The following is a 57671-nucleotide window of genomic DNA, read 5'->3' on the forward strand; positions in this document are numbered from 1 at the left end:
TACTGAGATGTTAGAAAGTATTAATGGAAAAAAATTAGCAATTCAATCTTTACCAAATTCAGATTATGATAATATGATAATCCCTGTGGGTATTAATGCAGCTGCAAATTCAGAAATTACATTTTCTGCAAAAACTTTAAATGTACCTACTGGTTACAAAGTGTATTTAGAAGACAGATTAAACAATACGTTTACAAGGTTAGATGAGGTAGATGCAAAATATACTGCTACAATAACCAAAACTTCTACTGAAGGACGTTTTTACATACATACTTCAGCAAAATCTGTCCTAAGTTCTGATACTGAGTTATTAAACAGTGTGAATATTTTTAAATCGAATGCTACAACCTTAAGAATTATTGGTTTAAGTCAAGGAAAAGCTAGTGTTAAATTATATAATGTGTTAGGGAAACAAGTAATGACTTCAAACTTCAATGCAACAGGAGTTAAAGAGCTTGCTTTGCCAAATTTATCTAAAGGTGTTTACATTGTTCAATTAGAAACTGAAACTGGAAAATTGAATAAAAAGATAGTTTTAGAATAATCGACCATTAATTAACTTAAAAAACAAAACACCATGAATAAAAATATAAAAAACACTCAAAAAAATACAGAAGAGATCTCACGAAAAGAAGCCATTAAAAAGATTGGTAATTACGGTAAATATGCGGCATTAACTGCACTAGGAACTTATATGATTTTAAACCCCCAAAAAGCGCAAGCTGCTTCAGTACCTTCTAATCCAGGTACGGGTTTCTAAATAAAATTTTCTTTTATTTTGATAAAAAAGCCACCAATTTATTTTAATTAAGTTGGTGCTTTTTTGCTTTAATTAAAAAACAATCATGATAAAAATCAATACTAAAATTGCTTTAACCTTTGGTTCTGTATTGTTTTCATTTGTTTTAAGCGCACAAACTGTAGCGCCAGATGAAGATACAAATTCAGATCTTTCTTGTCCTTCTTCAGGTCAATTCGAAAACAATAATACAAGAAATGTAGATATTCAAAACTCGGTTAATGTTGGCACTGTTGATGACAGAAGTTGTTATGCTGATTATTCAGAAAGTAATGTTAATGGTAAAACTTGGGGTGTATATAATATTACAGATGGATCTAACCATTGGGATGACCCAAATACATTGCAACCTAGAATAGAAAGATCCTTACCAAGATCTGAAGCTACAGGTGTAGGGAGTTATGCTAAATTTACAGGAACTGTAAGAATTCTTGAAGTAGGTGATGCATCTGGTACTAGCAACGATGGTACTTATATTATGCAAACAAAAGGAAAGCATACAGGTGGTGGAGGTACTGCAGACCCAGCCATTTGTTTGTATCTAGCAAAACCTGTTTTAGATGGCAGTGGCAATCAAGTTTCTTTCGATATTTATAGAGAACAAATAAACTTTAGAGGAGGTTCAGGTGCAAGTGGAAGAACGTTAGTTTTTCTTACAAATGTGCTAAAAAATGCGGAAACCAATATTACACTCGAAGTCGGTTTTAGACAAGATCCTAATGATGTATCAAAAAAAATACACTATTCTGATGCAATTATAGGAGGAAATACGTTCAATTGGAATATCCCAGAACCAGAAAGAGGAACAGAATCTGGTATTAGATACGGAGCTTACCGAGTTAAAGGAGGTAGAGCACAAATTAGATGGGCGAACACTACCTATCAAAAAAATGAAAATGCAGCTACAGATCCTCCAACATCAGCACAAACTTATGACTTTAAAACAGATCAAGACGCACTTGGTTGGGTAAAAGGAAACAATACATTAAGTACAACCATCGTTACAGAAGGTATTGAAATAGCTTGGGCAGCAGATAACTCGCCAAAAATAAAAAATGCCTCAGTAAGTATTTCAAAAACCAATAAATTTTTGGCACTTTCATTAACTAACACAACTTCAGAGCCTATAAATATCAGACTTGTGTACCCTAAATCTAGTGAAGCAGGTAATAAGTTTTATAGTAGTGGTAGTTGGTCTGAAATACCTGCAAATGTCACCACTTCTTCTACATATTATTTTGAAATTGATGAAGCTGAATGGAATGGGCATGCTTCAAATATTGATTATTTTGAAATTCAGATGAGAGATACTGGTGGTGCAAACAGAAACGATGCAAGTATTGCAACAACAAGCAGTATCATCATTCAAAAAATAGAATTATTAAATGCAATTCCAACACCCTCAGTAACACATACATCCACAAAATCAGGAGACTGGACAGATACAACAGTTTGGGATGGAGGTGCAGTACCAACGTCAGCAGACGATGTAATTGTTAATCATGCAGTAAGAATTAAAAACGGAGTAACTGCAGAAATGAAGTCTCTATCAATTGGAGCTAATCCAGCACAACTAAGAGTTGATGACGGTTCTGTAGTAACAGTAAGTGGAACTGTAAGTATTGATAGATCTCAAGATGGGATGGCATTTTACGCGCAATCTGGTTCTTTAGGGGTCTTTACTTATGGAAGTCTAGATGCAGGGTCAACAGGTAAAAGAGTATTTGTGAGACATAGATTGCCAAAAAATGATGCTTGGTCTTTAATATCATCTCCTGTAAAAGATTCAAGAATTAATGAAATAACAGGCAAGAACTCTACTCATATTGTAACAAAAGGAGGTAAGTTCTCCATAGCTTCTTATAATGATGGTAATGCCTCTGGTTCTAAGTATGTGTATTATTCATCTGCTTCAGAGCCTGATAATACTATCCAGATAGAAGAAGGAGAAGGACATCTTTTAAAGAAAAATAATGCAGGAGACAACTCAAAACCAGATTACTATCAAAGAGGTGTGTTAAGATCAGCTTTTCCTGTAGATATCACTATTTCTGATGCAGGAAATGGATTCAACTTGTTAGGAAATCCGCTTATAGGTTATTTAAATGTAAATGATGCAGCAGATGCGACTAATAATATTTTAAGAGTAAATGGTACTAATGGTTCTGATATTTTAGCAGAAGATACAATTTGGATATGGGATAGTGTTAACGAATCTTGGGTTACACACAATTTAAATAGTGCTTCCTATAAAATGCCAGGTATTCAAGGCTTTTTTGTAAAGGCTAAACCAGGAGGAGGAACTTTTTCATTTACCAAAGCAATGAAATCTACATCAGGGAATACTTATTCAAAATCTACATCTTCTTTAAAAAGATTCGAGATAAAGTTAGGTGTTACTGTAGGTAAATTAAAGAGAAGTGCTTCAATAATCTATGCAGATAATGCTACAATATCTTTTGATAATGGTTTTGATAGCTCTATTTTTGGAGGTTATGCATCAGAATTCGAGGTTTATACAAGTTTAGTAGATGATAATTCTGGTAAAAAGTTGGCAATCCAATCATTACCAAATGCTAATTTTGAAGATATGATTGTTCCTATTGGAGTTTCTGCTGAGGCAAATTCACAAATTACTTTTACTGCCGAAACTTTAAATGTACCTGCTAGTCACAATGTATATTTAGAAGATAGATTAAAAAATACGTTTACAAAATTAGACGAAGCTAATGCTAAATATGTAGCAACAGTGTCAGAAAAATCTGCAGAAGGGCGTTTTTATATACATACAAAAACATCAACATTATCAGTAGATACAGAATTGTTAAATAGTGTGAGTATTTATAAGTCAAATGCTACTACTTTAAGAATTGTTGGTTTATCACAGGGAGAAACAAGTTTGAAATTATTCAATCTAATAGGGAAACAAGTAATGACTTCAAGTTTTAACACAACAGGCGTTAAAGAGCTTACTTTACCAAATTTATCAACAGGAGTTTACATTGTTCAATTAGAAACTGAAACTGGTAAATTAAATAAAAAGATAGTTATAGAATAATTTATAAAAAGCCTATCAAACATAGAAAAACACAAATTAGTTTTACAGTTAATTTGTGTTTTTTATTTTAAATCCTAACACTACAGGATATTAAATTGGGTTTTCGTTTTTAAATTTGTTTTGGTTAACTCAATTATCATATTATTTAAATTTTTAATTAAGACGAATGAAAATTCACCAAACAAGTGTACTCATTTTAATAGCACTATTTACCATTTTAGGATGTAAAACACATCAATTTCCAAAAAGTAAAATTAACGATAAAGACTATGTTTTTATAGAGGCTGAAAAAACAATATCAAATTTACAGAAATGGCAACTTATTAAAAAAGGTGATGTCAATTATGTTAATAATGCTTCTGGTGAAACCTATTTAGAGTTTATGGGGAATAAACCCATCACAGGAAAACCCAATTCTCCTCTGATGTATGAATTTACTGCACCCAAAAGTGGAAACTTTCAATTAATGCTAATGTCTAGCAAAAGATTAGAAGGTGTAAAAAGCGATTGGTGTAATGATGCTTTTGTAAAACTTTCTGGAAATTTTGAATCCGGATCAAAATTATCAAAGAAATCATTGCAAAAAGATATCAAAATTTTACAAGATGGTAATGATGAAACTCCAGAATTACAATGGCATTGGGCATCTACTGCAGAAAAAGACAGACACGTTTATAACAAGTTTATTTACAAACTAATAAAAGGAGAAAAATATACAATAACGCTATCAGGAAGATCTAAACGTTTTAGTGTCGATTATATAATTCTTTATAACACAGCAAAATTTAACAATCAAGAAGCTAAAGAACTCTTTAAATTTTAATAAAAATGATTAAGAAAACCATACTTTCAATTGCTTTACTATGTTTTGTACTTCAAATATATGCACAACAAAGTAGAGAAAAGTACAACTTTAATGCAGCATGGAAATTTATAAAAGCAAATCCTACAAATGCACAAGCTATAGATTATGATGATACAAACTGGTCTACTGTTAGCACTCCTCATACCTTTAATGATACAGATACTTTTGATGATTTAAGTATTGGTAAACATATAGGAGAGAAAAATCAATTTAGAGGTACAGTTTGGTACAGAAAGCATTTCAAACTATCAAAATCTGATTCTGGTAAAAAAGTCTACATAGAATTTGAATCTGTTCGTCAAATTGCAGATGTGTATATTAATGGAACGTATTTAGGAACCAATAAAACAGGTTTTATTCCATTTGGATACGATATTTCTAAACATTTAAAGTTCGATGGTCAAGAAAATATTATTGCCGTAAAAGTAAATAATGATAGAGGAGAACATTTTAGAGAGAATTTTCCTTTAGTTTGGCATCACGAACATTGGCATCCAAATCATGGAGGAATTTACAGAAATGTGTTTCTACATGTAATGAATCCTGTTCACATTACCTTGCCTTTATACGATAATTTAAAGACTGTTGGAACGTATGTTCATGCAGAAAACATATCGAAAAAGAGAGCAGACGTTCATATATCCGCAGAAACTGTCAACCAATCCACAGTAGATAAAAAAATAACTTTTGAAGCTAAAATAATTGATGCTAATGGTAAAGAAGTAAGTTGCGAAAGAAAAACAGCAGTTTTAAAAGCTGGAGAAACAACTACTTTTTCCACAAAAAATAAAGTGTCTAAACCCAATTTATGGTACACACGTAAACCATACCTGTACAAAGTAGTTACTACTTTAAAAGAGGGTAAAAAAGAGTTAGATAGTTATACAACTCCTTTAGGAATTAGAACGTTTAAGTTTGATAAAGACACAGGTTTTCATAATAATGGTGAGTATGCAAAACTACATGGTTGGGGACAGAAACCTAATGCAGGTTGGGCAGGTTTAGGAGCAGCACAACCAGATTGGTTAAAAGAATTTACCTATCGTTTAATGGATGAAGCTGGTGGTAATTTTATACGTTGGGGACATTGTGCAGGTTCTCCAGCAGAAATTGCCATGGGAGACAAATACGGTTTTGTAACCTTAATGCCTGGGGTTAGTGGAGAATCTCAAGATGATGGGGAAACTTGGGATATTAGAATCGCCGCTTTTAGAGACATGATTGTGTATTACAGAAATCATCCATCTATTTTTATTTGGGAAGGTGGTAACTGGGCAGAAACTTCAGAACATTACGAAGAAATTTTAGACATCATAAAAACCTACGATCCTCAAGGAAAACGTTTAATGGGGAATAGAAGAGCAGACGTAAAAGAAGACTCAGAACCTTATATTTCTATCGAAATTGGTACAGAAGGATGGCAAAGAGAATACGCTCATTTGCCGTTAATAGAAAGTGAATATTTAAGAGACGAAGGTTCAAGACGTGTTTGGGATAAATTTACACCAGATGATAATTTTTGGACACATCCAAATATTTCTAGAAACGTTTATAAAATTGGTTCAGAAGTGTTTGCAGTACGTCAAGTAGAAGATTGGTGGGACAAGATGGGTAAAAAATCCTATCATAGTGGTGGTGCAAATTGGGTGTTTTCTGATGGGCCTCATGGAGGAAGAAATCCAACAGAAGTTACCAGAGCAAGTGGCGAGGTTGATGCTGTACGATTAAAAAAAGAAGCTTTTTACGCTACAAAAGCAATGTGGAGACCAGAACCTCGAATTCACGTAATTGGTCATTGGAATTACGAAAAAGGAACTAAAAAAACCATGTATGTAGTTTCTAACTGTACAAAAGTAAAACTATATATTAATAACAAATTAATTGGTACAGATGAAAAAGCTGACAATGGTTATTTGTACAAATTTCCTAATATTGAGTTTGAAGAGGGAGAAATTAAAGTTGAAGGGTATTTAAATGATAAACTATTGGTTTCTCAAACTAAAAAAACCGTTGGAGAGCCAGTTGCTATAAAATTAACGTCAATAGTTGGCCCAAAAGGTTGGTTGGCCAATGGTTCAGATATTGCTTTAGTTGATTTTGAAATTGTAGATAAAGATGGGAATAGACATCCTTTAGGAAGAAATAAAGTAGATTTTACCATTTCTGGTCCTGGAATTTGGAGAGGTGGTTACAATAGTGGAAAAGCAAACACCACAAACAATTTATTTTTAGATGCAGAAGCAGGGATAAATAGAGTGGCAATTCGTTCTATGTTACAAGCTGGTGCTGTAACCATTACTGCTAGTGCAAAAGGTTTAAAATCAGATACTATTACTATTACATCTAAATCTGTGGCAATTGATAACGGATTGTCAAAATTATTACCTCAAGAATTTAAGGTTGATGCTAATTTTGAAGAACCTTTACCAATTCATACACCAAAAACTGAACCTTACAACCCTGCAAGAGTTAACAAAAGCGATTTGTTTACTAAGTTTAGTTATACAGGAAATGGAAAAGCAGCACTCAGAAAAAATGTACATTGGGGTAAAAAAGCTTATACAGATATGGAACACAACTACACTGTAATTCCTAAGTATTTGGTAGGCTCAGAATATATTAGAGTTCCTAATTCTGATGGTAAATATTGGGCACGAGACCAGTTACAATTTATTGCAGGTAAAGACATGCTTATTTATGTGGGGCATGATGATCGTGTAGAAAGACCCGTATTTTTAACCAAAGATTATACAGATACTGGAGATGATGTTAATTTAGGAGGCGTTAAAATGTCGCTTTTTAAAAGAGTAGCCAAAAAAGGAGAAAGTATCATTATGGCAGGAAATAGCGATGGTGATGTACCTGAAGAAAGTAGAATGTATTTTGTTATTGGAAAAGCATTGAAAAAATAAAAACAAACGAGACTATTCGGTTTTACAAAATTATGAAAAAGAAAAATTAAGGTTTTCTGTATTATAATACCATTATAGTACAGGACACCTTTTTCTTTTAAGGATATTACTTTTATTATTTCATCTTATATAGTAAAAATAAGGTGATCTTACAGAAATTATGAGTAATATACATGTTTTTAAATCGCTGATTATAATGTCTTTGGTTTGCTTTTTTCAATCTTACGCACAAAATCCAATTGTAGCAAATAAAGGATTGAATGATCCTCATATTCATATCTTTAATGATACAGCTTACGTTTATGCTTCTCATGATACATCTATTAAGAACAAAAAGTTTATTATGGAAGACTGGTGGGTTTGGTCTTCACCAGATTTAGTCAACTGGACAAAAAGAAGCGTTTTAAGTCCAAAAGACACCTATATTGGTAAAGATTTTACCAGATGTTGGGCAACAGATGTAGCTTATAAAAACGGAAAATATTATTGGTATTTTTCCGAAGGAAATCAACAAACAGGTGTTGTAGTTGGAGATACACCTGTGGGGCCTTGGAAAGATCCTTTAGGAAAACCATTGTTAACTTCAGACTTAACTCCAACAGACGAATATGATATGGCTATTTTCGAAGAAGATGGAAACCATTATATCATTTTTGGAGTTTGGGAATATTACATTGCCAAACTAAATTATGACATGATTAGTTTAGCAGAAAAGCCAAGAAAAATCATCATTAACAACCCTAGAGGCCCTTATAATCAAGATGGTAAAAATTTAGAAAAACCAACAGATGATAAGCCTTTTGTGCACAAATACAAGGGTAAATATTATCTATCTTGGGGTTGTTTTTACGCAATGTCCGATAATTTGTATGGTCCTTATGATTACAAAGATTCGGTTATAAAACAAGAAAGTTTTGCTAAAGGCTATGATGCACCTACATGGCCAAATGGATTTTTACAAGGTAGACACGGGTCTTTCTTTGAGTGGAATAATCAATGGTATTATACCTATTGCGATATTAGTCAAACAGGAAATCGATATTTTAGAGACACTTTTATAAGTTACGTTCATTATAAAGAAAACGGAGAAATGGCTATGATAAGAGTTGATGGTATTGGAGTAGGAAATTACAATGCAAATCAAAAAATTGAAGCAGAAGATTATTTTAAAGCAGAAGGTGTCCGAAAACAAGAATTAAAAAATGGTTTTATAATTAAAACAGTTGCTAATAAAAGCTACTTAAATTTCCCATATATTAAAGAATTAGAAAAAAAATCTAAATTAATAGTAGCAGCAAAGGCTAAAAATGGCGGAAAGTTTTTAATAAAAATTCAAAGAAATTCATTAAAAGGAGATGCTTTAGCTAGCCAAAGTTTCGAGCTGAATCCAAATTCAGAAAAATATACAGAAATTACCATAAATTTAAAATCACTTAAGAATACAGAAAATTTTTACTTTTCAATAGAACAATTAACCAATAATCAATTACTAATTGATTCATTTTCATTTTCAAAATAAACAACCAATGAAAAAACTATCAATCTTAATTTTATCAATTATCCTTTTTTACGCTTGTGGAGAATCTACATCCAAAAAAGATTATAAAGATGCATCCTTATCAATAGATGAAAGGGTAGAGGCCCTACTCCCTCTAATGTCCTTAGAAGAAAAAGTGGCTCAAATGCGAATTTTCCACGCTAATATTGGAACAAAACCAGATAAAGATGGAAACTTGGTGTTGTCTAAAAGAGTAATAAAAAAGTTAAAATTAGGTATTGCAGGAATAAAAAACCCAGGAGAACACATAGATCCTGTTGCTGCTGCAAAAATGAATAACGAATTACAAAAATATATCATCGAAAATAACAGATGGGGTATTCCTGCTTTGTTTGTTACAGAATCTTACAATGGTGTAGATGCAGAAGGTTGTACATTATTTGGGCGTCCAATGACGTCTGCAGCATCGTTTAACCCAGATTTGGTTAGAAGACAATGGGATGTTGTTGGTAGAGAAGCACGTTTAAGAGGTATGCATATGTGTCACTCACCAGAGGCAGATTTAGTTAGAGATCCACGTTTTGGAAGAATGAGTGAAGCTTTTGGAGAAGATACTTACTTAACAACTCAAATGGTTAAAAATGCTATTATTGGTGTGCAAGGTAATTACGAAGGTTTAGGTGCAGGAACACATATTGGTGCTGTAGCAAAACATTTTGCAGGTTATGGACAAGTGTTAGGTGGTTCTAATTTTGCAGCGATAGAAATTTCTGAAAGAACCTTAATAGATGAAATTTATCCACCTTTTGAGGCTGCTGTTAAAGAAGCAAAAACATTAGGAATTATGGCTTCTCATGGAGATTTAAACGGAGTAGCTTCTCATGGAAATAAAGAATTATTAACTGGTGTTTTAAGAGACGATTGGGGCTTTGAAGGATATGTAGTTTCAGATTCTAACGATATTGCACGTCTGTATTATTTTATGGGAGTTGCAGAAACGCCAGAAGCAGCTGCACAAATGGGATTAGAAGCGGGTATAGATATCGATTTATATGCAGAAGATTCGTATTCATATTTACCTAAAATGGTAAAGGATAATCCTGAATTAGAAGAACTAATAGACAGATCTGTAAGACGTGTTTTAAAAACAAAATTTATCTTAGGGCTGTTCGATAATCCTTATATCGATTTAGAGAAAACAAAAAAAGGTGTACGTTCAGCATCTTCTTTAGAGTTGGCAAAAGAATCTGACTTAGAATCTATCATTTTATTAAAAAATGAAAGCAATACATTACCATTAAATAAAAATAAGTCAATCAAAGTAGCACTTTTAGGTCCTTTATTAAAAGAGAATACCAAAGAAATGTTTGAATCTGCTGTTGGCAATAGTAACGTTAAATTTGTTGCTGAAAAAGGTTTTGGATTGACAAATGAAAAAGGAGGAGCTCCCGAATTGTTAGAAAGAGATCCAAAAGCAATTGCAAAATTGCTGAATACCGCCAGAAGTGCCGATATCAATATATTATTTTTAGGTGGAGACGAATTTACTTCAAAAGAAGCATTTTTTACTCATGCATTGGGTGATAGAGCAACTATAGATCCTGTAGGTCCTCAAGATGAATTAATTGAAAAAGTAAAAGCACTTGGCAAACCTGTAATTGTAGTTTTAAAACACAGAAGAACCTTATCTATAAATGCAATTGCAGAAAAAGCGGATGCTATTTTAGATACTTGGGATTTAAGTGAATTTGGAGATCATTCAACCGCTAAAATTATTTTTGGTGATGTGTCTCCTTCTGGGAAGTCTCCTGTAACCATTCCAAGATCAATTGGACAGATTCCATTTCATTATAGCATGAAAGAAATCAACTATAAGAAAGAATATTTATTTTTAGAAAAAGGACCAATTTATCATTTTGGTCATGGATTAAGCTATGGTAAATTTGAATATTCAGATATTAAATTATCAAGCTCAGAAATTACACCAGATACAGAAATTACAGCGAGTGTAACTGTAACCAATACAGGAAAAGTAAAAGCTAAAGAGGTAATACAAATGTATTTGAAAGACGAAATTGGTTCTGTAACAAGACCTGACAAAGAATTAAAAGGTTTTCAAAAAATTGAATTTGCTCCAGGAGAAAGTAAAACAGTTACATTCACAATTACCCCAAAAATGTTAGAGTTTACAGGGATATCAATGAAAAAAGTTTTAGAAGCAGGAGACTATACTGTAAAAATAGGAACTTCATCAAACCAATATTTAGAAACAAAATTTAAACTAAAAAAATAGATTTAAAATGAATAAATCAATCTTTACAATTTTAGCTTTAGTGCTAACGCTTTTTAGTTGTTCTGTATCACAAAATACAGTAGCTCAAAAATCCATTGATTTAGATAACACAGCTATTAAAAAGGCTATGATTAAAGCCTTAGAATGGCAAGAAACACATCCAATTTTTGCAATTCACCCCACAGATTGGACAAATGGTGCTTATTATACAGGTGTAGCAAGAGCGCATAAAACCACCAAAAACATGATGTATATGGCTGCTTTAAAAAACCAAGCAGTACATAACAACTGGCAAACTTTTAAACGCTTACATCATGCAGATGATGTGGCAATTTCTTACAGCTACTTGTACATTGCAATGACAGATAAAAGAAGAAACTTTGTAGACTTAGAGCCTACAAAAAAGTTTTTAGACACTCATTTATATGAACCAAATAGATGGAAAGAAGGAAAATCGAAAGATATTAAAGGAGAAACTATTTTATGGTGGTGGTGTGATGCTTTGTTTATGGCACCTCCTGTAGTAAATTTATATGCCAAAAAAACAAATCAACCTAAATATTTAGAGGCGATGCACAAATATTATATGGAAACGTATAACAGATTGTATGACAAAGAAGAAAATTTATTTGCTAGAGATATGCGTTATGTTTGGCAAGGAACAGATAAGGATAACAAAGAACCAAATGGTAAAAAAATATTTTGGTCTAGAGGAAATGGTTGGGTAATTGGTGGTTTAGCATTAATGTTAGATGATATGCCAAAAGATTTTAAATACCGTAGTTTTTATGAAAATTTATATAAAGAAATGGCTGCTAAATTGTTGGCTATTCAGCCAGAAGATGGTTTATGGAGAACAAGTTTATTAAGTCCAGAGTCTTACAATCATGGAGAGGTAAGTGGAAGTGGTTTTCATACGTTTGCATTAGCTTGGGGTATTAACAACGGTCTGTTAGATAAAAAACACACACCTGCTGTAAAAAAAGCATGGAACGCTTTAGCAGCTTGCCAGCATGAAGATGGTAGAGTAGGTTGGGTACAGAATATTGGTGCTTTTCCAGAACCAGCATCTGCAGATAGTTATCAAAATTTTGGTACAGGAGCATTTTTATTAGCGGGTAGTGAGGTGTTAAAATTGAAATAGTTCCTTGTATAAATTAAATTACTTAAAGTCGAAGATTTATTCTTCGACTTTTTTTATTAAAAAAAAACACCTTGATTGCGTTTTTGGATGTTGAAAGTAACAGCAAGTTATATTAATTGCTCTTTCTTTTTGTTTTGATGAGTTGAGAAATCAGATAAACAGGATAAAGCAGGATACCTTTTAGGGCATAAGACAGTAATTTAATCAACAATACAAACATCCAAAAAAAAAATATGAAAAAGAAACTATTAAGTCTTGTATTACTTTTAGCAACTTTATCACTTCTTGCACAAAAAGTAATTTTAAATCCAGCTTATGAAGTAAAAAGATCTAGCATCTATGATGTTGATAAAATAGAACTTACAGAAACTGAAACTAGAGTTCATGTTAGAGGTACTATTGTTCCTGGATGGCATATGAGGTTCCGAAAAAATGATTTCTTAAAAGATTACAAAACTGGCAAAGAATACACTATTATTAAAATTGAAAACCATAAGTTTAATGAAAGAATTTTAATTCCAGAATCTGGCACAAAAACAGTAGTACTTGTCTTTCCTCCTTTAGATAAAGGTGTAAAAAAAATAGATTTCAAGCATGCTGTCTATGGAATATCTTTAGAAAAACAAAGAAATAACAAACCAAAAGAAGTTCCAAAATACGTAAATCAGTGGATAGAAAAAGAGTTAAACAAAGTTACAGTTAACCCTATAAAAGATTTTAATTCAAAAGATTTTTTTAACTCAAAAAAAGCAAAACTCATTGGCTATATAAAAGAATATGATAAAAGGTTAAAATTTAATACAGGTATTATATACCAAAAAAACAATGTTACTAGAGAAGATTACCCTATTGTTGTTCAAGTTTATGAAGATGGTCGTTTTGAAGCAGAAATACCTTTAATTCATCCAGAAACGAATTATATAAAAATTAACAAATCTGCTATAAATTATTATCTAGAACCAGGACAAACACTTGCCATCATTTTAGATTATGAAGATTTTAGAAATAATGTAATTTCTAGAATGGCGCGTTCTACAAGGTATACATTTAAAAAAACAATTTTCAAAGGCCCTTTAGCTAAAATTAACAACCATTTAAACAATTTTAAAGTTAAAGATTTCGATTACAGAACTTTTAATGAAAAATTTAAAACACTTAGTATTGATGATTTTAGAAAAGAGCAAGATGCCAATTTAAGAGCAAACCTCGAATTGTTGAATAGTTATGTAAAAAACAATAATGTTAACCACAAAACAAAAGAAGTATTAGAAAATATTTTAAGGATAGATTATGCCACACTTTTATTCGATTTTGTAAGAAAAAGTGATAACGAGGCTAGAAAAAATAAATTATATGCCAATTTAAGAACACCTATAACAGATAATTATTATGACTTCTTAAAAGATATTGACTTTAATAATAAGGCTTTACTGGTGCCTAATAGATTTTCAATATTTGTAAATAGATTTGAATTTAGTAAACCTATCAGTGTTTACCCCAATCGTAAATTTATGAGAATAGACCCAGAAATAACTCTGGATAAGTACTTAGAAACTCATAAAATAAAACTCACTGAAAACGATAAAAAGCTTAGAGAAGTTAAAAATCAGAGATTTACATCTTATGAAGAATATCAAAAATTTCAGAAAAAGTTTAGTAAACCTTATCAAGAAGCACTGGTTGCATACAATATAAAATACATACAACCTTTACTCGATAAACAAAAAGTTAATATTACAGAAAATACTATGAAAAAATGGCGTTTACGAGATTCTGTTGTAAAAAACACTTTCCATTTAGAGAGAAACCTTGTACAAGATTTGACCAAAATTAGAGCCTTAAACTTTGATATTAAAAGAACAGATAGCGAAAACGCAAGAAAATATTGGAATGTACTAAAAACAAACATTTCTAATCCTTTTTTAATTAGTCAAGGTGAAAGAATTGTAAATAAAAAGTTTCCAGTTGTTGAGCAAATTACTCAAAAAGCAGTAGAAAAAACAAGTAACGAAAATTTAGCATTAAAAGCCAAAACTACAAAACTACCAAAAGGAAAAGCAACAGCTATTTTTAATGATATTATAAAATCTCACAAAGGTAAAATATTGTTTATAGATTTTTGGGCTACAAGTTGTGCTCCTTGCGTGGGTTCAATAAAAAGGATGAAAGAAATAAGAAAAGAATATAAAAACAATGTAGATGTAGATTTTGTATTTATTACAGTTGAAAATCAATCACCTGAAAGAAGGTATTTGAGCTTTGTTAAAGATCAGAAACTAGAAAATACTTACAGAATCCCTGTTGATGATTTTAATTATTTACGTCAATTATTTAAATTTAATGGTATTCCTAAATATGTAGTTATTGCTAAAAATGGCGAGATAATCAATGATGATTATAACATGTATGAATTTACAAGAACTGTAGATGATATTATTAAAAATTATAAATAATTTTATTTAAAAACGTAATTTAAAAAGGTGTGTGCAGGATACCTTTATCAAATAGGATAAATACCTTTATCTCTGTTTTTAATTTATAGGATATAATTTTATGAAAAAAGTATTTTTTTTATCATTTTTAATGCTGATTTCCTCAGTAATTAGTTGTCAACAAAAAAAGGATAATAGGTCTAAAAAAGACAAAGAAATTACAAGCAAAGTTCAAGATTTATTAAGTCAAATGACTTTAGAAGAAAAGATTGCAGAAATGACGCAAGATGCACCTGCAAATGAGAGGTTAGGAATTCCATTTATGAAATATGGAGAAGCACTTCATGGGTTATGGCTTGTTTTAGATTATTATGGTAATACAACAGTTTATCCTCAAGCTATTGCTGCAGCTTCTACTTGGCAACCTGAATTAGTCAAAAAAATGGCTTCACAAACCGCTAAAGAAGCCAGAGCTTTAGGAGTTACCCATGTGTATTCACCTAATTTAGATGTAATTTCCGGTGATCCAAGATATGGTAGAGTAGAAGAATCTTATGGTGAAGATCCTTATTTGGTATCTAGAATGGGAGTTGCATTTATTCAGGGTATACAAGGAATGGGTGATGAACGTTTTGATGAAAACCATGTGATTGCTACTGCAAAGCATTTTATTGGTTATCCTGAAAACAGAAGAGGTATCAATGGTGGTTTTAGTGATATGTCAGAACGTCGTTTACGAGAAGTGTATTTACCACCTTTTGAGGCTGCTATAAAAGAAGCAAAAGTAGGTGCTGTTATGCCAGGGCATCAAGATTATAATGGCGTTCCAAACCACATGAATACTTGGTTATTAAAGGATATTTTAAGAGATGAATTGGGTTTTGATGGTTTTATTGTTTCTGATAATAATGATGTTGCCAGATTAGGAACCATGCATTTTATCGCTGAAACTAGAACTGAATCAGCTATTTTAGGTTTAAAGGCTGGGGTTGATATGGATTTAGTAATTGGAAAGAATGAGAAGCTTGCAGCATATAATACCAAAGTCTTAAAGGATACCATAACAAAGAATCCTCAATTGGAAAAGTATATTGACAAAGCGACATCTCGTATTTTAAAAGCAAAATACCAATTGGGTTTATTTGATACAAAACCAAAAAAGATTGATAAAAAAACTGTATACGCTGGTAAAAAAGAACATCAAGAGTTTTCTTACGAGATGGCTAAAAAAGCAATCATTTTGTTAAAAAATGATAATAATATACTGCCTTTAGATATGTCTAACATAAAATCGTTAGCGGTTATTGGTCCAAATGCGCATGAAAATAGACCTAAAAAAGGAACCTATTCTTTATTAGGAGGCTATTCTGGTTTACCACCATTTTATGTTTCTGCTTTAGATGGTATCAAAGCTAAAGTTGGTGATAAAGTAAAAATCAATTATGCAAAAGGATGCGATTTACAAGGTAATTCTAAAGCAGGTTTTCCAGCCGCAATTGCAGCTGCAAAAAAATCGGATGCAGTTATTTTGGTAATTGGTGGTTCTAGAAAAACAGGTGGAGAAGGAGTTGATAGAGCTGATTTAGATTTATATGGTGTGCAAAAAGAATTGGTAAAAGCAATTCATAAAACAGGTAAACCTGTTATCGCAGTTTTAATTAATGGTAGACCATTGTCCATCAATTATGTTGCAGAAAATATTCCATCAATTTTAGAAACGTGGTATTTGGGTATGCGTTCTGGAGATGCTATTGCAGATGCTATTTTTGGTGATGTAAATCCTGGAGGAAAATTAACAGTTTCTTTCCCAAGATCTGTTGGTCAACTTCCTGTAACGTATTTAGAAAGACCAGATTTCATTGGATCTGGAAAAGGGCAATTTAAAGATGCAGATAAATCACCTTTATTTCCTTTTGGATATGGATTAAGTTACACAACATTTAAATATAGTAAACCAACCTTTAAAGATACTGTAATAAATACTGATGGAAGCACAACTGTTTCTGTAGATGTTACCAATACAGGAAAAAGAACTGGTGATGAAGTGGTACAAATGTATGTTAGAGATGATTATGCTTCTGTTGGACGTTACAACAAAATGCTAAAAGGTTTTGAAAGAATTTCATTAAATCCAGGAGAAACAAAAACAGTAACTTTTACATTAGGTTTTAATGAATTAAACATTTTAAATCAACAAATGAAAAAAGTGGTTGAACCAGGAACATTTACAATTTCTGTAGGTGCTTCGTCACAAGAAAGTGATTTGCAAAAAGCTACACTTGTTGTAAAGTAGAGTTTTTAAAATTAGTGATAATTTAGAAAACTTCAGTTCAAAGACAAATTTTAAAATGAAGCTCTTCAAGGAATGTAGAATGGAATAAAAATATATCTGATTTAATCCAAATTATTATTGCTCTACAAATATCGTATCTATACATGTTGAGACTTACTATATAGATACAGTAGCTTTTGCGAAAAAAATCATTTACTAATATTATAATTACCAAACATTTTTAATGTGAAAGTGCAAAGTTAGAAAGTAAACCTAATTTAATAAATGAAATTGAGTGTTTTAATTGGTTTTCTTGTTTGCTATGATAAGATAAGTAGTTTCGTTTTCGAGAATTAAAAAAAATAGAAAGAAGCATTTCTTTCTGTTTTTTTTGCTTTAATAAAAAATGTCAAATCTGGGAGAGGTAGTTTACTCTGTATAAGTAGTAGGATGTTTCCTAAGGTTTGACATAGAATATATTATATGAATGATATTTTTTAAAACATAGATAGGCTTTTTTTTATTAAAATTGATATGAAGTACCTTTAAATTGATTTTATTGTTTGTTTTGATACACCTTTTTTAAGGTTTAGTGACCTTATTAGAAACAAATTTTATGTCAAAATTAAACAAGAAAATATTTTTAGAAAACTACAATTCATCTTTAAAAATTAGAAATCCTTTTAGTTTTTTGAAGACATTCTGTATTTTTTTCTGCTGTTAAATCTTCAAGAATAGATTTTATATACTTTGGTTTTTTCCTGTTTTGGTTTTTCATCTTTTTGTACTGTTTGTTTTTTCATAGAACATTTAAAACTTTCATAGTTTTGTTAATCTTTTCTTTCAATAGTTTTTAATTAAGCAACATTTAAACCCCTTATTTGAAACTACCTTTTCTGTTTATGACTTTTAGGTTTTATACATTACAAACTTTTAAAACATAGTCATGAAAAAAAATTACCAATTACTATTTTCAGTTTGTATATTATTAGCTGTAACTTATTTTATAACAAAAAACACTACTAACAATTCTAATTCTACAACTTTTGAAGAAAATTATGATAGAGAAGAGGAAAGTGAAGAAGAAGAGGCATACGAGCGTGCATTGAAAGAAGACGACTTTGTTAAAGTACCAGCTTTTGTCCCATCAAAATTAACGGCTAAAGAACTACGTGTTTATTTAGAAAAAAGAAAAAAATTAGAAGCTTCTGGATATCAGTTTACAAAATATCAAAAAACTGTAAATGAACTAAACAACATATCAAAATACACCACAATAAACAAAGTTGAAGAACATGTTTATGCTAACAATAAAATTTCTGGAAGTTGGCAACAAAAAAATATTTTAACAAAAGGTTGGAGAAATAATAATAACGGGTTTAGAGCTGATGGTTCTGTTTACGACCCTGTAAATAAAGAGCTTTACGTGGTATCTTATGCTGGCCATTTGTATAAAATTGATGAATCAAAAAAAACAAGTTGGATATTAAAAAACCATAAAAAGAACTTTAAGGGTAACGATTTTAATGGTATAAACTTACCAAGTGGTGCTTTTAGATTACTTAACCAACAAAATAATGGAGGCATGGAGTTTTCTGATGATGAAGGCAGAACATGGACCACAGCAAACGGTGCATATTTTCAAAATTCTTGGAACTTTAAAACACTTGTTACAAAAACAAAAACAGGTAGAAGAATTGTAGCTCATGGTGGCAAATATAATAATGGTATTGGATACGATCATATATACATATCTTCAGACTATGGATTAAACTATACAGTATCTAGCTTAAACTTTAAACAATCAGATTATGTTGTACAAATTTCTAAACCTCACAACAGTAATAGTGTATATTGCTTTGCCCGTAGAAAAAGTGATGCTAAACTTTCTATTTATAAAATGGATAAAGAAGATGACGACTTTTCATTATTATTTGATGCTGTTCAAAAAATGTGGGGTCTAGATACAGTGCATGGTACTTTAGTAAATGGTGTTACTCATTTCTACATCAGTCATGGAAAAAATAATATTTTTTATTCAAGTGATGAAGGACTTAATTGGACGAAAACTGCTGGAAATAGCGGAAGAAATCTCGAGGAAATTCACCCTACTCAACCCAATATTTGTTTTAAAGGATTTGTAAATATTTTTATGTCTAAAGATTATGGTGCTACTTGGAATGTAAATCCAAAAGGAGCTCATGAACTTCACGACAACTATGTTTGGGACTTACAACACATGAAAACATATGATGAAGAAGATGGCAGTAATTTTACATTTGTTGGTATGGACTTTGGTAGTTATTATACATCAAATTCATCAGATTGGGAATCATGGGTTTCTGTAAATAGCGGAAGTCCAGTTATGATGTGTTATGATATGGTAGCTACAGATACTCATAATAAAATTTATACTGCTAATCAAGATCGTGGAAGCCAAGGTATTATTGACAACAAAACCAATGATAATTTGTTTGAAGCTTATAAAGAAGCACCAACAGATATTTTAAGAGTTGCACTAGCCAATAATGAATCTTCTATTTGGTATTGGTACTACTATGGAACTATTGGACGAAACGATGTTGTTAACGGTGGTGGACAGAATAATATAACTAAAAAAGATTTTTATGGCAATTGGTGGGCATCTAGTATGATAGGTTCTCCTAACAAAAATGAAGACGCTGTCTACGTAGCTACAGGTAATAGTTTAGATAAGTTTACTTATAACGGAACTACTATTGTAAAAACAACGCATCCTTATAATTTTGGCGAACCTATTATTAGTTTTGCATATTCAAAACTAAATACAAACTTGTGGTATGTGGGTTTAAAATCAGGTCCATTTATGTATTCTAAAGATGGTGGAAACACGTTTAAAAAATCGACTTATACAGGAGTTTGGCCAGGACAAGAAAATTCACATAAAAAACGTAAAACCGTAATTTTAGATAGCCCTACAGAAGAAAACACAGTGTATTATGCAGGAAAAGGGAATTATTTTTTAATTTCTAAAGATGGTGGCATTTCATTTACAAACCATTCTACAGGATTATCTGTAACTAGAATTACAAGTTTAGATGCATCACCCAATGGAAAATTTATTTTTGCAGCATCAAATAATGGTCCATGGGTTTATGCAGTAGATCAAGATCGTTGGTTTAAAATGACAGGTCCAGAAGTACCAGAACTTGTAGAATGGACTAGTGTTAAATTTATTCCATCAAAAAATATAGTTCGCTTTGCTACGTATGGAAGTGGTATTCTAGATTTTAAAATTAATGAAAATTCCCTCAGTACAGAAACAAATAGTACTACAAAACCATTTAAATTAAAAGCGTATCCAAATCCTAGTAATGGAATTTTTAAACTTTATATACCAACTAATAAAGAAAAAATAGATTTAGCAATTTATAATCAAACTGGGGTATTGGTATTAAAATCTATACTTATTTTAAAGGATAAAAAGGCAACAATTGATTTAACAAACCTAGCATCAGGTTTCTATTTTGCTAAAATAAATTTGAATGGTAAAACAACGTCTATTAAACTTATAAAGAACTAACATAAAAAAAAATAAAAACATGAAACTTCAATTTTTTGTTTTTTTATTATCTACATTTTTATGTATACCCACTTTTGCCCAAACTTACACATGGTCAGGAAATGGAGATGGAGTTTCTCTATATCAAGAAGAAAACTGGGAATTTAATAAAAAAACTATTCCTCAAATAAATCCAAATACACCAATTTCGTCAAATTTATTGGTTAATTTAGGTACAGTTGGTGGTAATGGTTTTAATGGCGATTTACTTTTAGGCGGAAACGCACTAACCATTTATGGAGGTTTGATAAATGGTAAAGATAATATTGGAAGTTTTTCTTCTAACACTCAACGTAGTGCTTTGAATTTATATGGTGGAAATACCACTTGCAAGAACTTTAAAAACTTAAATGTATTTATTGATAATGATGCCGAATTAACCTTGACAGACAACAATAGCCTTCTCGAAAATACTAAAATTGATTTGGGAATTGATTTTCAAGGAATCGTAACTTTTTCAAATATTGATATCGAAAATTTTAGAACTAATCTACTTTCTAAATTTATGGTAAATGGTACTATTGCTATTGAAGGTACAAATGTAATCATTACAAATAATGGAAACAGAACTCAGTTGCGTGTTCTAAATCCAAATTCTAACAACGGAAATAAAGATTATTCAGATAGCCCAGTTGCTAATAATGGTCCAAATATTATTTACATTTTACTAGACGATTTAGCTTATGGAGATTTAGGAATTTTATGGCAAAACAATAAAGAAGGCGATAAAAGGATGCTATCACCACATTTAGATAATTTTGCTATCGAAGGTGCAACCTTAACCAATCATTATGCATCTGCTCCTGTATGTGCTCCTTCAAGAGCTTCTTTTTTAGATGGCTTACATCAAGGTCATTCTAGTATCAGAAATAATCAATTTGACAAACCGATAAAAAAAGGGTTAACAATAGCTGAATTATTATCTAAAGCTGGTTATAGAACCATGCACGTTGGAAAATATGGAACAGCTGGAGGTAGAACATCTGGCACTCCATCTCATCCTTTAAAAATAGGTTTTGACCAATTTTATGGTTTTCTTTTTCACAGTCAAGGTCATATTCATTATCCGCAAAACGGAACTACAAATAAACAATCTTATTTTACAGATGGATACAAAAAAATACTTGAAGGTACAGCACTAACTTACACAACAGATGTTTTTACTGCAAAATCTAAACAATGGATAATTAACCATAAAAACACAAGACCCGAGCAACCTTTCTTCTTGTATTTGGCGTATGATGTTCCTCATTCTGCACTAGATGTACCTACTACTGCATATCCTAATGGAGGTGGTTTAACTGGAGGTTTACAATGGACAAGCAGCACATCAAATACACCTTGGGTAAATACAGCTTTTGGTGAAAGAAATGCATTTATACATCCAGATTATGCTTCTAAAAATTGGACAAATAATGAAAAAAAATATGCTACAATGGTTAGAAGAGTTGATAATGCAATTCATGATATTATTCAACTTTTAAAAGATTTAAATATAAATAATGAAACATTAATTGTATTTACATCAGATAATGGCGCTCACAAAGAAGGAGGTTATAACCCGCAATCTTTTGAATCTTATGCAAACTTTAATGGTATAAAAAGAGATTTATGGGAAGGAGGAATTCGAATGCCAACTTTATGTCGTTTTCCAGAAACTATACCAAGCAACGCTATTGTAAATTATCCTTCTGGACAATGGGATTGGTATGCTACTTTTTCTGAATTAGCTGGTGTACCAACACCAATTAATATTGATGGCGTTTCATTATTACCTGCTTTAAAAAACGAAACCGAAAACCAAAAAGAGAGAGCATACTTGTATCACGAATATACAAACTCTGCAAAAACACCCAATTATCAAGATTTTGAACCTTCTAAAAGAGATCGAATAAGAAACCAAATGCAAGTTATTAGAATTGGAGATTATAAAGGAATTCGCTACAATATTAAAAATCATTCAGATGCTTTTGAAATATATAATATTGCAACAGACCCAAGAGAAAGCAAAAATTTAGCTGCTAATATGCCTTTGTTGGAGCAACAGATGCGTGATAAAACCCTCCAAGTAAGAAAGAAAAATACAACTGCTTTAAGACCTTATGATAATGAGCTTATACCAAGTATAAACCTATCTAACACTATAAATGGATTGTTTAAATATACCTACAATAGCAAAAGTGATTGGATACCAAACTTTACCTATTTAACTCCAAATAAATCTACAGTTATTCAAAATATAAATTCTGATGATAACCAAACAGCAAAAAATTTAGGATTGTTTTACACTGGTTATATCAATATTCCAACTGATGGGCGCTATACTTTTTATATAACTTCATCGTCTAAATGCCATTTAATGCTTCACGATATTCATCTTATAGACAATGATTTTAATTATACTAATGCAGAAATTTCAGAAGAATTATATTTAAAATCTGGGTTGCATCCCATAAAAATATTTTACCAACAGAATAATGAATTAATTCCTGATATTCAATTAAAAATGGATGGTCCTGGAATTTCAAAAATGGCAATTACAAATGAAATGTTTTACATAGAAAATACACTTTCTTCAAGCAGCTTTAATGTTAATAATAGCATAGAAATATTTCCTAATCCAACTAAAAACAAACTTTATATTTCTCTTTTAAATGATAAGAGAACGATAACGAAACTTAGTGTTTTTTCGTTAGTTGGTCAAAAAATAATAGATTTAGAAGTTCAAATAAATGAAAATACGAAGCGTTATGAAGCTCAAATTGCTAATTTAAAATCTGGTATGTATCTATTTAAGGTATATTTTAGTGATGGTGTAATTGCTACGAAAAAAATTATAAAACAGTAATTGATAAAAATGAATTAATAAATATGAAGAGATTTTTCTTACTGTTAGTAGTATTATTTTTTTTAAATTGTAAAGACAAAGAAGTTCCTCAAAAACCAAATATTGTTTGGATAATGCTAGAAGATTGGGGTTATCAACTTTCTTGTTATGGAGAACCTGGTATTCAAACAAAATATATTGATCAACTAGCCGCTAATGGAGTAAGGTATACAAATTCTTTTTGTACTGCTCCTGTATGTTCTCCAAGCAGATCTGCAATGATGACTGGTTTTCATCAAAATTATATTAATGCAAATCAGCACAGATCTGGGAAAAAGTTTGGCTATCCAAAACAAGAACTGCCTAAAGGAATAAAACCTTTAACACTTCATTTAAAAGAAGCTGGTTATTATACTGCTTTAATGAAGAGCAAAAAAAAAGACCTTAACTTTTTACCTAATAGGCATCTTTTTGATGGTAGAGATTGGAAAAACAGAAAACCAAACCAGCCATTTTTTGCACAAGTTACTTTTGAGTGGACACATAGAAAATGGAGAAGAGATTCTATAAGACCAATTTCTATTGATAGTGTAAAAGTACCTCCTTATTACCCGCAAACAGATCTTGTAAAACGCGATTGGGCAAATGGATTAGAAGCAATGCAAATCGTTGACAGACAAGTTGGTGAATTGTTAAAAAGAATTGATGATGAAGGTTTAAAAGAAAACACTATTGTATTTTTAATTGGTGATAATGGCAGATGTATGCCTAGAGGAAAACAATTTTTGTACGATGGTGGTATTCAAGTTCCTGTAATTATTCGTTGGCCAAATAAAATAAAAGCAGGACAGGTGAATGCTAACTTAATCTCTACAATAGATATTACTAAAACTATTTTAGATATCGCTGGTGTAAAGTCCGAAATTCCTTTACCTGGTATAAATTTACTGAACACTAACAAACAGAGAAAATATATTTATGCTGCTAGAGACAAAATGGATGATACTCACGATGCCTCAAGAGTTATACGTTCTAAAGAGTTTAAATTAATTCATAATTTAATGCCAGAACGCGCTTACTGTCAGCTAAATAATTATAAAGAAGATTTTTACCCTACTTTGGCAGAAATGAATGTATTGTATTTAAAAGGGTTGCTTAATGAAAATCAAAAAAAGTTTATGGCTGCAACAAAACCAGAATTTGAGTTGTATGATATGGTTAACGACCCTTACGAACTAAACAATTTAGCCTACAACAAAGATTTTGCTAAAATTAAGAAAGAATATCTAAATCAACTCAATAAATGGAGAGCAACTATAAACGATAAAGGTGTTACTGACGAGTTTAGAAAAGGTGGTGCTACTGCCAAATACCCAACAAGAACATTACAAGAATGGGAAGTACATTTAGAAGGTTTTAAGCCTTGGGTATTTAGAAATCCTAAAAGTAAAATGAAACATCCTTATGCTAAAAAATAATGCTTAAAAATAAAATTAATTATTTCCTAGGATTTTATTGATTTTATTTTTTTCAAAATCTTTATTATACTTTGGATTCTTCTGTTTAGGTATTGGAGCATTCATAACAGTACGCCACGTATTCAATTTTTTAAATAATTCTGCTGCTTTTTCTGGATTTGTTTTTTCTAAATTGTTTCGTTCTCCTAAATCATCTTCTAAATTATACAACTCAAGACAATTATCTTCAAAATAGTGGTGTAACTTCCATTTTCCTGAAATTACAACAGAACCTGGACGAGTTCTAAACAATGGGTCTCTTCCGTTATCTACCTTAGCATTAGATGATTGCAAATAAATAGGAAAGTGAAAAAATAAATCGCGATTTACAATTTTAGTAGTGTCTTTTAACAAAGGTAAAATATCTAAACCGTCAAGAATGGTAGCTTGTTGTTTTGGTTTAACAATGTTTTGTAAGGTAGGATAAATATCCAATTGACTTACCATATTTGTATTTTTGCTGCCAGCGTTTATATGCTTTGGCCACTTTACTATAAATGGAACACGAATACCGCCTTCGTAATACGATCCTTTTCCTGCTCTTAAAGGTGTTTGATGAGATATGGCTCTAACACCACCATTGTCTGAAGTAAAAATTACCAAAGTGTTATCGTCTAATTTTAAACTAGAAATTGTATTTAATAATTTACCAATATTTTCATCAACACTAGCAATCATTGCTGCATAATCTGCTCTATTTTGTCCGTTTTTACCTTTTTTATTTTTAAATTTTTCAATTAATTTTTCTTTACCCATTATTGGAGTGTGTACAGAATAATAAGGTAAATACAAGAAAAATGAGGAATCTTTATGTTTTTTCACGAATGAAATGGCTTCGTTAGTTAATCTATCTGTTAAATACTCTCCATCTGGACCATTTTCTATAAAATCTATTTTATAGGGTGAAAAATATCCACCTTTTCCTGGATTTCCTCTTGAACTACCTCCTACATTGTAATCTATTCCTTGTTTAGAAGGGTTTTTTCCTACGTGCCATTTCCCAAAGTTACTTGTAATATAGCCTGCAGATTTTAACATTTTTGGAAGTGTATAAACGGTATTTGTTAAATGCTTTGTGTTTTTTATAGGAATAATTTTTCGTGTACGTACATCTCCTCTTGTTGATGGACTTACTGTAAAAACATTATGTCTTGGCGTATTTAAACCAGACAGTAAACACGCTCTACTGGGTGCACAATTTGCTGCACCAGCATAAGCTTTTGTAAAATACATACCTTGGTTAGCTAATTTATCAATATTAGGAGTTTCGTAAAACTCACTTCCCATAAAACCAAGATCTTTCCAACCTAAATCATCAACATTTATTAAAATGATATTTGGCTTTTTGGGTGTCTTTTTTTCAACATGTTTTTTTTTGCAAGCGTTTAAGAAAACAAAACTTGTTACAAGAATAATATTTAGAATTATATAAACTGAACCTTTTATTTTATTGATCATACAGTTCTCTTATTAAGATTGATTTGAATTCTAACATTTGTTCATATTATTTAGATGGCTAATAAAAGTTTAACTTACTTAAAGTAGATACTTTATTATTTAGGATATTTTATGTTTTTAGTTTTATTATTCTTAATTGGTTGAATTAAGAATGAATAGTTATAATTCTTAGCTGGAATTCTAAATTCTTTGTGAGGTAGTGCTTTTTGCGACCAACTGTCATCACCACCAACACCCATTTGCTTATGGTCTATATTAATGGTGTAAAAAGCTGTCTTTTTTAAGTCATAAGTATGCAATGCCTCTTCAATATTCCAAGTAGAGTAAGGTATTGCACTCATACTTAAGTTTTCATTAATTGCTTTAATTAACACACCTGTTCCAGCATTATCTGTTAATTTCATCCATCTAACATCTGTTTTGTTGCTACTTTCTTGAGGACGAATGTATGAGTAGTAATCATCTGTTACAGTGGTTTTATATGTGCCCACATCTGCACTTAATTTTCTATCCCAATAATTTTCGTGAGGCCCACGTCCTAAATATTGCAAGTTATTGTAATTTGTTGGTATTTTTAATTGCAAGCCTAACTTTGGTAATATGGGTAGAGATTGGTCTGCGTTAAAAGTAACATCAACTTTTATAGTACCATCTCCATAAATTAACTGTTCAACTTTCATTGATGCTTTATTGTTTGCAAAAGTATAGCTAGAGGTTGCCAATGCTTTTTTATCGGATATTTTTTTCAGCTCAAAAGATGATAATTTAGCCATTTTAGAAGCTTCTCTCCAAACAGCAAGGTGTTTCTGTGTTTTTGCACCACCTCTATCATTGTCTGTTATAGGTCTCCAAAAACTTGGTTGAAGTCCTGAAACCACCAAACTTTTATTGTTAAAGATAAAGTTTGATATTTTACCATCAGCTTCATTAAAATCAATTTTAAAATTTGTACCTTTAATAGTATTATTGGTAACCGAAATGTTTTTAATTCTTTTTAAAGAAATTAATTTTGCTTCTTTGTAAAAAGGAAGTTTAAATTGTTCCCAAGCAATTTCGTGTCCCTTTTTTGCCCAGTTTGTATCGTTTTTTAACTTTAAACTAACGCGAATAAAATATTCTGATGCTTCTTTAATTTTAGGTTTTTTAAAAGGGATGGTTAACGTAGTTGTTTTATTTGGTGCTGCATCAATTGGGTTTAGCATTCCAGATTTTAATACCTTACCATTCTCTTGTAATTCCCAAAAAACATCAAACTGATTTAAATTGGTAAAATTGTGCCAGTTTTTTATGGTAAAAGTTCCTTGTTCAAGATTTTTAGGATGTATCTCTACTGGTTGAAATACTTTTTTTACTTCCCAAGTTGCTGGTTTTATTTCTCTATCTGGTCCTACAATTCCGTTTAAGCAAAAATTACTAGAGTTTATTTTTGTATCGCCCATATCACCACCAAAAGCATAGAAAAATTCTCCATCTTTTGTTTTTTGAGATAATCCTTGGTCTGACCAATCCCAAATATAGCCACCAATAATCTGTTTATTGTTTCTAAAAACATCTCTGTATTTAAATAGGTTTCCTGTAGAATTTCCCATAGAATGTGCATATTCGCACCATATAATAGGTCTTTCTTCACCTTCTAGTTCAGACATTTTTTCCATATATCCTATAGGGTTATACATTCTACTAATGACATCTACATACATAGGATCTTTATAAATTTTGTCTTCTTCTCTATGTTTGCCTTTTGTAATTTGAGCACCTTCATAATGCACAGGTCTTGTATTATCGTAACTACGAATCCAATTGGCCATTGTTACGTGATTAAAACCAGAACCAGACTCGTTACCCAAAGACCAAAAAACAATACTAGGATGATTTTTATCGCGCTCTACCATACGCACTGCACGTTCTAAAAAGGCACTAGACCAAGAGGCATCGTTACTTAATTGCCCACCAAGACCATGAGTTTCTAAATTGGCTTCATCCATTACATAAATACCATATTCATCACACAATTGGTACCATTGTTCGTCATTTGGATAGTGTGATGTTCTTACTGCGTTTATATTGTATTGTTTCATTAGTAAAATATCATTTATCATAGATGCTCTACTAACTACTTTACCTTTTACAGGATCATGTTCGTGTCTGTTAACCCCAAACATAAGCACAGATTTTCCATTTATTAAAAATTCTCCATCTTTAATTTCTGCTTCTCTAAAACCAACTTTAGTTGTTCTAGATTCTAAAATATTTCCTTTTGCATCTTTAACGTTAAATACTAGCGTGTATAAGTTTGGGCATTCTGCGCTCCATTTTTTTGGGTTTTTTACTTTACCTTGTAATAAAGCAAAATCGGGTTTTCCTCGTTGACCAAATTTTTCTCTGTATATTTTTTTGAGAGGAATACTTAAAGGTTTGTCAAAAACTTCCTTTTTGTTCTCATCAAAAAGCTTAGCTTCTAATGTATAGCCTTTTAAATTTGTATTATCAAACTTTTTTATTCTTGGTCTAATTTTTAAAGTTGCGTCTTTGTATTGTTCATCTAAATCTGTCTTTACAAAAAAATCGTAAAGTTGTACCTTAGGAGCAGAAGTTAAATATACATCTCTTTGAATACCACTTAATCGCCAATGATCTTGGTCTTCTAAATAAGAAGCATCACTAAAACGAAATACTTTTAGAGCTAATATATTTTTTCCTTCCTTTACGTGTGATGTTGCATCAAAATGAGTTGGCAGCATAGAATCTTCACTATACCCCAAAAATTTACCATTTAACCAAACATAATACGCAGAACTTACCCCTCCAAAAGACAACGTTATTTGAGTTCCATTCCAATTTTTAGGTATTTCAAATTCTGTTCTGTAACAACCTGTTGGGTTATCTTCTTTAGAAACTAAAGGTGGATTAACTGGCTGAAAAGGATACTTTGTATTGGTATAAATTGCAGTTCCAAATCCTTCTAATTCCCAATTTGCAGGAACTGGAATAGTGTTCCATTTACTATCATCATAGGTATTAGCCTCAAAGCCTTTTGGGGCTAACTCTGGTTTTGTTGACCAAGAAAATTTCCAATTTCCATTAAGTAATTTGTAACGAGAAGATGATTTTTTATCATTTTCTAAAGCCTCTAATTCATTTGCAAAAGAATGAGAAGTAGCTTTACTTGGCATTCTGTTAATGCCAGAAACTTGTGGGTCTTCCCAAGGTTTTACATCATTTAATTGTTGTGCAACTAAATACTGATAGTTACATGTTAGAAGGATGATAAATATGTAAAAATATTTGGTTTTAATCATTTTTAATAAATATTTAGTGTTGTTGGGTAATAATGTGCTTCAATATTATTGTTGAATAATTAGCTTTTTCTTAATGGTTTTATTTCTTGTTTTAATTGTTGCAATATATAAGCCACTCTTAATATTCTGGGGTAAGCTTAGGGTTACTTTATTCTTATAATGATACCTATTACTAAAAACCAATTTACCAGTTACATCTACTAAATTAAAAGTGAAATTTTGAGTAGATAGCTTATTATTAAATTGTAATGATAGCGTTTTATTGCCCTTTACAGGGTTTGGATAGATATTCAGTTCAAAATTGGAATTACCAAAACTTGTTGTTGATAAAGAATTTTTAGAGGCTAGAAATTTATTTATTTCTGTTGTCATTTCCGACTCTATACTATTGTACTCAGTTTGTGAAGTATTACAATCTGGTAATGTTAAGGATACAAAATAACTGTAGAGTGTTTGGTAAGCGCTTTCTGGATATTGTTCTTGTTCTGGACCAATATTAGAGTTATAAATTAAATTCACTAGAGATGCATAAGTGGTATCAAAATTCTGCGAATAGTTTGTAACTTCTTTGAGAATTAAATTGTCTAAATGTATCCCCAAAGAATTGTTGAAAATACTGTTTAATGTAAAGTTGAATTTACCAATATTTACTGGGTTGTTTGTTGACCAAAAAGGAACAGCAGTTGCTTTAACACTCTCAAAACCTTCAACGGAAACATCATACGTTTGGTTTGTAAAATTAAATGTTACATCAATGGTATAATCTATGTTTTTAATAAAAGTAGTTCCTAAAATATCTTTGCCAATTTGAGGGGTATTATTTCTTAAACTTTCTTTATTGGCTATAGTTGCAATAAATTTATTTTCGTTATTCCCTATTACAATACCTCCTAAAGTATCACCTGCTTGATTTTTAAATAATACAAAATTTCTTAACCAATTACGTTCGCTATTTATGGTAAACGTAAGCTTTGTATTATCGCTATTTTTCGGTGTAAATTCGCGTTCTACACCTTGATTTCCTGAGGTATAATTTATTTTTAAACGATTGTTGCTAATTTCAATATCGTTATTAAAAGTACCGTTAAGTAATGTCCAGTTGTTAGATAGTGTGCTTTCATTAAAAAAATCGCCTTGTTCATCTGCACATAATGCTTCTTGATTACAATTGTCTAAAACACTTGAAGAAGATAATATACTTAAGTCTAAGTTTGGATTAGAACTTGGGTCAATTAAATCATCATAACTCATAATACCAACATTTACTAATGCTGATCGATTTGGAAAACTCCCAGTATTCGATTGATAGACATCATAAATGAATTGAGCAAATGGTGATGGATCTTTTAGCGTTGCTAAAAAAACTACAGTCATTTTATCTGAAGCTAAACTGGTAAATACTTTATTTGCTTCACAAAGTTTACCAACAGACGCTGCTGCAAATGCACACATTAAACGAGATTCTATATTTTCATTTTCTAAATTCATAAATTTAAAAACCTCATCTGGTAAAGTGTTTATTTTTTCGTGATATGCCAAACTAGCAATACCAACTGCACCCCAATAACGTACTGTTGGATTAGCGTTGAGTAAATTTTCTACAATTTTATTGAGATCTGAAGCCTCTGCTTCACTTGCCAATTCTGCAGCAGCATAGATGGCTTCCATATTAATATTTCTATCTCTAACAACTTCATAATAACTACCATTAGTAATGGTATCTCTAAGAGTTATTGGGTTAAAACCAATATCTTTAATAGCTCTAATTTTCTGCTTTAGAGCCGTTTTCATTTCTTGTAATTTATTAGCATAATTGGCATTATTTGCTAAATTATTTACTTCTCCTGGATCTGCATTTAAATCAAAAAGTTCGAAGGTAGGATTGGGTTCCCAAAAATCTGCTTGAACACCAGACAAACTGCCATTTCTATATGCATTTTCCCAAGCTTGGAAACCAGGCATTTGAAATTGAAATTGTTTTCTAACTCCTTTAGCCCAAAAATTATTGTAGTGCCAAATGAATTTGTAATTGCCATCTGTTATGGCTCTTGATGGAATAAAATAGTTTCCTTGGTTTGCTAAAATTCCGTAGGCATAATTCTCTTCTTGTTCTTGATTTTCACCCAAAAAGATTCTACCCTGCATTTCTTCAGGTATTGCTACATCAGCAATACTTAATATAGATTTAGGAAAATCTACAAATTCTACAATAGCGTTGCTTCGTCCATTAGTACTTGGTGGGGCAAGATGTTTCCATTTTTCAGGAAAATAACCAATTATGGGTACTTTCATTCCATCTTGTCTTAAAAAGGCTTTACTACCAGACATAGAGCCTCCATTATCTGCCATAAAAAATATAATAGTATCATCTGCTCTTCCAGAATTATTTAATGCATTTAATCGGTTACCTAGCCAATTATCCATCACTTTAATTCTTTCATAATACCAAGCCATGTCATCTCTTATTAAATTTAGGTCTGGTAAATATTGAGGAATATTTACTTCATTTAATGCCACTGTTCTATTTTTTCTATCGTTAGCAATATCTCTAGTATCTGTAATTTTTGACATGTGAGTATCAAAATTATTTTCGATACAAAAGAAAGGTTTGTTTGCAGGTGCATTTTGAAATGTTCCGTTTGAGTTATTCCAAATCTGACTTAATAATGCGTCTTCATTTTTAATATTGTAATCTGTTTTACCAACATTTGATGTCCAATATCCAGCATTTTGCATCAATTTTGTCCAGAAAAATTCGTGAGGATATTCTATATCTCTACGATGTTGTTCTGCGCCCAAAGCAGATGAATAAATTCCTGTAATTAATGTAGTTCTTGCAGGAGAACAGGCAGCTCCGTTTGAATAACCATTATCGAAAATAACACTATTGGATGTGTTTGCCAATCGATCAACATTTGGTGTTTGTACAATGTTATTACCATAAGCAGGCAAGTAAAAATCAGACATATCTTCTATTATAAATAAAAGAATATTGGGCTTATCTTGGTTTTGTGCATCAGTAGAAAAAGGAAAAACTGTTGTAGCAAAAAAAAGAATTATGATAATTTTTAAGTTAATATGTTTCATTTATAATTGTAGTTATTGTGTTTTACTAAATTATAAACTAATGAGCATATCTAAGGCTTATTGTATCTCATCTTAAGGTAGAAAATGTTACAAAATATGTGTTTATTAGTTAATCTGTAGTGGTTTATGAATAACTATTTATTTTAACTATTAACATCTGAGTTTTTATTCTTTTCAACCAAGTTTTTTTTGTAATCGGTTGGGGTTACACCATATTCTTTTTTAAAACATTTACTAAAATACTTTAAGTTATTAAAACCTGTCATATGTGCAATTTCAGATACGTATAAACTATCGTTTTTTAAAAGTTGAGTAGCTCTTTTTAAACGAATTTGTTTGATAAATTCTACAGGAGATATGTTAGCTATTTTTTGTAATTTTCTGTATAAACTTGCTCTACTAACACCAACTTCTGAAGCCAAATACTCTACGCTTAACAAATTATCATCTAAAGAGTTTTCTATAATTTTAACCAATTTTCTTATAAACTTATCATTAGGTGTTTCTATGGTAACTTCTGATGGATTAATTGACACAATTCTGCTATAGCGTTCTTTTAAATCGTTTCCTTTTTGTAAGTTGTTTTTTATTTTCCAACGCACAAACTCTAAGCTAAAAGGCTTATCAATAAAATCATCTGCTCCTAATTTTATACATTCTAATTTAGTTTCATCAAAACCATTAGCAGAGAGAATGTAAATAGGAATGTGTGCCAAGTCTTTATTCTCTTTAATTCTTTTAAGCATAGAAACGCCATCTTCTTCTGGCATTAAAATATCACTTAAAATTAATTCAGGATTTTCATTTACGGCAGCATCATAACCTTCTTTACCGTTTGTAGCTTTTAAAATATAAAAATCGTTTTGAAGACCTTGTTCAAGAAAATTTAGTATTTCTTTGTTGTCTTCTACTAAAAGCACTTTTGGTTTTCCTTTGTTTGATGTAGTATTTTCACTTTCATTAGACAGATACACAGGATTTTTGTAGATTGAATCGAATTTATTTGAATTTTCATCTACATTATTTGCAAGTGTAGTAATTAAACTATCATCTGAATAATGATTTTTATCTACAGGGAGGTAAAATGTAAACTTTGTAAATTCGTGCTTTTTGCTATCTACCTCTATATAACCATTATGAAGTTTTGTTAATTTTGCAACAAGTTCCATACCTATACCTGTACCTGGAATTTGGTTGGTAATTACTTTTGTGGCTTGGTAAAACCTGTTAAAAATATAAGGTAAATCTTTTTCCGATATTCCTATACCTGTATCTGTTACTTGGCATTTTAAATAGTTTCCTTTCTTTAAGTTTTTTACAATATGTTTGGGTATTGCTTTTGATTTTAAAATTTTAGCTTTAATAACAATTTTACCTTTTTCTGGTGTATATTTAAAGGCGTTAGATAATAAATTAAATAGAATTTTTTCAAGTATTTGAACATCGTAAAACGCTTCTGAATGATTTATTTTAGATTTTAATTTGTAATCTATATGATTTACTCTAGCCAAATCATTAAAATCATTTTTGATTTTAGTTAGATTTTCTTCGATATTATTTTTTGATATTCTTAGTTTAAACTTACCACTATCGTGTCTTCTAATATCCATTATTTGATTGATAAGCTTGTTCATTCTAATAATATTATTTTGAATTCTATTTATAGAATTTGCATTCAATGTAAAATTGGTGTCGTTTATTGCTTTTTCTACAGTTCCTCTAATTAGGGTTAACGGAGTTCTTAACTCGTGAGATATATCTGTAAAAAACACCATTCGCATTCTATGATACTCGTTGTCTTTTTGTCTACTTACAGTTTCTGCAACTAAATTTTGTTTTAAACGGTACCATTTTCTAACTAATAAAAAAGCAGCGTAAATTGCTAAGAGAATTAAAATTGTGTAAATAAATAAGGCTGTGTTACTTTTCCAAAATGGTGGAGCAATAGAAAAGCTTAAAGAAATAGGTTTGTGGTTCCAAACGCCATCACTATTACTACTCTTTACTTTAAAGATATAATCTCCATTGGGTAAATTATTGTAATTGGCACTTCTGTTTGATCCGTCTGTGTTTACCCAAAAGTCATTAACACCATCTAGCTTATACGCATATTTATTCTTACCTGGTGCAGTAAAGTCTAATGAAGAGAATTTTACGACTAAATTATTTTCGTTATAATTTAATGTTATATGTTTATTTTTTCTGATTTGTTCTTTTAATAACTGGTTTTTTTCTTGTATTGCCTTATTATCGTGACTGTTACCAAATATAGAAAATTCTGTAATTACGGTATTAGGCACATTGTTATTAACATTAAATTTAGCCGTGTTTATTTCGTAAAAACCACCTATTGTACCAAAAAAAACTGAGTTTTCAAAAATACTTTGTGTGTTAAAACTGAATTGATTTTCTTCGATTCCGTTATCAATACCAAAACTTTTAAACCGTTTTGTTTTTGCATCAAGGAATGAGATACCACTATCTGTACTTATCCACAAATTACCATTAGCATCTTCTCTGATACCAGAAATTGTATTTGAGAGCAAGCCGTCTTTAGTATTATATGTTGTTATAACATCATTTGTAATGTTATAATGGTTTAAACCACCACCTCTAGTACCAATCCAAATATTACCATTACTACTTTCTGCTATGCTTAATATAGCATTAGAGCACAAACCATTTTTTTTAGGTTGTAGGTGTTGTATTTGTTTATTTTTTCTGTTAATTTTAAATAAGCCATTTCCTCTAGTACCAATCCAAATATTATCATTTTTATCTAAATGCATTACGTATACATTTGTTCTAGATAAAGAGGCAATTACTTTTTTTTCAAAATTAGAAAGCGGTTCTTTTGTTTTTATGATGTCTATTCCTTTTCCCCATAAGCCAGCCCAGATATCATTATCATTAAAATGAATTATATCTAATACAGATTTAGTAAATTTTTTAATAGTTTTTACCTTGGGTTGTAGTTTATTTATGCTGTAATTTTGGGTTTGTATTAACGTGTTTCCATAACCAATAAATAATTCTTCGTTATTATTTGTATGCTTAATAAAATAGATTTCTTTGTTACCTGTTAAGAATCTTTCTGTTGTTTTGGTTTTTATGTTATATCTAAAAACTCCATTATTTTTAAATGCTACAAGAAGTTGGTTTTTATTTTCGCTTAGCAAATGAGACGAAAAAGTATTTGTTAAGTCACCTCCAAGTTTGTAGTTTTTAAATAATGAAGATTTACCAGCAAGCTTACTAACGCCTCTTTGAGAGCCAATCCATAAATTATCAAAACTGTCAATAAGAGTTGTATTTATTTGATTGTTTAAGTTCTTTTTTTCGTTAACTTTAGTAAATACATATTTATTACCCTCTTTTACACCTTTTATTAATCCTAGATTTGTTCCAATCCAAAGCGTACTACCATTTGTATCAACAGTTAATGTATTAATAATTATTTCGTTTTTTTTACCGTTTTTGAAAACATCTATTGGATAATTACTAACTACCTTTATATTGTAGTTTTTTTTATTGTATTTTAAGCAGTAAATACTCTTTTTAGTTGCTACTAGAAAGTTGTTACTGTCGCTTTTGTGAATTGCTATTGTGTTTTTTTTAAAATTTGTAGTTCTGTTATTTAATTTATGATCTAAAACAATTAAGCCTTTAGAAGTTGCAAACCAATTTCTATTGTAGTTGTCTTGTAAATATTGATTTGCCTGAATTCTAGAATTAAATATATTATTTTTTTGCTGATAATTGAATTCGGTGTTTAGCTTTGATTTTTCTAGTTCTTTTTTTGGTGTTATTTTTATTAATCCGATTTTTTGTGTAAAAGACCATACAGTGCCATCTGAAGATTTCCCTAGAATTTTAGAGGTTCTATCTTTGTAAAACCCTTTAAAAATGTTGTTGGCTCTATCGTAATATATTAAATAACTCTCACTACCTAACCAGAGATTTCCATAATTATCTTCAACAATAGAATTTATATTATTATTTGGTAAAGAGTTTTCATTAAAAACATCATATTGATATTTTTCTATTCCATAACCATTATATCTGTATAAGCCATTTATAGTACCCAACCATAAGTAGCCTAAATTATCTTGGTACAAAGAATTGGTTTTTTTATAAAATGGAGCCTCATTTATAGTTAAGGCTATAGAAGGGTATTTAACAGTTTGAGCATATCCAAAAGAAACAACAAAAAGAATAAAATATATGATTTGTGTAAATTTCATGCTTAATTATTAGGAATAGTTTAAAATTAGATTTAATTATTGAATATAATATTAATATTTCTTTTTGTAAAAAAAAACTTACACAATTTTTTTGTGCAAGTTTCTTTTATATTTAGATATATAGTTTAGTTATTTTAATTAGAAAAAGGCAAGCCAGTAAATAATTTATCCCAAGTAAAGTTAGTACCTATTATATTACCAGTATGATTTGAAGTACTTGAATCTGATGCTACAGTACCAGAACCATCGTTTAGTTTCCAATATCCAACCAAACCAGCTTCGTTACCTGTTAAACGAGTGTCTTTATTAGATGCTATTTCACTTTCGCTTCTTGCAACGTTCCAAATTCTTACATCACTTATAGAACCGATAAAAAATCTATCTGTCTGACTAGCACTTCTACCAATATTAAAGTTATTCGTAGCAGAAGAATTTATAGGGTTAGCGCCAGATCCACCAGATATTGCGTCTAAAGAACCGTCTACATAAAGTAAGGTTTCATCTAGGTTAGCTCCGTTATTAGATACAACTATTGCAACATGATGCCAAACACCATCATTTATAATCTGTGTGCCATTTATTCCACCTCCTGAATACTCTATTCTTAATTTTCCTTGGTTAATTCTCATATCCCATTTTTCTTGTGCAGAATTTACACCCCAGGATAAAATTAACGTTTGGTTATTTGAGTTTGCTGTTGTATTAATCCAAGCTTCCATAGTTCTGTTTGTACCACCAGTAATCCCTTGAAAAGATGGTGTTTCTATGTATGTATCTCCGGCAAAATTTACAACTGATATTGCGTTTACCGAGTTTTCAAAGGTAGTAACTGCAGCTTGCAAGTTAGCTAATGCAGTATCAACTTCTGGTTGTCCTAAGCTAATATCATTAACCACTGTTTGCGCATTATTAATAGCTTGTTGCAGTATTGCTTTAGATCCTGAAGGATATTCTGCTAAATTACTTCCTTCAACAGCATTATCGTGTAATGCTTGTGCATCTGAAATGGCATTTTCTAAAGCAGTTGTATCTCTTGTAGGGCCTCCAACTTTACCTGCTTCAAACGCAACAGTTGCATTTTGTAAAGCAGTAAGTGCAGCATCTATTTCTCCTTGAGTTAGAGGAGTTGTAGCATTAACTACATCTCTAGCATCATTTATAGCTGTAAGGAAAACTGCTTTTGAACCTGAAGCATATTCTCCAATATTAGTACCCTCAACAGCATTATCATGTAATGATTGAGCTTGATCTATTTCGGTATTTAGACTATCAAAATCTAAAGGTGGTATTTCAGCATCATTAAATTCATTTATACTAGCAAGTAAATTACTAAGAGCTGTATCTATTTCTGCTTGGGTAGCGTTTGTGTTATTAGAAACCGTTTTAGCTTCATCTAATGCTGCTTGTAGAATAGCTTTTGAACCTGCTTGGTATTCTCCAGGAAATGCTCCTTCTTCTGCATTGTCATGCAATGATTGGGCATTTGCTATGGTACTTTCTAAAGTAGTACCATCAACAATTACAATGCTTAACTTATATGTTTCTACTGCACTTTTTAATCTTTCGGTTGCTATATTTATTGTTCCTTGGTTAATTGCAGTTTCTCTGTATGGAGTATATTTTTCTATAACAGTATTTAAAATTTCAGTAGATCCTATAATAATATCTCCGTTTTTATTACCTTCTTTAGAAACATCTGCTATACTATTAGCTTCAGAAAGGATTGCATCAAACTCTGAATAATCTATAGATATTAAATTATCGTCTGTACAAGAGGTTAATGTAATTAATGAAAAGAATAAAATTCGAAAAAAATTTTTCATTGTATTGTTTTTAATTTGTAAATTCTTCGTAAAATTAACAGTTTCTTAAAAATATTAAGTATCACAAAAGGGGTATAAATGTTGCAATTAAAAATCGATGAGATTTTACGAGATTTTATCATGTTTTAAAGTGTTTTTTTAAATTAAAAAAGGCAGTTTAAAACCACCTCTTTTAATTTTCAGTTTAAAAATCAACTTAATTTTTAATTGCTTTAACTGTTCCTAATACTGATTTCTGCTCATCATATACTTTAATAATGTAAACCCCATGAGATAAATTACTAGTATCAATACCATTTACGTTATATTCTTTTACACTTAGTTTTAGTTTACCTAAAATATCAAATATTTCTACAGTATGTGTGTTAGGGTTTGATATGAATAAATGGTTTTTTATAGGATTTGGATAGATTCCAACAGTCTTTTTTGTATAATTATTTGTACTTAAAGTTGAACTGTATATTGCAGTAATTTGAGCTTCTGTTAAAACCGTATCAAAAATTCTAACATCATCAATTGCTCCTGGCCAACCTCTTTCTCTTAATCCTGTAGTTCCATTAAGTGTATAATCATTTCCTATTAATAAAGCACTTTCACCAGTATTTATGGGGTTATTAATCGTTTTTTCTACGTCTAACACTCCATTTACGTATAATTTAAAAGTACTTGATCCTACAGAAGTATAGGTAATTGCAATATGCACCCAAGTATCTACTGCTAAATTTACGTTACCTGTTTTACCATTCCCTTTAACTTCTACTCTGTTTCTTGATTCTGTTTGACTATTTGCAGCTATTGTTCCAAAAGTAAATTTTTCGAGATTATTGTCGTTGTTTCCTAAACCCAAAACAGCAAGATTTTTTCCAGCCGCAGCTATTGGTAATTTAACCCAAGCAGTTACTGTTCGCTCTGCACTTCCATTAAAAGGAGCAAAATTATCTACTGTTGTTAAAAAATCTTCAGCTCCAAATCCAGCAATTGCACTGTTTGCTGTACCATCTTGGCCTGTTTCAAATATAGGAGTGAATCCTGAAGAGGGTGATAAATTCCAATTTCCAGTCTCATCATTTAAACTATTGTTAAAATTATAATGGGCTATCGGATTCTGAGCGAAGGAAAAGCTGCAAAGTAATAATAATAAAATAGTGAAGTAATGTTTTTTCATTTTTTTAGTTTTTAGTTTATCTATTTGATGTAAAGCTACGTAACAAAATGCACTGCATTTGCATTGAAAAGTTTCTTAATTAGGGTATAAATGTTGCAAATGAAATAGTGAAATTAATTTTTTGACTAATTAATAATCTCAAAAGAAAAACGAATGAAGAGAAAAAAATGGGCAATGCACTCAACTAAAGGAGGGAAGGAGGGAATCAAGACAAAAATCACTAAAAGATGATTTTTTTGACGGTTATTTTATCTTTTTGATTGATTTTGATAAAATAAATCCCTTTAGCAAAACCTTGAAAATTAATTTTTACATTTTCTGTTGTAGTTTTCTGTTGAAATATTTCTTTTCCTTTTATATCAAAAATGGTTGTCTTAGAATTTGGTTTTAAGGCTTTTACATTTAAAAAATTGTGAACAGGGTTTGGGTAGATTTGCAAAACATCACTTGTATTATTTTTTATACTTAATGCTTGAGATGGTTTAAACACCCTTACATAATCTACCAAAGCATCAGATAATAACCCTATTGGTTGACTTGTAAAATCTCCATCTCCAAAACTTGCACCAACAGAAAGCCATAACCATTCTTCTACTTGTGGTACTAAATCTTGTCCATTTGAAGGATTTGTAGAAAAAGGAAAAGGTTTATTCGCATTGGTAGAAGTTACTTGAATACCATCATAATAAACATACATTGCATTCTCTGTCCATAGTAAACCATAGGTATGGAATTTATCATCATGAATATTTGGGGTATTAAAAGGTATGGTATGATTTTTTTTGAAAGATCCATAGCCATCATAATGTACCACAGCTTTAGAGGTATTAGATGTCCAAGCAGATTCAAAAATATCAACTTCTGCACCATCTGCAGCTGAGTTATCTACATTACCTTGGTTTTTTCCTTGTAACCAAAACGCAGTATGATTGCCTTTTGCCGTTTTTGCAATTTTTATTTTTGCTTCTAAATAGCCATATTTAACTTCATATAATCCTCTAGATTCTACAGATCCACAACGCATTGTGGTATTGTTAGTTTTTGTAGCTCTTAAAACTAGTTTACCATCTGTATTTACAAAGGCATTTTCTGCAATCCATCTCCAATCGTGTATGCCTTTACTCCATCTAGGTTGTCTTGTTTTTGTACTTACACTTTTTCTCCATTTTGTAAGGTCTAAGCTTTCATCATTAAATTCATCACTAAAATCTAAAACCCAATCTCCAGCCACTCCATTTGGTTGAGCATTTAAAGGAGTTTTTAGGTCTATAAGGCTAGATTCAAAATCTTCATCTATAATGATAACATTATCAATGCGTAAAGGTCTATTTTCGTTAACTTTATAAAACACTATTCTTGCCTTTGATATATTTTCAGGAGCTGTAAATGTAAAACTAACTGTTTTCCAAACATCTGGAGTAGTGTCTAATTTTAAAGTTTGAATATCATCTCCTGTTGTTCCTTTTTTTACACGTACTGTCATGTTGTAATTTCCATTACCACTTACCCATCTGTAATCGAAAGCTACATTATAGGTTTTGCCTGCTGTTAAAGAGAAAACTTGAAGTAAAGAACCTGCTGAATTATTTACATTACCAACAAAAGAGTTTGTAAGGTCGTCTTTTAAAACTTGGTTATTAAAACCTTCCCAATGGTCTTTATTGGACTCAAAATTTCCGTTTTTAATTAGATTTTGCCCAATTAAAAATTGTGTAAAAATTAAAAAAATAACGTATGTTTTGTCTTTAAAAATCATGTTATTCTGTAGCTATTTCTACTGCTCCTAAATCTGGTAAACCTATAATAGTATTCCCTAATATATCTTTTTTTAAGGATAATCCATATATAGAACCAATGGTGTCATTGGCTAATTTTTGTATATTAATTCCTTTGTTTTTTATTAATTCTACATTGCTAGGAATATAATCTTGTAAAGATAGTCCTCCTAAATTTTTAAATTTTGCATCTCCAAACATTGGTTTTTTATCTTGAATTGGCATTTTTTCTGGCCAACTCGATTTGTGAAGAAATAAATTATTTTCAAAAAAGATGTTTTTTGAAACTGATTTATCTTTTTTTTCTGGATTGTATTGATCGCCATTTACCATTTTACTAACCCCTTCTATATGGAATATGTTATTTGCAATTAAAACACCCTTTGCTTTCCTGGTTATTGCCATTTTTGCTTGAATTGATGTTTTTACATAAATGGTATTGTTGTAAAAATAGCTATTAAAAGGACCGTTTCTTTTTTGCCTACGACCAACATAACCACTCAACCAAAATATTTTACCCTCTTGAAATGCGTTATTTTCTCCTTTTACCCTATAGCCATCATTTACACTAATATTATATCTGTATGCACAATTGTAATTATTGCCTAAAATTTCACAAAATCCGCCAGCATTATTTGCACTAAAGTTGTATTGTAACACAATATTATTGCAGTTAAAATCTATATGAGCTCCTGCAGAATCTCCTGGACCATTGGCATTTGTGAATCTATTTTTCTCAATTAAAACATTGGCTGAACCCCAGGTCCATAATCCACTTCCTCTTGCCCATTTTCTAGAATCGTCATTACTGCCAGATTTATCAACAGTATTGTTAAAAATATGTCCGTCTTTAACCCCAGACATTTGAATTCCTGGACCACCAGTTCTGCTTACTTTAGTGTTAGAAATCATAAAATCTTCGATTCCATAATTACGTTTATTTTTCCAAGAAGTTAATTTTATGCCTGTATGAGAAACATTTGTTACAGTACAAGATTCAATTTTTATATCATTTAAAACTGCATCTTTGGTTTTGTTGATAACACGAATTCCATAACCATAATTTTGAGTTCCATTCGCAGATTTTGTTTCTTTTAAAGATCTCGTAGTATTTTCATTTTCATAAAAAATATTTGCTACGTCAAGGTTTTTTAAATAAATATGTTTGTAGTTGTTTTTTACTGAAGTGTTTACCAAAACACCACATCGCATTTCCTTTTTAGTGCTTTTATTCTCTTTTTTTAATGGATTTGCTGAAATTTTCAGATTATTGATTTCAATAAAGCTAGCATTTTCAACTCGAATTCCATTTAAATAACCATTCGTTTTAATGATTGCTTTTTGTGAATTATTACTGTTTGAATAACTAGAAACTACAATTGGTTGCTGTTCTGAACCCTGAACATTTTCTAAAATTAAAGGAGTTGTAAAAGTGGTATTTGCTGCTAACAAAATAGAATCTCCAGGTAATAACGTTAACTCTTTTATTTTTGATAATGTTTTAAAAGGTGCAGTTTTAGAAGTTCCTGAATTTTGGTTATTCCCAGATATGGGGTTAAAATAGTAATTCTTGGAATTTTGCGATTCGCAAGATGTTATAACTATTATAAAAAGCAATAGTTGTGTTATACATAAAAAACGAGTCAATCTAATATTTTTCACCATTTTTAAATCGATTAGGATGTTTTAAATTATAGCTTTTGTTTTGGCCTAACCCATCAAAGGCAGGGTTTATGTTAAAGGAGTTCCAAGTTTTGTGGAGTTCTTGTAGTTTTTTTAAGGTGATGCTATCCTTCAAAATATTCTTTTCAGAAATATCATTAGAAAGGTTGTAGAGTGCTACTTCACCTTTCTTATTTTTTATGAGTTTGATATTATTTTTTCTGATGGCAATAGATTTCTTATCGTACATTCTCCAATATAATTCTTTGTGAGGAATACCTTTATTTTTGCCATTTAAATAGGGTATTAAATTTACACCATCTAAGCTTTTTTTTGTCGAAACTTGAGCATATTCTGCTACTGTTGCAAAAATATCTAGAGAAATAATTGGGTTATCATAAACTTTTCCTGCTGGAATTTTTCCCTTCCATTGTACTGCGAAAGGCACTCTAATTCCTCCTTCATATAAAGAACCCTTACCTTTTCTAAGTGCACCATTGTAGGAGCCTTTATTTTCATTACCACCATTATCAGATAAGAAAAAAACAATGGTGTTCTCTTCAATTTTTAATTCTCTTAGCTTGTTCAAAATCAAACCTACACCATCATCAACAGCGCTAACCATTGCAGCATAAGTTTTTCGCTTTTTATTTTTTATATGAGGATATCTAGATAAGTATTTCTCTGTAGCTTCTAAAGGCGCATGTGGGGCATTGTAAGCTAAATATAAAAAGAATGGCTTTTGATTTTGTTTTTCTATAAAGTTAACAGCTTCTCTTGAAAAGGCGTCTGTTAGATATTCTTTTTCATGTATTCGTTTATCATTTTTTAAAAGCTTTGTGTTATAAGCATCAAATTGAGAACGAACTTCTGATAGATTATTTCTAGTTAACTCTTCAGGAAAATATTTGTGACCTCCTGATAAAAATCCGAAAAACTCATCAAAACCTCTACTTAAAGGACGTTGAGATTTATGTGCCCCTAAATGCCATTTTCCAATTGCCATTGTATTATAATCAGCCTTTTTTAAATACTCAGAGATTGTTTCTTCTTCTAAGGGCAATCCAGAAGAGGCATCTTTTGGTGTAAAAAGTGGGTTTCTACTAAAACCAAATTTATCTTGATATCTTCCAGTAATAATTCCTGCTCTACTTGGGCCACAGACGGAATAACTTACATACCCATTTGTAAAAATTACTCCATTTTTGGCAAGTTCATCTAAATGAGGGGTTTTCATTTTTTTGTTACCATTAAAACCAACATCTCCATAACCTTGATCGTCAGTTAGTATTATGATGATATTGGGTTTTTTGGCCTCTTGAGCAAATTGAGTGTAAGAAACGATAAAAAGAAATAGAAAAAATTTAGTTTTCATAAAATAGTATTTGTACTTACAAAGAAAAATATTCTTGGATATTTAAAAGGGTATAAAAACACCAAATAAGGGGGTATATCGTTTATTTCAAAAATCAATAAAATCATTACGACCTCATGGTTAAAGTTAAAATTTCATATTATTGAGAGCATTATAAACAATGAAATTTAAACCAGTATGAGAGTGTTAATTTTAGTCATTATTGTAATTTGTTTTAGCTGTCAACCAAAAGAAAATTTAACAAAGCCTCAAACACCATTAATGGGATGGGCTAGTTGGAATAATTATAGAATTAACATTAACGAAGATATTGTTAAAGCACAAGCAGACGCTCTAGTAGCTACAGGAATGAAAGCTGTTGGATATACTTATGTAAATATCGACGATGGTTTTTTTGGTGGAAGAGATGGTAATGGAAACTTATTAGTACACAAAACACGATTTCCTAATGGTATGAAATCTTTAGCTGAATATATTCATAAAAAAGGATTAAAAGCAGGGATTTACTCGGATGCAGGTATTAATACATGCGCATCTTATTGGGACAAAGATACTATTGGTGTAGGCATGGGGCTTTATGGTTATGAGAAACAAGATTTAACTTTATTTTTAAAAGATTGGAAGTATGATTTTATAAAAGTGGATTGGTGTGGAGGAGCATGGCTTGATTTAGACGAAGAAACTCAATACACCAAAATTGGGAAAATCATAAGAGAGTTGCGCCCAGATGTAGTTTACAATATATGTAGATGGCAATTTCCTGGAAAATGGGCGGTTGGTGTAGCAGATTCATGGCGTATTTCTGCTGATATTGCTAATAATTTTGAGTCGGTTTTATCCATCATAGATAAAAATGCAGATTTATGGAAGTATAGTGGCCCAGGTCATGTAAACGATATGGATATGCTACAAGTTGGTAGAGGTATGACTTTAGAAGAAGATAAATCTCATTTTAGCATGTGGTGTATGCTAAGTGCTCCTTTAATTGCTGGAAACGATTTAACAACTATTTCAAAAGAAACACTTGATGTACTAACCAATAAAGAGTTAATCGCTATAAATCAAGATCCTTTAGTGTATCAAGCTAGAAGAATTATAAATAACAATAATTTTGAAATATGGGCAAAACCACTTACGCATACTATGAGTGGTAAAATTGCGATTGCGCTTTTAAATAAATCTGAAAAAACAGAAACAATAGCACTTAATTTATCTGATGTTGGGATAGATGTATCTAAAGGTTATGAATTGCGTGATATTTGGGATAATAAAAATTATCCATCTTCAAAAGAACGAATCAGAAGCTTTGAGCTGCCATCACATGGAACTATTATATTAAAGGCAAGTGGTACATCCTTGCCTTATAATATTTTTCAGTTTCATAAAAAGAAACCTTTTTAAACTTGGTTTATTAATTTAAAACAGTATTTTATTTAAAAAGTGTTAAACCAAAAGTATGTTCGTAAAATTGTGCTGATTTTTTTCTATTTCTGTGTCATTAAATTATAATCAAAAAGTAACATAACTACTGTTTTTATCTCATTGAATATTTTACTTAGTTTATCTAGTAAAATACACTTTAAATATCAGGGTTCCATAAGTCCTTGTAATTTAAATAGCCAGAATTGATAAGGGCAGACTTGATATAGAATTGATTGAGAAATTTATCTTTTCGAAGTTCTATAAGTTCTTTTTCTATAGGTTTTACAAAATCACCAAGGTTTTGTAATGTGGCATAAGAAATAAAATAATTGGCTTTTACTTGATCTAATACAAACTGTAAAGCAGCTTTATTTTGATTGGCTTTAATCATAGCTTCTGCACTCATAAGTCTAACTTCTATATTCTCTTCAGTATTATTAAAGTTTGCTATTAGTTCTTTTGGAAGTGTTTTTATTAATTTTCTCTCTAGCATTTGTAGCACTCCAACTGTTCCCCAATATCTAATAGCAGGTTCGTTGGAATTTAAATACTTTTTTATTTGATCAATATTTTTATTTGTTACAGTACTAGAGATGGCTGCAGCATCTATTATTGCAGCAACAGGTTGTTTTGTTTCTTTTGCATGGGTAAAAAATGGTACACTATCTTTTTTTCTTCTCATAGACCAAGGGTAAAGTCCTAAATCTTTTTTCTCTTTCATAAGATTTAACAACTTCTCCTTTAACTCTTTAATTTTAGATTGATGCTCTTCTTTGTCAACTAAATTATTAATTTCGTAAGGATCATTATGTGTGTCAAAAAACTCTAAAGCTGCAGTAGGTTGCCAAAATTTCTTTTGAATTTCTGTAACATTCCCTTTAATATTAGCATAATCCCAACCTTGATAAGATGGCATTTGCCATTGATAAGATTGTCTTGTTCCATTAGGGTAAGCAGCATTAAAATTCCAAATAAGCTTATATCTTCCATCAGTTAATGCTCTTGATGGAATAAAACTTTGTTCTTGATTTGCTCTAAACAGAAAAATTTCACTTTTAGGCGCTGGTATGTTTTTCCCTAAAAAGGGTTTTCCCATCATAAAATCAGGTTTTTCTATGCCAGCTAAATTTAATAGGGTAGGAGCAAAATCAACAAAACCTACCAGATTACTATTTTTATTTGATGCTGTTTTTTGAGCTAAATGCTGATACTTTTTTGGAAAACGAACCATTAAAGGAACTCTTGTTCCTGTATCATAAAGGTAGGCTTTACCTCTTGGTAAACAACCTCCATGATCTGAGTAAAAAAAGACAATGGTGTTATCGGCTTCTCCAGATTTTTCAAGTTCTTCTAATTTCTTTTTTACCCAGTTGTCCATTTCTGCTACGGCATCATAATACCAGGCAATATCATCTCTAATTTCTGGTACATCTGGAAGATAAGGAGGAATGGAAACACTATTAAGATCTACATTTCTATTGGTTCTATTTTTTGTGTTTCTTGTAGCTACGCGTTTTGTATGCGTGCCATTGTAATTATAAACAGCAAAGAAAGGTTGCTCTTTATTTTCTCTATTCTTGTAAGAAGCGTTTTTATTAGAACTATGCCAAATATCTCTTGGATATTTTTTTGCGTTGTAATCCGTTTTACGATTATTGGTACAATAATATCCATTCTCTTTTAAAATTTTTGGAAAATAAAAATTGTCAGGTACGCTTCTTTTTTCTCTATGAAAATCTGTTGCCAACATTGGTGCATAGATACTAGATATTAGGGTTGACCTTGCAGGAGAACATTGTGCACCATTAGAATAAGCATTTGTAAACACAATACTTTCTTTTGAAAACTGATCTAGAACAGGTGTATTTACAGTTTTATCTCCATAAACGCTTAAAAGAGGACTCATATCTTCTACAACAAGCCATAATACATTTGGTTTTTCTTTGTTAACTTTACTTTTATTATCACAGGATAAAAATAATACTACAACTATTGTAAATAGCACTCTAAGAATAGCAATATGTTTTGTCATTTTTAAAATTTTAAAAAAGATACAAAAATTCCAATGAGAAAGGAATCTTTGTATCTTATGAATTTCTAATAAATTGATATGATTTATTTACACACTTTTTAAAAGTGGCTTTTTGGTACAATTTAAATCATTTGTTATTTATATATTTTGGTTCTCCATAACCTTCCTGCTGCATTTAAAGATCCATCAGATAAAGAAATACCTCTCCAGCTATCATAAAGCACTAAACCATCTACACCTGCTTGTATAGCAGCATCCATTCTGGTTAATCTATCTGGAAAAGCAGTGGCATTATTATTTACCTCAGAATCCCAAACAGGTAAATCTCCAGAAGCGTTTATAAAACCATTCCATTTATCATGATCAAATCCTAGGTTGTGTGTAGTTGCAACTGTTATGTATTGTTTAATATCTGTTTGTTCAAGAATATCTGTACCAGCTCCAATACCCCAAGTACATGGGCCAATTAATTCAGCTCCGTTTAAATTATTATGAAGAGATGCATAGATTTTATTTATTTGAGCAGCACTCCAAAATCGACCAGGTTTCCCATCTTCATTAAAAGGGGTAATCCAATCTACTTCATAATTCTGAGCAAATTCTTTGATTCTTGCAATTACTACATCTGTTGCTGCATTATTATTTAAAGGTGATGGGCCTGTTGCTTGTGGGTTATTATTGTCTAAAGGTGTATTATTTAATTCTTTGTTTGCTATTCTAACAGCTCCTTCCCAAAGAGCTGGGTTAGCCATTATTTTGAATCCTTTAGATTTTGCTCTGGTATAGAAATAATCGAAAAGTTCTTGATTAGGATTTTCTCCTTTTGGAAAGATTGTAATTCTAATACCATTTACTCCTAATTTTTCAAAACCAGTTAAAATGCTTTCAACTTCTGCTGTTGTAGTAATAAGTTCTTTTATCTGAGCCTGTTTAAAATCTCCAAGAACTATTTTTAAATTTCCAGCAAAATCACCTTGTTGATTATTTGTTTCATCAACATTATCAGCAGGAAACACAGGTGTAAGATCTTCTACACCACCACAACTTATAAATATAATAAGGATGATATAAAACCCTTTAAAGATAATTTTTTGTATGTTTTTCATAATTATTGTGTTATAATTTATTTACTGTTTAAGTAAGCGTTTTGGTTAAAAGTAAAAATAGAAGATGGTACTCGTGCATCTTTGATTATATTTTCAAACTCAGCAACTAATTCTGGATGTTTATCAGCAAGGTTGTTTTTTTCACCTGGATCTGTAGCAAGATTAAAGAGCTTTAATTTATTATTTTGCTTTTTAAACACATTGTATTTAACGGCTTTCCAATTGCCTTTTCGTACAGCTTGACGACCACCTTTTTCATGGAATTCCCAATACAGATACTCATGTTTTTTTTGTTGATTAAACTTACCTATTAAGGTAGGTAAGAAAGAAATACCATCTAAGTTTTTTGGTGTATCTATACCCACTATATCTGTAAATGTAGGAAACACATCCCAAAAAGCAGAAATATGATCAGTTGTACTATTTGGAGCGATCATTCCAGGCCAAGAAACCATCATAGGAACTCTAATACCTCCTTCGTACAAATCTCTTTTAAAACCTCTGAACTTTCCATTACTATTAAAATATTTAGGATTAGCACCTCCCTCACGATGTGGTCCATTATCAGATGTAAAAACAATAATAGTATTATCTTGTAAACCTAAATCATTGATTTTTTTTACTATTTCTCCAACTTGATTATCTAAAATCTCTATCATTGCTACAAATGTTGCATTAGGTTCTTTTTGTGATTCATAGGGTCCATTTCTATAATTTGGGCCATCATCTGTGCCTACGTATGGTTTTTCTGGCTCGAATTTACCTCTGTATTTTTTTATTGTTTCTTCAGGAGCAATTAACTCTGCATGCGGTATTATAGATGCAACGTACGCAAAAAAAGGTTTTTCCTTATTTTGCTCAATAAAATCTAGTGTTTTATCATGAATAAGTTTAGGTGCGTAGGTTCCTTTATTTTTTCCTTTATTTTTAGTTAAAACTATAGAGTCGTTGTTAGACCAAAGATGTCTTGGGTAATAATTATGTCCTAATCTTTGACAATTATACCCAAAAAAGGTATCAAATCCTTGAGATGTTGGATCACCCTCTGAACCAGGATATCCTAAACCCCATTTACCAAATGCACCTGTTTGATAACCTGCTTTTTTTAAAGCTTCTGCTATTGTGTAAGTATTATCAGGAATTGGGTATTGACCCTCAGGTTGTATTTCTTTATTTCCACGAACCACAGTATGTCCTGTATGCATTCCCGTCATTAATGTTGATCTAGAAGGTGCGCAAACAGTACTTCCTGAATAGTGTTGTGTAAAAATTAAACCACTTTTGGCAAGCTTATCAATATTAGGTGTTTTAAACTTTTTTTGTCCATAGATACTCAAGTCACCATAACCTAAATCATCTGCTAAAATGTAAATAATATTAGGTTTATGATTAATGTTATTCTGGTTGTAATTAACGGCTACTTTTTTTTCATTTTTTTTACAGGATAGGAAAAGAATTCCAAATACAAGAAAAATGATTATTTTAATTATTTTCATATAAATTGTTTATTAAAAGAAATAAACTAACGTTTATCTGTATCCGTTATTAGTTGGATCTGTAATTAATAAATTAGGGTTTAATAAAAGTTCTTGCTGAGGTATTGGTAGCAAAAGATGTTTTTCTTGAATATTTGCAGCAGGGTTATTAAAAGATCTGTGCTGCACATTTTTTACAACATCTAATAAAATTCCCCAACGAATTAAATCCATTTTTCGGTGTCCTTCTGCTGCCAATTCAAATTTACGTTCATCACGAATAGCTAATCTAAATTGCTCTTGACTCATTCCGAACCATGGTTTGTCTGGATTAAAAGCACGTTTTCTCACTTCGTTAACATAAACATATGCATTGGCTGGTCCATTTAACTCATTTTCAGCTTCAGCAGCCATTAAATAAACATCTGCCAATCTAAAAACGATATAGTTTTCATGATGATCAAACCTTGGAGATGTTTTTGTTACATTCCAAAACTTTCTAAAATATGGGAATTTTAATTGATACCCTATGTACTCTGTAACTATAGTTGCATCATATCTTAAATCATCAGTATCCCAATTTGCTCTATCAGCAAATTCTGGTAAAGGAATTGCAAATGCAAAACCTGTCATTTCTTCATCTAGAGCATCTAAATCGGCTAAAAATTGAGATCTTAAAGCAGGGTTAGCAGGTTCATCTCTGCTGCCTCTAGGTGTATAGTCGTCTGTTCTTTGTGTACCTGCATCTCCAAAAACACCTTCAGTAGTAAAATCAACAACAAAAATATGTTCATCTTTAATTTGATTTTCTTTGTCTGTCTGATCAAAGATATCTGCAAAATTATCTAGTAATCTGTGTGGCGAATTATTAATAATTTCGTTGCAAGCATTTAATGCCAACTGCCATTCTTGATCGAATAAATAAAACTTTGCTTGCAGTGTTTTTGCAGCATATTTAGTAGCTCTACCTAATTCTGCAGCCCCATAAGAATCTGGTAGTAAATTAAAAGCTAATTCTAGATCTGTTTTCATATCTGTTGTAATGGTGCTTTTTGGTGTTCTTGTTAAAACAGATAATTCTTGAATTGGAAGTAGTTCTCTAAAATATGGAACGTCTCCCCAAAGATTGGTAAGATGAAAGTATGCTAATGCTCTCATAAAATAGGCTTCACCTAAAACTTGATTTCTAATTGCTTCTGATAAATTTTCATTACTCTCAACTCTGGCTATGATATCGTTAGCGTTTCTAACGATTTCATACAATGCTCCCCAAGTTCCATTACCATCCGAAACACCTTCATCTATAAGATAATTATGAATATTTCCATTTACATTTCTACTTGGGCCTACCAAATCTGCACCATTAACGTAGTAATTGTCTAAACCTCTTGTTCTGTATAGACTTCCTCTTTGTAAAACTCTATAAAGGCCATTAGAAGCCAAAACAGCTTCTCTATCATTATTGTAAAAATTATTTGTTTGAAGCAGACCTCTTGGTTCTTCCTCTAAAAAGGAATCGCAACTGGCAAGTAATACTAGCCCAAGAATAAGAATGGCTGTTATTTTATTAATTTTTTTCATGTTTTGCTTTATTAAAATTCTATTTTTACTCCAGTTAAAATACTTCTAGCATATGGGTATTGCCCTGAAGCGAACCCTTGAGATACTGAATTAAACCCTGAACCTGATGAAAAATTATTGACTTCTGGATCTCCTAAACTAAATTTAGAGAATAAGGCTAAGTTGTTTCCAATAACATAAAGGTTAATATTTCTGACGACATCTTTTAATGGAGTGTTTTTTATTGGTAAATCGTATGATAAACTTACGGTTCTTAACCTTAAAAAAGAACCATCTTCTACATTTACAGTACTATTTGGATTAAAAACAGAAGTAGATGTTCCTGCTCTAGGTATGTTGGAAACCTCATCTATACCTTCTCGCCATCTATTTAATACTCTTGGATCTAAATTTTGATCTCCTCTTCCATAATAAGAGGTTTGTGTTAATACGTTAAAAACTTCATTACCATAAGATCCTTGAAAGAAAACATCTAACGAAAAACCTTTGTACGTAAATGTATTTCTTAAACCACCAAAAAAATCTGCTTCTGGGCTACCTATTGTTAATGCATCTTGATTATTAATGGTTCCATCTCCATTTAAATCTCTAAATCGTGGGCTACCAAGAAAAGAGCGTCCAATACGATTATCATCTATAATTTGTTGTGGGTCTTGATAGGTTCCTAAGTATTCTGCACCTATAAATACAGGAAAAGGTTGCCCAACAATTAATGCAGCTGAAGCATTACCCTGATTACCTGTGTTTTGCAGAAGGATAATCTCTTCATCACCTAAATCTAGAACTTTACTTCTATTAGCAGATACACTTAAAGAGCTCGTCCATTTAAAGTTGTTATTTCTTACATTAACTGAGTTTAATAAAAGTTCTACTCCTTGATTTTGAACACTACCAATATTTCTTGTAAGTCTGCCAATACCAGCAGTATTCGGTATATCTGTATTTAAAAGTAGATCTTTAGTAACTTTTCTATAATAACCGGCTTCAAAATTTATTCTATTTTGTAAAAAACCTATTTCTAAACCTAAATCTAATTGTTCTGTAGTTTCCCAAACTAATCCTCTTGATGCTGGAGAACCAAGAAGCACAGCAGAATATAAGTTTTCATTAAAATAATTAAAAGTTGGGTTGTATCTATCAAAAGAATTGAAAGGAGAAATACCTTGCTCGCCAACAATACCAAAACTACCTCTAACCTTAAATCTATTAATAAGTTCGAGGTCTTTCATAAAAGATTCTTCATCGATATTCCATGCTACACCAACTGATGGAAAAAAAGCATATTTACTACCATCTTCAAATACAGAAGAACCATCATACCTACCAGCAAGTGTAAGTACATATTTTTGATCATAAGAGTATGTTAAACGAGCTAAATAAGATAGTAATGTTCTTTGGCTAAATCCAGAATCTACCTGATATGTTTCTGGATCTGAACCTATACCTAAGCCATTAAATTCTATAACATCAAAAGGGAAACCGCCTGCCAATGTAGCAACTGATTCATTATTAATTTTTTGCCAAGTAAAACCACCTAAGACATTTAAAGAATGTTTGTCAAATGTTTTTTTATAGGTAATTGTATTTTCTTGCAGTAAGTTTTTAGACTGATTTGTTTGAACTCTTGCTTCTCCACCAAGATTGGTATCTAAACGTTCTGGTAACAATCCAGGTAAGTATCTGTTGTTTTTAAAATAGTTGAGTGTAGCACCAAAACTAGATTTCCATTTTAAGTCTTTTATAATTTCATATTCAAAATAGCTATTAGCTATAATGTTAGTAACCAGATCATGATCTACTCTTAACTCAAGGTCAGCAATAGGGTTTCTTTGCAAAGAACCACTTATTGGGTTTTCTGCTGTAAAATTACCATTATCGTCATAAACACTTCTTATAGGTAAAACACTACTTACAATATTTCCGTAATTTATCTTATTATTTTCTCTTTTTTGCCTTGTAACATTTAATCGAAAACCAGCTTTTAATTTGCTTGTTATATTAATGTCCATATTATTTCTAAAGATAAATCTGTCTATACCAGAATTTCTTAAAAGGCCTTCTTGACTAAAATAATTGATTGAACTATAGTAGTTAATATTTTCTGAATTACCACGTATAGAAATGTCAAAATTGTTTTTAAGAGCTTGCTGAGTAACTAAATCTAACCAATCTGTTGTTTGAATTTGACTCGGATCGTATTGTTGAGGCAATGAAGTATCTGTTCGTCCAACAGCAATAGGCAAGCCACCAAAATTAATAGGTGTACCAGGTGTAAATTGGCCTGCTTCGTTAACATAATTTACATAATCATTTCCATCTAAAATATCAATTTCATTGGTAACTTGATCAATACTTGTATACATATTAATAGAAATAGAAGGTTTACCAGATTCAAGGCCTTTACCACTTTTTGTGGTCACTAAAATTACACCAGCTGCTCCACGTGTACCGTAAATTGATAAGGCAGTTGCATCTTTTAAAACCTCTATAGACTCTATGTCATTTACATTAATATTGTTTAAGTTAAATCCAGTACCAACAATAAAACCATCAATTACAAATAAGGGATTATTGTTACCGTTTATAGAGCTGTTTCCTCTAATTCTAATAGTTGCTCCAGCCCCTGGTGCACCACTGTTAGAAACAACTTCTACCCCAGCAGCTCTACCTTGTAATGCTTGATCTACTCTTGAAACAGGTTGGTTTTCTAATGCATCTCCTTTAATAGAAGAAACTGATGACACCAGCTCTTTTTTATTACTAGTACCATAACCTATTACTACAATTTCTTCTAATTGTTCTGTACTTTCTTCTAAAATAACTTTAATTAAAGTTTGATTACCAACCTTTACCTCCTTAGTTGCAAAACCCAAAAAAGCAAATTGTATAATATCGTTTGGAGAGGCTTTGATAGAAAATTTACCATCAAAATCTGTAGATTCTCCTTTTGCTGATCCTTTAATAATTACACTTACCCCAGGAAGAGGTATTTTGTCTTTATCTGTTACCACTCCTGTTATTGTACTTTGACTAAAAACAACTCCAGAGAGAAATACAAAAAGTATTAAAATATAATACCTGAATTTCATATTGTTTATTTTTTTTGACATTGTTTATTTTTTTTCTGCCGTAAAATTAAAGATTATCAAGGTTATAGGTATCTTAATTATTACGTACAAATGTTGCACATCATGAAATTTATGGGATTTTTACAGAGTTTAGAGCATTAAAGAACTAAATAAAAATGGTTTTTTTTTTGACTAAGAGTAAATATAAATTTCAAAGAAATAAAATAATTTGAATCTTAGTTTTTGGTGTATTATTTATCAATATAGCTAAGTTTAGGGTTAAAAATGAATCATTTGTACCCCGTATAAGAATCTATTGTCCCTGTTGATATACTCAATATAATATAGTTTTACCAAAACATTTTTTAACTATAATCAACTTTGACATGAAGAAAAATCTTTACTCATTATTTTTATTGGTTGCTATAAGTAGTTTTACTTATGGTCAAAAACCAATAGCATCTTATTCATTTAATAGCAATTTAAATGATTTAAGTAGCAATTACAATTTAACTTTAACCAGTTACCCACCAACTTTTGTGGCAGATGAAGCAGCTAATCCATCAAGTGCGCTAGACGTTGTTACTCAATACAATTTTTTATCAACTCCTAGTATTCCTGCTATAGAAGGTAAAAATTCTAGAACAATTGCTGCCCGTGTAAAATTTTCCAATGAAACTGGTTGGTATGCGGTTGTAGGTTATGGGCAAAGCACTGCTGGAAAAAGATTTAGTTTTGGTATTCAAAACCGAAAACTAAGAGCAGAATTTGGTGGAGCTAGTACCCAATATGCAACAAATTTAGATACAGATACATGGTATCATATTGCTGTAACTTACGATGGCACAAATATCGAACTTTTTCTTGACGGAGTAAGTGTACTATCTGAAGTTGAGAACTCAGTTGACACAGGTTCTAACTCAATAATTATTGGTAACGATCAAACCAATACTCCCAGAAATAGAGGTTTTATTGGAACAATAGATGATGTGCGTATTTACAGTGGTGAATTAACCGAAGCCCAAATTAATGATTTAGACGATAATAATGTTTGTACTGGATGTACAGCAACCTTAGAGGCACAATACGATTTTTCAAACAATGCCAATGACAGTTCTGGAAATGGAAGAAATTTAACCATAGCACCAGCATTTTCTTATGGGAATGATAAAAATGACAATGGTAACAATGCTCTTTCAAATGTACTATCAACAAATTTTCTTGCTACCTCAAGTAACTTTACAGCTATAGAGGGTAATGCAAGCAGAACTATTATGGCTAACATTAGGTTTAATAACACGAATTCTTGGAAAACCATCGCTTCTTTAGGAGTTGATGAAACTTTAGAACGATTTTCTTTTTTGGTAAATGGTAATAATAAAAGATTAAGAGCAGAGTTTAATGGTGGTAGTGTTCAAACAGATGTTGCTTTAACAGCTAATACATGGTATCATGTTGCTGTTACTTATGATGGTACAAACGTTAAACTTTTTATTGATGGAGTAGAAGAAAAGTCTGGTACTGTTACTTTAAATACAGGTAGCAATCCGTTAATGATAGGTAATGATTACAGTTCACCTACTAATCGCGGATTTGACGGCTCAATTGATAATTTAAGAATTTATGATACAGCACTTACAGCTGGCGAAGTTTCAGCAATGTCTAATAATGATCTTGTTTCTTGGGTAGGTACTACTAATGATTGGGCAACAGCTTCTAATTGGGATTCTAACATTGTGCCTTTAACAACAGACGATGTAGTAATTCCTTCTGATGCATCAAATTATCCAACAGCAGCAACTACTGTTACTGTTGATAATATTACAATTAAATCTGGGGCATCATTTATTGCAAATGCAGGTTATACAGGAAACGCTACGT

29 protein-coding genes (2 of these 29 cut by a window edge) are annotated in these 57671 nt (G+C 30.9%); 15 read left to right on the forward strand and 14 right to left on the reverse strand.

The features are described 5' to 3' along the window. The 13 genes from ACW9UN_RS00805 to ACW9UN_RS00865 all read left to right on the forward strand — a co-directional run. Positions 1 to 544: the 3' portion of a T9SS type A sorting domain-containing protein gene (locus ACW9UN_RS00805; RefSeq protein WP_459483092.1), read on the forward strand. 1670 nt of this gene lie to the left of the window's left edge; 544 of the gene's 2214 nt are visible here — the last part of the coding sequence; its start codon lies beyond the left edge, outside the window; its stop codon occupies positions 542 to 544. Between the two features lie 33 nt (positions 545 to 577). Further along, positions 578 to 760, forward strand: coding sequence for a hypothetical protein (locus tag ACW9UN_RS00810; protein WP_459483093.1), 183 nt, complete (start codon positions 578 to 580; stop codon positions 758 to 760). Positions 761 to 845: 85 nt separating this feature from the next. Further along, the gene (locus ACW9UN_RS00815; RefSeq protein ID WP_459483094.1) at positions 846 to 3857 is read left to right on the forward strand and encodes a T9SS type A sorting domain-containing protein; all 3012 of its coding nucleotides are present in this window, start codon (positions 846 to 848) and stop codon (positions 3855 to 3857) included. 166 nt (positions 3858 to 4023) lie between these two features. Then, a complete protein-coding gene (locus tag ACW9UN_RS00820; protein WP_459483095.1) occupies positions 4024 to 4680 on the forward strand; it encodes a hypothetical protein in 657 nt (218 codons plus the stop codon). A 5-nt stretch (positions 4681 to 4685) separates the two neighbouring features. Next, entirely contained in the window at positions 4686 to 7634 is a 2949-nt protein-coding gene (locus tag ACW9UN_RS00825) for a glycoside hydrolase family 2 protein (protein ID WP_459483096.1), read from the forward strand. A 160-nt stretch (positions 7635 to 7794) separates the two neighbouring features. Then, a complete protein-coding gene (locus ACW9UN_RS00830; RefSeq protein WP_459483097.1) occupies positions 7795 to 9153 on the forward strand; it encodes a family 43 glycosylhydrolase in 1359 nt (452 codons plus the stop codon). 7 nt (positions 9154 to 9160) lie between these two features. Continuing rightward, positions 9161 to 11425, forward strand: coding sequence for a glycoside hydrolase family 3 N-terminal domain-containing protein (locus tag ACW9UN_RS00835; RefSeq protein ID WP_459483098.1), 2265 nt, complete (start codon positions 9161 to 9163; stop codon positions 11423 to 11425). Between the two features lie 7 nt (positions 11426 to 11432). Beyond that, the gene (locus tag ACW9UN_RS00840; RefSeq protein WP_459483099.1) at positions 11433 to 12569 is read left to right on the forward strand and encodes a glycoside hydrolase family 88/105 protein; all 1137 of its coding nucleotides are present in this window, start codon (positions 11433 to 11435) and stop codon (positions 12567 to 12569) included. A 233-nt stretch (positions 12570 to 12802) separates the two neighbouring features. After that, positions 12803 to 15022 carry a TlpA family protein disulfide reductase gene (locus ACW9UN_RS00845; RefSeq protein ID WP_459483100.1) on the forward strand — a complete coding sequence of 740 codons (2220 nt, stop codon included), beginning with the start codon at positions 12803 to 12805 and terminating at the stop codon, positions 15020 to 15022. Positions 15023 to 15122: 100 nt separating this feature from the next. Beyond that, entirely contained in the window at positions 15123 to 17294 is a 2172-nt protein-coding gene (locus tag ACW9UN_RS00850) for a beta-xylosidase (protein WP_459483101.1), read from the forward strand. 925 nt (positions 17295 to 18219) lie between these two features. Next, the gene (locus tag ACW9UN_RS00855) at positions 18220 to 20835 is read left to right on the forward strand and encodes a T9SS type A sorting domain-containing protein (RefSeq protein ID WP_459483102.1); all 2616 of its coding nucleotides are present in this window, start codon (positions 18220 to 18222) and stop codon (positions 20833 to 20835) included. Positions 20836 to 20854: 19 nt separating this feature from the next. After that, the gene (locus tag ACW9UN_RS00860; RefSeq protein ID WP_459483103.1) at positions 20855 to 23722 is read left to right on the forward strand and encodes a sulfatase-like hydrolase/transferase; all 2868 of its coding nucleotides are present in this window, start codon (positions 20855 to 20857) and stop codon (positions 23720 to 23722) included. Positions 23723 to 23745: 23 nt separating this feature from the next. After that, a complete protein-coding gene (locus ACW9UN_RS00865) occupies positions 23746 to 25179 on the forward strand; it encodes a sulfatase family protein (protein ID WP_459483104.1) in 1434 nt (477 codons plus the stop codon). Positions 25180 to 25194: 15 nt separating this feature from the next. Here the strand turns inward: ACW9UN_RS00865 and ACW9UN_RS00870 are convergent, their stop codons facing one another. The 9 genes from ACW9UN_RS00870 to ACW9UN_RS00910 form a co-directional block, all read right to left on the reverse strand. Next, on the reverse strand, positions 25195 to 26676 hold the full coding sequence (locus ACW9UN_RS00870; RefSeq protein WP_459483105.1) for a sulfatase: 1482 nt from the start codon (positions 26674 to 26676) through the stop codon (positions 25195 to 25197). Positions 26677 to 26771: 95 nt separating this feature from the next. Then, positions 26772 to 29975, reverse strand: coding sequence for a beta-galactosidase, LacZ type (gene lacZ, locus ACW9UN_RS00875; RefSeq protein ID WP_459483106.1), 3204 nt, complete (start codon positions 29973 to 29975; stop codon positions 26772 to 26774). Between the two features lie 45 nt (positions 29976 to 30020). Continuing rightward, on the reverse strand, positions 30021 to 33062 hold the full coding sequence (locus ACW9UN_RS00880; RefSeq protein WP_459483107.1) for a sulfatase-like hydrolase/transferase: 3042 nt from the start codon (positions 33060 to 33062) through the stop codon (positions 30021 to 30023). 143 nt (positions 33063 to 33205) lie between these two features. Further along, positions 33206 to 37306, reverse strand: coding sequence for a hybrid sensor histidine kinase/response regulator transcription factor (locus ACW9UN_RS00885; RefSeq protein WP_459483108.1), 4101 nt, complete (start codon positions 37304 to 37306; stop codon positions 33206 to 33208). 134 nt (positions 37307 to 37440) lie between these two features. After that, complete coding sequence (locus tag ACW9UN_RS00890; protein ID WP_459483109.1) at positions 37441 to 39129, reverse strand: DUF4972 domain-containing protein; 1689 nt, start codon at positions 39127 to 39129, stop codon at positions 37441 to 37443. A 196-nt stretch (positions 39130 to 39325) separates the two neighbouring features. After that, the gene (locus ACW9UN_RS00895; protein ID WP_459483110.1) at positions 39326 to 40294 is read right to left on the reverse strand and encodes a LamG-like jellyroll fold domain-containing protein; all 969 of its coding nucleotides are present in this window, start codon (positions 40292 to 40294) and stop codon (positions 39326 to 39328) included. Positions 40295 to 40514: 220 nt separating this feature from the next. After that, entirely contained in the window at positions 40515 to 42050 is a 1536-nt protein-coding gene (locus ACW9UN_RS00900) for a T9SS type A sorting domain-containing protein (protein WP_459483111.1), read from the reverse strand. Position 42051: 1 nt separating this feature from the next. Next, the gene (locus ACW9UN_RS00905; protein WP_459483112.1) at positions 42052 to 43734 is read right to left on the reverse strand and encodes a right-handed parallel beta-helix repeat-containing protein; all 1683 of its coding nucleotides are present in this window, start codon (positions 43732 to 43734) and stop codon (positions 42052 to 42054) included. Continuing rightward, complete coding sequence (locus ACW9UN_RS00910) at positions 43718 to 45106, reverse strand: sulfatase family protein (protein ID WP_459483113.1); 1389 nt, start codon at positions 45104 to 45106, stop codon at positions 43718 to 43720. Before ACW9UN_RS00910 ends, ACW9UN_RS00905 begins: the two co-directional genes overlap by 17 nt. Positions 45107 to 45283: 177 nt before the next feature. On the opposite strand from ACW9UN_RS00910, the gene ACW9UN_RS00915 reads away from it, so the two are divergent. Further along, positions 45284 to 46507, forward strand: coding sequence for a glycoside hydrolase family 27 protein (locus ACW9UN_RS00915; RefSeq protein WP_459483114.1), 1224 nt, complete (start codon positions 45284 to 45286; stop codon positions 46505 to 46507). Positions 46508 to 46685: 178 nt separating this feature from the next. Here the strand turns inward: ACW9UN_RS00915 and ACW9UN_RS00920 are convergent, their stop codons facing one another. The 5 genes from ACW9UN_RS00920 to ACW9UN_RS00940 form a co-directional block, all read right to left on the reverse strand. Further along, positions 46686 to 48560: a sulfatase family protein gene (locus tag ACW9UN_RS00920; RefSeq protein WP_459483115.1), complete on the reverse strand. Its 1875-nt coding sequence runs from the start codon at positions 48558 to 48560 to the stop codon at positions 46686 to 46688. A gap of 134 nt (positions 48561 to 48694) precedes the next feature. Continuing rightward, a complete protein-coding gene (locus tag ACW9UN_RS00925) occupies positions 48695 to 49666 on the reverse strand; it encodes a hypothetical protein (protein ID WP_459483116.1) in 972 nt (323 codons plus the stop codon). A 17-nt stretch (positions 49667 to 49683) separates the two neighbouring features. Next, positions 49684 to 51162: an arylsulfatase gene (locus ACW9UN_RS00930; protein WP_459483117.1), complete on the reverse strand. Its 1479-nt coding sequence runs from the start codon at positions 51160 to 51162 to the stop codon at positions 49684 to 49686. Positions 51163 to 51195: 33 nt separating this feature from the next. Continuing rightward, complete coding sequence (locus ACW9UN_RS00935) at positions 51196 to 52722, reverse strand: RagB/SusD family nutrient uptake outer membrane protein (protein WP_459483118.1); 1527 nt, start codon at positions 52720 to 52722, stop codon at positions 51196 to 51198. A gap of 11 nt (positions 52723 to 52733) precedes the next feature. Beyond that, a complete protein-coding gene (locus ACW9UN_RS00940) occupies positions 52734 to 55832 on the reverse strand; it encodes a SusC/RagA family TonB-linked outer membrane protein (protein ID WP_459483119.1) in 3099 nt (1032 codons plus the stop codon). Positions 55833 to 56176: 344 nt separating this feature from the next. Between ACW9UN_RS00940 and ACW9UN_RS00945 the strand changes: the two genes are divergently transcribed. Then, positions 56177 to 57671: the 5' portion of a LamG-like jellyroll fold domain-containing protein gene (locus ACW9UN_RS00945; protein WP_459483120.1), read on the forward strand. Its footprint extends 1274 nt past the window's final position; 1495 of the gene's 2769 nt are visible here — the first part of the coding sequence; its start codon is at positions 56177 to 56179; its stop codon lies beyond the right edge, outside the window.

The organism is Polaribacter litoreus (genome assembly GCF_054584775.1).

Bases quoted from the DNA above. Each gene is read 5' to 3' on its own strand.
- ACW9UN_RS00930 (WP_459483117.1), bottom strand. From the start codon at position 51,162: ATGAAAATAATTAAAATAATCATTTTTCTTGTATTTGGAATTCTTTTC.
- ACW9UN_RS00835 (WP_459483098.1), top strand. From the start codon at position 9,161: ATGAAAAAACTATCAATCTTAATTTTATCAATTATCCTTTTTTACGCT.
- ACW9UN_RS00910 (WP_459483113.1), bottom strand. From the start codon at position 45,106: ATGAAAACTAAATTTTTTCTATTTCTTTTTATCGTTTCTTACACTCAA.
- ACW9UN_RS00815 (WP_459483094.1), top strand. From the start codon at position 846: ATGATAAAAATCAATACTAAAATTGCTTTAACCTTTGGTTCTGTATTG.
- ACW9UN_RS00840 (WP_459483099.1), top strand. From the start codon at position 11,433: ATGAATAAATCAATCTTTACAATTTTAGCTTTAGTGCTAACGCTTTTT.
- ACW9UN_RS00850 (WP_459483101.1), top strand. From the start codon at position 15,123: ATGAAAAAAGTATTTTTTTTATCATTTTTAATGCTGATTTCCTCAGTA.
- ACW9UN_RS00885 (WP_459483108.1), bottom strand. From the start codon at position 37,306: ATGAAATTTACACAAATCATATATTTTATTCTTTTTGTTGTTTCTTTT.
- ACW9UN_RS00940 (WP_459483119.1), bottom strand. From the start codon at position 55,832: ATGTCAAAAAAAATAAACAATATGAAATTCAGGTATTATATTTTAATA.
- ACW9UN_RS00915 (WP_459483114.1), top strand. From the start codon at position 45,284: ATGAGAGTGTTAATTTTAGTCATTATTGTAATTTGTTTTAGCTGTCAA.
- ACW9UN_RS00860 (WP_459483103.1), top strand. From the start codon at position 20,855: ATGAAACTTCAATTTTTTGTTTTTTTATTATCTACATTTTTATGTATA.
- ACW9UN_RS00905 (WP_459483112.1), bottom strand. From the start codon at position 43,734: ATGGTGAAAAATATTAGATTGACTCGTTTTTTATGTATAACACAACTA.
- ACW9UN_RS00820 (WP_459483095.1), top strand. From the start codon at position 4,024: ATGAAAATTCACCAAACAAGTGTACTCATTTTAATAGCACTATTTACC.
- ACW9UN_RS00925 (WP_459483116.1), bottom strand. From the start codon at position 49,666: ATGAAAAACATACAAAAAATTATCTTTAAAGGGTTTTATATCATCCTT.
- ACW9UN_RS00825 (WP_459483096.1), top strand. From the start codon at position 4,686: ATGATTAAGAAAACCATACTTTCAATTGCTTTACTATGTTTTGTACTT.
- lacZ (WP_459483106.1), bottom strand. From the start codon at position 29,975: ATGATTAAAACCAAATATTTTTACATATTTATCATCCTTCTAACATGT.
- ACW9UN_RS00900 (WP_459483111.1), bottom strand. From the start codon at position 42,050: ATGATTTTTAAAGACAAAACATACGTTATTTTTTTAATTTTTACACAA.
- ACW9UN_RS00895 (WP_459483110.1), bottom strand. From the start codon at position 40,294: ATGAAAAAACATTACTTCACTATTTTATTATTATTACTTTGCAGCTTT.
- ACW9UN_RS00880 (WP_459483107.1), bottom strand. From the start codon at position 33,062: ATGAAACATATTAACTTAAAAATTATCATAATTCTTTTTTTTGCTACA.
- ACW9UN_RS00890 (WP_459483109.1), bottom strand. From the start codon at position 39,129: ATGAAAAATTTTTTTCGAATTTTATTCTTTTCATTAATTACATTAACC.
- ACW9UN_RS00855 (WP_459483102.1), top strand. From the start codon at position 18,220: ATGAAAAAAAATTACCAATTACTATTTTCAGTTTGTATATTATTAGCT.
- ACW9UN_RS00830 (WP_459483097.1), top strand. From the start codon at position 7,795: ATGAGTAATATACATGTTTTTAAATCGCTGATTATAATGTCTTTGGTT.
- ACW9UN_RS00845 (WP_459483100.1), top strand. From the start codon at position 12,803: ATGAAAAAGAAACTATTAAGTCTTGTATTACTTTTAGCAACTTTATCA.
- ACW9UN_RS00935 (WP_459483118.1), bottom strand. From the start codon at position 52,722: ATGAAAAAAATTAATAAAATAACAGCCATTCTTATTCTTGGGCTAGTA.
- ACW9UN_RS00865 (WP_459483104.1), top strand. From the start codon at position 23,746: ATGAAGAGATTTTTCTTACTGTTAGTAGTATTATTTTTTTTAAATTGT.
- ACW9UN_RS00920 (WP_459483115.1), bottom strand. From the start codon at position 48,560: ATGACAAAACATATTGCTATTCTTAGAGTGCTATTTACAATAGTTGTA.
- ACW9UN_RS00810 (WP_459483093.1), top strand. From the start codon at position 578: ATGAATAAAAATATAAAAAACACTCAAAAAAATACAGAAGAGATCTCA.
- ACW9UN_RS00870 (WP_459483105.1), bottom strand. From the start codon at position 26,676: ATGATCAATAAAATAAAAGGTTCAGTTTATATAATTCTAAATATTATT.